The sequence below is a fragment of the Pseudomonas asuensis genome (assembly GCF_014646755.1).
Classification (GTDB): domain Bacteria; phylum Pseudomonadota; class Gammaproteobacteria; order Pseudomonadales; family Pseudomonadaceae; genus Chryseomonas; species Chryseomonas asuensis.
The window spans coordinates 159,202-216,872 of sequence record NZ_BMNW01000007.1; the positions used below are offsets into that span (position 1 = coordinate 159,202).

Annotated in this window: 50 protein-coding genes, 2 pseudogenes and 1 riboswitch (1 of these 53 running past the window's edge); of the genes and pseudogenes, 29 read left to right on the forward strand and 23 right to left on the reverse strand. The window is 52.2% G+C overall.

What is annotated here, in order from left to right; translation table 11 throughout:
- Both IEX86_RS25060 and gabP read left to right on the forward strand, forming a co-directional pair.
- Nucleotides 1-481, forward strand: a 481-nt coding sequence (locus tag IEX86_RS25060) for a methyl-accepting chemotaxis protein (RefSeq protein ID WP_229685376.1), incomplete at its 5' end; no start/stop codon positions are given.
- A 303-nt stretch (nucleotides 482-784) separates the two neighbouring features.
- Nucleotides 785-2,179 carry a GABA permease gene (gene gabP, locus IEX86_RS16040; protein ID WP_188867145.1) on the forward strand — a complete coding sequence of 465 codons (1,395 nt, stop codon included), beginning with the start codon at nucleotides 785-787 and terminating at the stop codon, nucleotides 2,177-2,179.
- A 121-nt stretch (nucleotides 2,180-2,300) separates the two neighbouring features.
- Here the strand turns inward: gabP and IEX86_RS16045 are convergent, their stop codons facing one another.
- Nucleotides 2,301-3,662: an Nramp family divalent metal transporter gene (locus IEX86_RS16045; RefSeq protein WP_188867146.1), complete on the reverse strand. Its 1,362-nt coding sequence runs from the start codon at nucleotides 3,660-3,662 to the stop codon at nucleotides 2,301-2,303.
- 198 nt (nucleotides 3,663-3,860) lie between these two features.
- Between IEX86_RS16045 and mntR the strand changes: the two genes are divergently transcribed.
- Nucleotides 3,861-4,319 (forward strand): manganese-binding transcriptional regulator MntR, encoded by a 459-nt coding sequence (gene mntR, locus IEX86_RS16050; RefSeq protein ID WP_229685377.1) that lies wholly within the window; start codon nucleotides 3,861-3,863, stop codon nucleotides 4,317-4,319.
- A gap of 9 nt (nucleotides 4,320-4,328) precedes the next feature.
- On the opposite strand, the gene IEX86_RS16055 is transcribed toward mntR, so the two are convergent.
- The 3 genes from IEX86_RS16055 to IEX86_RS16065 are packed head-to-tail and all read right to left on the reverse strand — an operon-like array spanning nucleotide 4,329 to nucleotide 6,713.
- On the reverse strand, nucleotides 4,329-4,904 hold the full coding sequence (locus IEX86_RS16055; RefSeq protein ID WP_188867147.1) for a DUF1349 domain-containing protein: 576 nt from the start codon (nucleotides 4,902-4,904) through the stop codon (nucleotides 4,329-4,331).
- Nucleotides 4,905-4,921: 17 nt separating this feature from the next.
- A complete protein-coding gene (locus IEX86_RS16060; RefSeq protein ID WP_188867148.1) occupies nucleotides 4,922-5,509 on the reverse strand; it encodes a sugar O-acetyltransferase in 588 nt (195 codons plus the stop codon).
- Entirely contained in the window at nucleotides 5,502-6,713 is a 1,212-nt protein-coding gene (locus IEX86_RS16065; RefSeq protein WP_188867149.1) for an MFS transporter, read from the reverse strand. Before IEX86_RS16065 ends, IEX86_RS16060 begins: the two co-directional genes overlap by 8 nt.
- A gap of 133 nt (nucleotides 6,714-6,846) precedes the next feature.
- Between IEX86_RS16065 and IEX86_RS16070 the strand changes: the two genes are divergently transcribed.
- Nucleotides 6,847-7,398, forward strand: coding sequence for a TetR/AcrR family transcriptional regulator (locus IEX86_RS16070; RefSeq protein WP_188867150.1), 552 nt, complete (start codon nucleotides 6,847-6,849; stop codon nucleotides 7,396-7,398).
- A gap of 144 nt (nucleotides 7,399-7,542) precedes the next feature.
- Nucleotides 7,543-9,255, forward strand: coding sequence for a tannase/feruloyl esterase family alpha/beta hydrolase (locus IEX86_RS16075; RefSeq protein WP_188867151.1), 1,713 nt, complete (start codon nucleotides 7,543-7,545; stop codon nucleotides 9,253-9,255).
- A 43-nt stretch (nucleotides 9,256-9,298) separates the two neighbouring features.
- On the opposite strand, the gene IEX86_RS16080 is transcribed toward IEX86_RS16075, so the two are convergent.
- Nucleotides 9,299-10,654 (reverse strand): esterase-like activity of phytase family protein, encoded by a 1,356-nt coding sequence (locus tag IEX86_RS16080; protein WP_188867152.1) that lies wholly within the window; start codon nucleotides 10,652-10,654, stop codon nucleotides 9,299-9,301.
- A gap of 304 nt (nucleotides 10,655-10,958) precedes the next feature.
- Nucleotides 10,959-11,123: riboswitch (yybP-ykoY riboswitch) on the forward strand.
- 9 nt (nucleotides 11,124-11,132) lie between these two features.
- Between IEX86_RS16080 and mntP the strand changes: the two genes are divergently transcribed.
- A complete protein-coding gene (mntP, locus tag IEX86_RS16085) occupies nucleotides 11,133-11,705 on the forward strand; it encodes a manganese efflux pump MntP (protein ID WP_188867284.1) in 573 nt (190 codons plus the stop codon).
- 147 nt (nucleotides 11,706-11,852) lie between these two features.
- On the opposite strand, the gene IEX86_RS16090 is transcribed toward mntP, so the two are convergent.
- Both IEX86_RS16090 and IEX86_RS16095 read right to left on the reverse strand, forming a co-directional pair.
- Entirely contained in the window at nucleotides 11,853-12,182 is a 330-nt protein-coding gene (locus IEX86_RS16090) for a hypothetical protein (RefSeq protein WP_188867153.1), read from the reverse strand.
- Nucleotides 12,183-12,635: 453 nt separating this feature from the next.
- Complete coding sequence (locus IEX86_RS16095) at nucleotides 12,636-14,282, reverse strand: acetolactate synthase large subunit (protein ID WP_188867154.1); 1,647 nt, start codon at nucleotides 14,280-14,282, stop codon at nucleotides 12,636-12,638.
- A gap of 311 nt (nucleotides 14,283-14,593) precedes the next feature.
- Between IEX86_RS16095 and IEX86_RS16100 the strand changes: the two genes are divergently transcribed.
- From IEX86_RS16100 to IEX86_RS16165, 14 genes and pseudogenes are all read left to right on the forward strand, one after another.
- Nucleotides 14,594-14,905, forward strand: a complete 312-nt coding sequence (locus tag IEX86_RS16100) for a hypothetical protein (protein WP_188867155.1) — start codon at nucleotides 14,594-14,596, stop codon at nucleotides 14,903-14,905.
- Between the two features lie 27 nt (nucleotides 14,906-14,932).
- Nucleotides 14,933-15,073 (forward strand): hypothetical protein, encoded by a 141-nt coding sequence (locus IEX86_RS16105; RefSeq protein WP_188867156.1) that lies wholly within the window; start codon nucleotides 14,933-14,935, stop codon nucleotides 15,071-15,073.
- Between the two features lie 416 nt (nucleotides 15,074-15,489).
- Complete coding sequence (locus IEX86_RS16110) at nucleotides 15,490-16,146, forward strand: YjfI family protein (RefSeq protein ID WP_188867157.1); 657 nt, start codon at nucleotides 15,490-15,492, stop codon at nucleotides 16,144-16,146.
- Between the two features lie 25 nt (nucleotides 16,147-16,171).
- Nucleotides 16,172-16,876, forward strand: coding sequence for a PspA/IM30 family protein (locus IEX86_RS16115; protein ID WP_188867158.1), 705 nt, complete (start codon nucleotides 16,172-16,174; stop codon nucleotides 16,874-16,876).
- A 59-nt stretch (nucleotides 16,877-16,935) separates the two neighbouring features.
- Complete coding sequence (locus IEX86_RS16120; RefSeq protein ID WP_188867159.1) at nucleotides 16,936-17,493, forward strand: rhomboid family intramembrane serine protease; 558 nt, start codon at nucleotides 16,936-16,938, stop codon at nucleotides 17,491-17,493.
- 30 nt (nucleotides 17,494-17,523) lie between these two features.
- Complete coding sequence (locus tag IEX86_RS16125; protein WP_188867160.1) at nucleotides 17,524-18,189, forward strand: DUF2491 family protein; 666 nt, start codon at nucleotides 17,524-17,526, stop codon at nucleotides 18,187-18,189.
- Between the two features lie 13 nt (nucleotides 18,190-18,202).
- On the forward strand, nucleotides 18,203-18,628 hold the full coding sequence (locus IEX86_RS16130; protein WP_188867161.1) for a DUF350 domain-containing protein: 426 nt from the start codon (nucleotides 18,203-18,205) through the stop codon (nucleotides 18,626-18,628).
- 17 nt (nucleotides 18,629-18,645) lie between these two features.
- Nucleotides 18,646-19,383, forward strand: coding sequence for a DUF1190 domain-containing protein (locus IEX86_RS16135; RefSeq protein WP_188867162.1), 738 nt, complete (start codon nucleotides 18,646-18,648; stop codon nucleotides 19,381-19,383).
- Nucleotides 19,384-19,395: 12 nt separating this feature from the next.
- Nucleotides 19,396-20,553 (forward strand): glutathionylspermidine synthase family protein, encoded by a 1,158-nt coding sequence (locus IEX86_RS16140; RefSeq protein WP_188867163.1) that lies wholly within the window; start codon nucleotides 19,396-19,398, stop codon nucleotides 20,551-20,553.
- Nucleotides 20,554-21,067: 514 nt separating this feature from the next.
- Nucleotides 21,068-22,372, forward strand: a pseudogene (locus tag IEX86_RS25495) (type III effector HrpK domain-containing protein); the annotation flags it as partial.
- A gap of 1,124 nt (nucleotides 22,373-23,496) precedes the next feature.
- Nucleotides 23,497-24,351, forward strand: coding sequence for a hypothetical protein (locus tag IEX86_RS16150; protein WP_188867165.1), 855 nt, complete (start codon nucleotides 23,497-23,499; stop codon nucleotides 24,349-24,351).
- Nucleotides 24,352-24,636: 285 nt separating this feature from the next.
- Nucleotides 24,637-25,386, forward strand: a complete 750-nt coding sequence (locus IEX86_RS16155) for an SDR family oxidoreductase (protein WP_188867166.1) — start codon at nucleotides 24,637-24,639, stop codon at nucleotides 25,384-25,386.
- A gap of 566 nt (nucleotides 25,387-25,952) precedes the next feature.
- Nucleotides 25,953-26,528: a GAF domain-containing protein gene (locus tag IEX86_RS16160; protein WP_229685378.1), complete on the forward strand. Its 576-nt coding sequence runs from the start codon at nucleotides 25,953-25,955 to the stop codon at nucleotides 26,526-26,528.
- A 204-nt stretch (nucleotides 26,529-26,732) separates the two neighbouring features.
- Complete coding sequence (locus tag IEX86_RS16165) at nucleotides 26,733-26,909, forward strand: hypothetical protein (protein WP_188867168.1); 177 nt, start codon at nucleotides 26,733-26,735, stop codon at nucleotides 26,907-26,909.
- Between the two features lie 394 nt (nucleotides 26,910-27,303).
- Here the strand turns inward: IEX86_RS16165 and IEX86_RS16170 are convergent, their stop codons facing one another.
- A complete protein-coding gene (locus tag IEX86_RS16170) occupies nucleotides 27,304-27,489 on the reverse strand; it encodes a hypothetical protein (RefSeq protein WP_188867169.1) in 186 nt (61 codons plus the stop codon).
- Between the two features lie 205 nt (nucleotides 27,490-27,694).
- A complete protein-coding gene (locus IEX86_RS16175) occupies nucleotides 27,695-28,579 on the reverse strand; it encodes a LysR family transcriptional regulator (protein ID WP_188867170.1) in 885 nt (294 codons plus the stop codon).
- Between the two features lie 87 nt (nucleotides 28,580-28,666).
- On the opposite strand from IEX86_RS16175, the gene IEX86_RS16180 reads away from it, so the two are divergent.
- Nucleotides 28,667-29,131 (forward strand): multidrug/biocide efflux PACE transporter, encoded by a 465-nt coding sequence (locus tag IEX86_RS16180; RefSeq protein ID WP_188867171.1) that lies wholly within the window; start codon nucleotides 28,667-28,669, stop codon nucleotides 29,129-29,131.
- A 55-nt stretch (nucleotides 29,132-29,186) separates the two neighbouring features.
- On the opposite strand, the gene yghU is transcribed toward IEX86_RS16180, so the two are convergent.
- Complete coding sequence (yghU, locus tag IEX86_RS16185) at nucleotides 29,187-30,026, reverse strand: glutathione-dependent disulfide-bond oxidoreductase (protein WP_188867172.1); 840 nt, start codon at nucleotides 30,024-30,026, stop codon at nucleotides 29,187-29,189.
- Nucleotides 30,027-30,928: 902 nt separating this feature from the next.
- Between yghU and IEX86_RS16190 the strand changes: the two genes are divergently transcribed.
- Nucleotides 30,929-31,807: a glycoside hydrolase family protein gene (locus IEX86_RS16190; RefSeq protein ID WP_188867285.1), complete on the forward strand. Its 879-nt coding sequence runs from the start codon at nucleotides 30,929-30,931 to the stop codon at nucleotides 31,805-31,807.
- A gap of 1,177 nt (nucleotides 31,808-32,984) precedes the next feature.
- Here IEX86_RS16190 and IEX86_RS16195 read toward each other — a convergent pair.
- From IEX86_RS16195 to IEX86_RS16210, 4 genes are all read right to left on the reverse strand, one after another.
- Nucleotides 32,985-35,792 (reverse strand): PAS domain-containing hybrid sensor histidine kinase/response regulator, encoded by a 2,808-nt coding sequence (locus tag IEX86_RS16195; protein ID WP_229685388.1) that lies wholly within the window; start codon nucleotides 35,790-35,792, stop codon nucleotides 32,985-32,987.
- A 760-nt stretch (nucleotides 35,793-36,552) separates the two neighbouring features.
- Nucleotides 36,553-37,329, reverse strand: a complete 777-nt coding sequence (locus IEX86_RS16200; protein ID WP_188867174.1) for a hypothetical protein — start codon at nucleotides 37,327-37,329, stop codon at nucleotides 36,553-36,555.
- Nucleotides 37,330-37,763: 434 nt separating this feature from the next.
- On the reverse strand, nucleotides 37,764-38,123 hold the full coding sequence (locus IEX86_RS16205) for an MFS transporter (protein ID WP_188867175.1): 360 nt from the start codon (nucleotides 38,121-38,123) through the stop codon (nucleotides 37,764-37,766).
- Between the two features lie 92 nt (nucleotides 38,124-38,215).
- Complete coding sequence (locus IEX86_RS16210; protein WP_188867176.1) at nucleotides 38,216-39,907, reverse strand: putative bifunctional diguanylate cyclase/phosphodiesterase; 1,692 nt, start codon at nucleotides 39,905-39,907, stop codon at nucleotides 38,216-38,218.
- A gap of 547 nt (nucleotides 39,908-40,454) precedes the next feature.
- Between IEX86_RS16210 and IEX86_RS16215 the strand changes: the two genes are divergently transcribed.
- Entirely contained in the window at nucleotides 40,455-41,381 is a 927-nt protein-coding gene (locus IEX86_RS16215; RefSeq protein ID WP_188867177.1) for a TIGR03571 family LLM class oxidoreductase, read from the forward strand.
- A 217-nt stretch (nucleotides 41,382-41,598) separates the two neighbouring features.
- Here the strand turns inward: IEX86_RS16215 and IEX86_RS25770 are convergent.
- Nucleotides 41,599-42,001: pseudogene (locus IEX86_RS25770) on the reverse strand (penicillin-binding protein 2); the annotation flags it as partial.
- 309 nt (nucleotides 42,002-42,310) lie between these two features.
- On the opposite strand from IEX86_RS25770, the gene IEX86_RS16230 reads away from it, so the two are divergent.
- Nucleotides 42,311-43,618: an ABC transporter substrate-binding protein gene (locus IEX86_RS16230; RefSeq protein WP_188867180.1), complete on the forward strand. Its 1,308-nt coding sequence runs from the start codon at nucleotides 42,311-42,313 to the stop codon at nucleotides 43,616-43,618.
- Nucleotides 43,619-43,807: 189 nt separating this feature from the next.
- Here the strand turns inward: IEX86_RS16230 and IEX86_RS16235 are convergent, their stop codons facing one another.
- Nucleotides 43,808-44,050: a hypothetical protein gene (locus IEX86_RS16235; RefSeq protein WP_188867181.1), complete on the reverse strand. Its 243-nt coding sequence runs from the start codon at nucleotides 44,048-44,050 to the stop codon at nucleotides 43,808-43,810.
- Nucleotides 44,051-44,998: 948 nt separating this feature from the next.
- On the opposite strand from IEX86_RS16235, the gene IEX86_RS16240 reads away from it, so the two are divergent.
- From IEX86_RS16240 to IEX86_RS16250, 3 genes are all read left to right on the forward strand, one after another.
- A complete protein-coding gene (locus tag IEX86_RS16240) occupies nucleotides 44,999-46,237 on the forward strand; it encodes a hypothetical protein (RefSeq protein ID WP_188867182.1) in 1,239 nt (412 codons plus the stop codon).
- 66 nt (nucleotides 46,238-46,303) lie between these two features.
- The gene (locus IEX86_RS16245; protein ID WP_188867183.1) at nucleotides 46,304-46,975 is read left to right on the forward strand and encodes an HAD family hydrolase; all 672 of its coding nucleotides are present in this window, start codon (nucleotides 46,304-46,306) and stop codon (nucleotides 46,973-46,975) included.
- A gap of 120 nt (nucleotides 46,976-47,095) precedes the next feature.
- Entirely contained in the window at nucleotides 47,096-47,683 is a 588-nt protein-coding gene (locus tag IEX86_RS16250) for an SIS domain-containing protein (RefSeq protein WP_188867184.1), read from the forward strand.
- A gap of 591 nt (nucleotides 47,684-48,274) precedes the next feature.
- Here the strand turns inward: IEX86_RS16250 and IEX86_RS16255 are convergent.
- Nucleotides 48,275-50,434 (reverse strand): amylo-alpha-1,6-glucosidase, encoded by a 2,160-nt coding sequence (locus IEX86_RS16255; RefSeq protein WP_229685379.1) that lies wholly within the window; start codon nucleotides 50,432-50,434, stop codon nucleotides 48,275-48,277.
- On the reverse strand, nucleotides 50,431-51,492 hold the full coding sequence (locus IEX86_RS16260; protein ID WP_188867185.1) for a glycosyltransferase family 4 protein: 1,062 nt from the start codon (nucleotides 51,490-51,492) through the stop codon (nucleotides 50,431-50,433). The genes IEX86_RS16255 and IEX86_RS16260 overlap by 4 nt, the downstream gene beginning before the upstream one ends.
- Nucleotides 51,493-51,864: 372 nt before the next feature.
- Between IEX86_RS16260 and IEX86_RS16265 the strand changes: the two genes are divergently transcribed.
- Nucleotides 51,865-52,074 (forward strand): cold-shock protein, encoded by a 210-nt coding sequence (locus IEX86_RS16265; RefSeq protein ID WP_188867186.1) that lies wholly within the window; start codon nucleotides 51,865-51,867, stop codon nucleotides 52,072-52,074.
- A 1,050-nt stretch (nucleotides 52,075-53,124) separates the two neighbouring features.
- On the opposite strand, the gene IEX86_RS16270 is transcribed toward IEX86_RS16265, so the two are convergent.
- Nucleotides 53,125-53,448 carry a DUF6482 family protein gene (locus IEX86_RS16270; protein WP_188867187.1) on the reverse strand — a complete coding sequence of 108 codons (324 nt, stop codon included), beginning with the start codon at nucleotides 53,446-53,448 and terminating at the stop codon, nucleotides 53,125-53,127.
- Nucleotides 53,449-53,772: 324 nt separating this feature from the next.
- Between IEX86_RS16270 and hemB the strand changes: the two genes are divergently transcribed.
- A complete protein-coding gene (gene hemB, locus IEX86_RS16275) occupies nucleotides 53,773-54,747 on the forward strand; it encodes a porphobilinogen synthase (protein ID WP_188867188.1) in 975 nt (324 codons plus the stop codon).
- Nucleotides 54,748-54,794: 47 nt separating this feature from the next.
- Here hemB and IEX86_RS16280 read toward each other — a convergent pair whose 3' ends face one another.
- The 4 genes in view from IEX86_RS16280 to IEX86_RS16295 are tightly spaced (at most 50 nt apart) and all read right to left on the reverse strand, a layout consistent with a single transcriptional unit that may run on beyond the window.
- Complete coding sequence (locus IEX86_RS16280; protein ID WP_188867189.1) at nucleotides 54,795-55,562, reverse strand: heme ABC transporter ATP-binding protein; 768 nt, start codon at nucleotides 55,560-55,562, stop codon at nucleotides 54,795-54,797.
- Nucleotides 55,562-56,539, reverse strand: coding sequence for a FecCD family ABC transporter permease (locus IEX86_RS16285; protein ID WP_188867287.1), 978 nt, complete (start codon nucleotides 56,537-56,539; stop codon nucleotides 55,562-55,564). Before IEX86_RS16285 ends, IEX86_RS16280 begins: the two co-directional genes overlap by 1 nt.
- A gap of 50 nt (nucleotides 56,540-56,589) precedes the next feature.
- Entirely contained in the window at nucleotides 56,590-57,450 is an 861-nt protein-coding gene (locus tag IEX86_RS16290; protein ID WP_229685390.1) for a heme/hemin ABC transporter substrate-binding protein, read from the reverse strand.
- Between the two features lie 23 nt (nucleotides 57,451-57,473).
- Nucleotides 57,474-57,671, reverse strand: the 3' portion of a protein-coding gene (locus IEX86_RS16295) for a hemin-degrading factor (RefSeq protein WP_188867191.1). It continues 861 nt past the right edge of the window; the window shows 198 of its 1,059 coding nt (coding positions 862-1,059); the start codon falls outside the window, past its right edge; it ends in the stop codon at nucleotides 57,474-57,476.

A 57,671-nucleotide genomic window follows, 5' to 3' on the forward strand; every position in this document is an offset into this window, starting at 1 on the left:
CGAACAGACCAACCTCTTGGCACTCAATGCGGCAATCGAAGCTGCACGGGCAGGGGATGCGGGGCGCGGCTTTGCTGTAGTGGCGGATGAAGTAAGGGGTCTGGCTCATCGTACCCAGAGTTCGGCGCGGGAGATCCAGGGCATGATCCAGGAGCTGCAAGCCGATGCAAGTGAAGCGGTTTCTACCATGACCGAAAGCCAGCGTTTCAGCGAGGAGAGTATGAGCATTGCTCAACAGGCCAACGAGCGGCTGAGTTTGATAGCCGATCGCATCACCGATATTGATGGCATGACTCAATCGGTAGCGGCGGCAACAGAAGAGCAAAGCGCAGTGGTGGAGTCGCTTAACGTCGATATCTCTGAAATCAACTCACTCAACCAGCAGGGCGTGGAAAACCTGAACTCGACCCTGGGTGCCTGCCATGCCCTAGAGCAACAGGCCAATCGCCTGGAGCAGCTCGTTTCAAGCTTCAGGATCTAGTACAGGAAGTCCCGTTTACCTAGCGGGGCTTTTTAATATCCATATGCTGTAAGGTGCAACTCAGTTGCTACCAATCTATGCACTGTTTTCGTGCAGGTTGCACTCATTGTTACCATTGTAAGCACATTTAAGGTGCTTATATTTGCTCATGATGAAACCATTCAGCAGTAGAAAATCAAGAAGTACGCTTCAAAAGTAAGCATATTGTTAGAATTTCGCTTCAAAACGAAGCGAGTAAGGAAGAGTGCTGATAGCTGGCTCATATATTGCTCCCTGAAGATTTTTCCGCTTTAGGTAGCACCTATGAGCCAAGCACATAATGAAAACAGCCTTTCTCCAGCTCTAAAGCCCCGCCATGTCACTATGCTTTCAATCGCCGGGGTAATTGGTGCTGGTTTATTTGTAGGATCCGGTCATGCTATTGCAGCTGCAGGCCCAGCGGTTTTACTGGCTTATGCCTTAGCAGGCACATTGGTTGTCCTGGTTATGCGAATGTTAGGTGAGATGGCTGTTGCCTCACCGGATACAGGTTCTTTTTCTTCCTATGCACAGCGTGGTATCGGGCGTTGGGCAGGCTTTACCATTGGTTGGTTGTACTGGTGGTTTTGGGTACTGGTTATTCCACTTGAAGCCGTGGCAGCCGCCGCTATTCTGAACTCCTGGTTTCCTGTAGTGGCCACGTGGCAATTTGCACTTGCCATTACCGCTCTTCTTACTATTACCAACCTGTTCAGTGTTGCCAAATACGGTGAGTTCGAGTTCTGGTTTGCGCTACTCAAGGTAATGGCTATTGTCGCCTTTATAGCGCTGGGTGCATTTGCTCTGGCAGGTGGTTTACCGGGACGAGAGGTCAGCGGCCTAGGGCGTTTGATGGAAATGACCGGTGGGTTTATGCCCCACGGTTTCGGTGCTGTACTCGGTGCCTTGCTGACTACGATGTTCAGCTTTATGGGGACTGAGATCGTAACAATTGCAGCGGCTGAGTCCAAAGATCCTTCCAAGCAGATCAGTAAGGCGACCAATTCGGTCATCTGGCGTATCGCCCTGTTCTATCTGGTCTCAATTTTCCTGGTTGTTTCCATGGTCCCATGGAACGACCCGCAATTGCCTGTCGTAGGCTCCTATCAACGCGCCCTTGAAGTAATGTCCATTCCCAATGCCAAGTTGATTGTGGATATTGTGGTACTGGTTGCCGTTGCGAGCTGCCTGAACTCGGCACTGTATACCGCTTCGCGTATGCTGTTCTCCCTAAGCCGACGTGGTGATGCGCCCGCAGCAACAGGACGTGTTTCGGCAAACGGCGTACCCCGTGCGGCAGTTCTGGCCAGTACCGCTGTGGGCTTTATGAGCACCATTGCGAATTACACCATGCCGGAAGCTGTTTTTGGGTTCCTGCTGGCCACTTCTGGCGCTGTCGCACTGTTGGTTTACTTGGTTATTGCCGCTTCGCAGTTGCGCTTGCGCCATAAGTTGGAGTCTCGGGGCGAAGCGATCGAGTTCCGCATGTGGCTGTTCCCTTACCTGACATGGGCCGTCATTATTTTCATCGTAGGTGCGCTGACCGTCATGCTGTTCAGCGAGGCACACCGTATGGAAATCATGGCGACGGGCCTTCTGGCCTTGATCGTAGTGGCCATCGGCAATGTGGTAGGCAAGCGCAATGCTGCTGTGGCTCAGACACCTGCAGCGACCGTTTAAAGCCGCTGAAAGGCGGTTAGGAAATCCCTGAAATAAAAAGCCAGAATCGGAAACGATCCTGGCTTTTTATTTATGCAGTTTGGCTTAGCGCCAGCTGCTCAATCATTGATAGGCCATAGCCCTACAGGATTGCGCCTCCCTGACCCATAAGCACATCGAAAAGCAGCTTGATATTCAACGCGACGATCAGAAGGGCGATGAACCATGCCAATGCCGCCACGCCACGGCTGATAGCAAAGCTGCCCATCAGTTTGCGATCCGATACGAAACGTACCAGCGGGATCACCGCAAAAGGTAATTGCATGGACAACACGACCTGGCTCAAGACCAGCAATTTGGCAGTGCCGCTTTCTCCATACAAAATGGTGACGGCAACGACTGGAATAATGGCCAGTCCGCGGGTGATCAGTCGACGGGCCCAATCTGGCAGACGCAGGTTGAGAAAGCCTTCCATCACGATCTGACCCGCCAGGGTTGCGGTCACGGTGGAGTTTATTCCTGAGGCAAGTAACGCTACCGCAAACAGTATCGAGGCGATACCTACCCCTAGCATGGGGGATAAGAGGTGGTAAGCCTGATCGATTTCTTCGACGTCCGTACGCCCGGCCTGGTGAAAGACAGCCGCTGCCGTAATCAGAATGGCTGCATTGACAAACAGGGCTAACATAAGGGCAATGGTACTGTCCGCTACGGCCCAGCGGATGCCCTGGCGGCGGCCCTCTTCAGTCCGCGCATAGGCACGTGTTTGCACAATGGACGAATGCAGGTAAAGGTTATGCGGCATGACAGTCGCACCGATAATGCCTATGGCCAGGTACAAGGCTTCCGGGTTTGTCACAACCTCTGCTTGAGGCAAAAAGCCCTGAAGGATCTCACCTATTGCTGGCTGGGCCAGCATCATCTGGATGCCAAAGCAGGCAAAGATGATCGTCAGAAGAGAGATGACGAATGCTTCCAGCCAGCGAAACCCACGGCGCATCAGCAGCAGAATGATGAAGACATCTGCTGCGGTAATGATCGCTCCCCAGACCAAAGGGATGCCGAACAGCAGATTCAAGGCAATGGCTGTACCAATGACCTCTGCTAGATCGCAGGCAATGATTGCCACCTCACAGGCGATCCAGAGCAGGAAGTTGACTGGCCTTGAGTATTGACGACGACACGCCTGGGCCAGATCCAGACCTGAAGCGATACCCAATCGTGCTGCCAGTGCCTGGAGCAGAATGGCCATGAGGTTGGACAGCAGGATCACTGACAACAACATATAGCCAAACTTGGAGCCGCCCGCGAGATCGGTTGCCCAGTTGCCCGGGTCCATGTAGCCCACGGACACCATATAGCCGGGACCCACAAAGGCCATCAGCCGACGTAGCCAGTGACCAGTTACAGGAACAGGCACGCTGGCGTTCATTCTCCCCAAACTGGGGCGCGGTTCTTCCTGGGCACCCCAAGAGGATGCTGCATAAGTAGCCGACTCTTTCATGTAATGAGCGCTCGCAATGGTTGTACAACGTAATACATATGAAACTTAGCCTAGGCTAAGTTTCCAAGCACGGGCAATAAAACTTATCTATTTCAAGGATTGACTATTAAAAATTTGGGTGTTGCGTAGGCAATCGGTCAGAATAGGAAGGCCCTACCTGTACGTACGGGGCACTTGATTCATTCTGGAGAATGCGTGGTGAACAAAGTTCGAGGCGAAGCGGTATCGATGAAACCCCTGATAGAGGCTTCCGTGCATATGGAAGGCTTTCAGCAGGTGCGCGAGGCGCATCGACAGGAGCTCATTGAAGATTACGTCGAACTGATTTCCGATCTGATTCACGCCCATGGCGAGGCACGTCAAATTGATATCGCGACCCGCATAGGCGTTGCCCAGCCTACAGTGGCGAAGATGCTCAAGCGGCTCGTTACATGCGGCTATGTTGTTCAGAAGCCTTACCGCGGTATCTTCCTGACGCCGGAAGGGGAGGCGCTTGCACAGGCCAGTCGAGAACGACACCATATAGTCGAGTCTTTTCTGCTGGCCTTGGGCATCGATCCAAGTGTTGCTCGACGCGACGCAGAGGGCATCGAGCACCATGTCAGCCGCGAAACGCTAGACGTCTTCCGTCGCTTCGTCGAGGCCAACCGCACCTGAGCACAACGTTCAGGTCAGATCGTGCAGCGGCTTACCTAATGCCGGTTCGACAGTAAAGCATGAGAAGGTAACCTCCAGTCCGGCGCGCTCGGGGGTACAGCAAAAAGGGCCGACCTCTACTGCACTGGAGCTCGGGAAAGAGGCCAGCCTGAGGAGAGGCCAACGTTGAGCGTCCAGCGAATATTGGATTCTCAAGGCATTGTCCTTAAGGGTTGCCCTGAGCCAAAAGGTATCAGGTTCGCCCGGCAGGCTACCTACCGCCCAGTCTGACTGACCGTGCGTCAGCACACTGCCAATGAGTCGCTGGCCGTCACTGACCTCTAGACCTGCTTTACACCAAGTGGTGTCGTCCAGACGGATCATGAGTCCTGCCTGGTCATAAAGCTCACTGAAGCGACCTTCTACTTTTACCGTAGCAGTGAACTCAGCTCCGGCATTGACATGAAACCAGTGTCCGGTGTCTCGAATAAAGCCATAGTATGTCTCGCGCCAGAAGTCGGTATGGGCATCTGTCATGACGCACAATCGATCGTTCTCAAGAGTCCATTGACCGGGCTCGTTCAACCATTCACAGCGATTCCACATGGCATGGGTTCCGATATCTAGATTGATTGATAGCGGAGGCGATCAGCCTCGCCGATTTCCCTGACAACCCGGCATGGGTTACCTACTGCAACCCTATGGGCCGGGATGTCCTTGGTCACAACGCTGCCGGCACCGATAACAGCCCCTTCCCCAATCGTCACGCCGGGCAGGACGGTAACGCCCCCACCAATCCAGACGTTGTCGCCAAGGGTAATGGGTCGTGCATACTCCAGACCCTGGTTTCTGCGTTCCGCATCCAACGGATGGCCAGCCGTATAAAGGCCCACATTAGGCGCAATGAATACATTACTGCCAATGCAGACCTTGGCGCAGTCCAGAATGACCAGGTTTACATTGGCGTAGAAGTTTTCGCCCAACTCAATGTTGTAACCGTAGTCACAGTGGAAAGGTGTCTCGATGATGAGGTGCTTGCCCGTTTTGCCCAGCAGTGCTTTTAAAATACGTTCTTTGCCCTCAAGGTCTCGAGGGTCCAGATGGTTGTATTCATGCACTTTAACCTTGGCTTCCAGGCGCTGGTGGATAAGCTCGGCATTGTTATTGGCGTCATAGAGCAGGCCGGCCGCGGCTTTTTCACGCTCATTCATGGCAGGTTCCCTTGATCTGATTGGGGGTAGATGCTCGGCTTCCACGTACGGCAGGAGCCAGCAGGACCGTAGTCGCTACCAGTACCAGCACCACGACCATGGCCATGCGCAATCCATAGGCTTGTCCGATAAAGCCCAACGAAGGTGGGCCAATCAGAAAGGCGAGATAGCCTACCGTTGCAACGGCTGCGACCCGTTTGGCGGGTTGTTCGCCAGACTCGCCAGCAGCGGAAATACCCACAGGAAAACCCAACGACGCACCCAACCCCCAGAAAAGGACGGAGGCCGCCGCCAGCACAGGATTATCCGAGAAAGACACCAGAGCAATCCCCAGCGCGCCAGACACGGCACTGGCACGAATGACCGCTTCGCGACTGAACCGCTGAAGGATGTAGGTCCCTGAAAAGCGGCCTATTGTCATGGCAGTGGTAAAGCCTGCATAGACAAGCGCACTGGAGGCGGGATCAAAGCCGTGTCCATCGACCATCAAGAGCGGCAGCCAGTCGGTCGCTGAGCCTTCTGCAAGGGCAAGCGCCAGAACGATCAGGCCGATCATGATCAAGGTCTTGTCTTTCCAGGGTTTGAATGGCGCAGTAGTAGGTTGCTGTTCGGCGCCTTTGGCTGTAAGGGTCTGCCCTGTCCCTGAAGGAATCGCAAAACAAGCCCAAAGGCAGGGTAGTAAGGTTGTAGCGCCCATAAGGATCAGGTGCCAGAAGACCGAAAGCGAAAGATAGGTAAGGCCCAGGCTGATCAGTGAGCCTACCAGCGTCCCGAGGCTGAAGCAGCCATGTAACGCTGGCAGGAGAGGCCTGCGTGTCGTGGTTTCAAGTTCGGCCCCCTCGATGTTGATCGCAATATCCGAAAGACCCATTCCCAGACCAAAGAGAAGAAGTCCAGCAAAGACACCCATTGCCAGCGAGGCGGTAGAGGCGCCAGCAATCGCTAAAAATCCCAGGTATACCAGGACGAACCCGACAATGATGACCGGACGGGTTCCAAAACGTGTTACCAGGCGACCTGATGCGAGTACACCCAGCATGGCGCCTAAGGACAAGCCAAACAGGATCATCCCCATTTCGCTGGTCGAGGCATTCAACAGGTCACGGATATCGGGCGTCCGGGTTACCCAAGAGGCCAGCAGAAGTCCGGGGATCAGAAACAATACAAAAAGAGCAGTACGTCTACGTCGAATCGCGGAAGTCACAGATTTACTCCATGCCAGGTAAAACGAGAATCAAGGCTTATGTGTACGTTCGTACACATGGTAGCCTGTTCGTTCCATCCGTCCACCCGACAGGCATCCTTCCATTGCCTTATTTTCTGGAGACTGACACGGCATGCCCTCAGAACGACGCCTTGACCCGGAACGGAAGAGTCGCATTGTCGATGCCACGCTCGAGGTCATTGCGCGAGATGGCGTTTCTGGCGCGACTCACCGACGCATTGCAGCGGTGGCCGATGTGCCATTAGGGTCGATGACCTATCACTTTGATGGTATTGAGCATCTGCTTGAAGAAGCATTTACCCGCTTCGCCTTATCCATCTCTGTCAAGTTCGATGAATTGTTAGGGGCGGCCAAAACCCCGGAACAAGCCCAGGAAGCCGTAGCGGATGTGATCTGTGGGGATTTCTGGAGTAAAGACAACGGACGGGTACTGACCCTGTGCTACGAGCTTTACGCCTATGCAAGCCGTAACCCCAGCATGAAGTCGATCATGCAGGACTGGATGTCTCGTAGTCAGCGGGCATTGTCACAGCATTTCGACACGCGTACGGCTATAGCACTTGATGCACTGATCGAGGGGTTGACCATTCACCGCTCTGTTGAACGTGAGCCGACGACACGCGCTGAAGTGCTGAGAATCATCAGGCTGATCGTCGAAGGATGAATGCTCTTATGAAACCAGGATTCGCTTGCACGATATAGTTAATTATATTAACTATTAGGCGGGATGATAGCCGCGGCTACCTGCGGCCCTTCCTCCCGTATTGCTATTTGACTGCTCCGACAATAAACACAAGAAGGATGCACCATGAAGCGAACCGTTACCCGTAACACTGCGGCAGTTGCCAGCTGCCTGAGTGTTTTGATCCTTACTATTCCCCTCGCCAACGCAGGATCTGAAATCTCATTGCAAGGTAGCTGTACCTCGCTGGCGAGCAGGCTAGCCCAGCTTGATAACACTCTGATCGACAGCACCAAACGCATCGATGCGGGTGAACTCAAGGTAGGTGGGCGCGATATTGGCGCTCATTGTCTGGTCCAGGGACGTATGAATCCCCGAACCGGTATCGACGGAGCCGCTTATGCCATTGGTTTTGAAATGCGCTTACCTCTGGCATGGAACGGTCGATTTTTTTATCAAGCCAATGGTGGGTTGGATGGGAGTGTTGTGACGGCTACCGGTGGTCTGGGTGGCGGACCGGTCACCAATGCCCTCGACAAAGGCTTTGCCGTATTAAGCGCTGATGCAGGTCATACGGCGCCGCAGAACGCTACGTTTGGCATCGATCCGCAAGCCCGGCTTGACTATGGTTATAAGGCGGCCATGGTGCTGACGCCCATGGCCAAACAGACGTTACACATTGCTTACGGTGCCAAGCCTGAACACTCCTATTTTGGTGGGTGCTCCAATGGCGGTAGACATACCTTTGTCGCCATGAACCGGCTGGCCAGTGAATATGATGGCTTCCTGGCGGGAGCGCCTGGTTATCGGCTTCCCTTGTCGGCGGTCGCCAGTATTTTCGGTGCGCAGCAGTATGCAAAGGTCGCTACAGACCCTAATGATCTGTCTACCGCATTTACTGCCCAGGAGCGCGCCTTGGTTGCACAGAGGGTGCTGGCACGCTGTGATGCACTGGACGGCGTAGTGGATGGGCTCGTGCAGGATTATCCGCGCTGCCAGCAAACCTTTAGTCTCTGGAGGGATGTACCAACTTGCAAGGGTGAACGCAACGGCCAATGCCTGAGCCTCGCCCAGAAGCGTGCCATCGACCCCATTTTCAAAGGCGCTACAACGCGTACAGGCAAACGGTTCTACGCAAGCTTTCCTTACGACAGCGGTCTTGCGACCGATGATGTGGCGTCTTGGGAATTCGAATCGCCTATCAGCCGAGACTCATTGGCGGTGGGTATTGTATTTGGTGTGCCACCCATACCCCCTGCGACCTTTGACGGAAAATCGCTGGCGCTCAACAGCGCCATTGACGACCTGCTGGCACGAATCACGCGCTCCAATGCGATTTATACCGAGTCAGCCATGCGGTTCATGACGCCACCGGACCCCACTCGCCTGGAACTGCTTAAACAGCGGGGAGCCAAGGTAATGGTGTATCACGGCGTCAGCGACCCCATCTTTTCGGTCGACGATACCGTAGCGTGGTACAAGGGGCTCCAAAAGGCCAATCGCGGCCAGGCAGAGCGGTTTGTCCGTCTTTATACTGTGCCGGGCATGGGCCATTGCCGAGGAGGCCCTTCGACTGACCAATTTGACATGTTGACGCCCCTGGTCAACTGGGTTGAAAAGGGCAAGGCACCGGATCAGGTCATTGCAACAGCACGAGGCGCAGGAAATGCCGGTGGAGTGAATGCAGATGTACCGGCAGACTGGTCGCCTGCGCGGACACGTCCACTTTGTCCCTATCCACGTATCGCCCTGTACAACGGAACGGGTGATATAGAGTCGGCTGCAAGTTTCAGTTGTCGAGAGCGGCCCCGTGGCTTGTCTGGAAAGACGGCGCTGTAAATAGGTAAACGCGCTCCGAAGTGATCTTCGGAGCGCTATTGGCTTACTGGCCGTTGCTTGCCATTTTCAAGGGCAGACCACAGCGTGCATTGCTGGTGCGCTGCAGCAGATGGGGTGGCCACATGCCGGGAATGGGGTGAGCCAGGCGTATCTTCAGAAACTCCGTAGCATCCGCCGCCCGTTCACGGCCGCCGCCACCAGGGAAGTTATTGTCATTGACGACCAGAAGTGTGCGCTCATCCAGCGGCAGCACATCTTCAATGGTGACATAGGGAAACGTAAATACATTCGAGCCATCACCGTTCAGGTCATCCGGATCATCCAGGCGCATCAAATCGACGAGTTCGGTTTTACGCACCACACCGCCATTAGGTACGGCGCGAATATCGATCAAATAGATCCGCTTGAACGGTACGCCATTGGTTGCAGTGCCGCCATTACGCTCAATCACCAGAAAGCGATTATCGTCGATGGCCGTCATATCACCAATAGCATTGCCTGCCGCCTGGGTGCGGTAAAAGTAGGTCACGCCCGTAAAGCGTTCGCGATCAATATCAAACTCATTAATGCGCAGCTGATTGGCTGGATCCCCCGTGACAGGCTTTTCCAACAAGGCATAGAGCTTGTCGCCGCGTGGATTGATTGCCATGCCCTCAAACCCACCGGAGCCACCCAGATTAGCTGTCGCTTTACCGGAAACCACATCTTTGTTTTCAGGGGCGTAAACACCGGGGAGTGGGATTTCACTCCGGAGTACTGTTCCAGAGGCGTCTGTCTTAACCAGGTAGGGGCCAAACTCATCGCCAAACCAGAACGCACAATTCTTGTCACGGCGTACGGACTCTACATCCAGATCGGCACCGGTAAGCAGGCGTGAGAACTGAATAGCGGGATCCACTTCGGGATTGGTGCTCTTGTTGTAGTAGTGAGTGTAATCCGCCTGGATCGGCATGGTTAGTTTGCGGTTGACGTCATTCAACGTAATCCGGGAAGGCTCTGTGAAACGTGCCAAAGGCATGCCGGTCAAGACGTTGGTTGCTGTAACCGTACCCGTACCACCACGGCGCGTCTTGAAATCAACCTGGGCACTGTATAAGCGCAGCAGGGTATCGGCGGAATTGGCCTGGGTACCAAAGCCATTATCTGTCAGGAACAGAAAATTGTTTTCGTTAGCCCCTGGCAGCACGGCCGAAAACCCCTGTACGGGCTGGCGGCTCTGGTAGGGTGGCAGGAAGGTGCCATATGGATTCGGGCTGATAAATTGACCCGACGTAGGCCCATCGGAAAACGTAGCGGGCGGCATGACGGCCCAGCCAACCAGTGTGTTGTTAGAAGAAGCCAGCGCATGTGTGGACAGCGCAGCCGCCAGCGCGACCCAAAGAGGCCGAACTTTTCTCATTGTTATGTTCTCCGTTCAGGAAGTGAGATGCACTGGCAGCCAGCCTATACCGGTAGCTCCAGTGGTGCTTGAGCACAATACGGGGCGAGTGTGTCAGGGATATGGCATCGAGCTGCCTGGTTAACAATCCATTGACGGCTACTTCAACAGTGGAATGTGTGGACGCTAGGCTCATGGTTTAGCCCTGGGCGTTAGGCCATGACACGCTTGCGGCCCTAATTTCGATGTGAAACATAGCCGTGGCTAAAAAGATTAGCTCTATCTATCTGATAGACTTGATAAATTTCTTTGTGTATTGTTGCGGCTTCTTTGGGGAGTAGCCTGCTTTCGAGCGCTTCGAAAGTGTTTATGTCAACATTCTCGGCATGCATGCCGTGGCATAAACAACCAACCGGTTGGCGAGACCATTGATGTATCTGCGTTCAGGATCGGGCGCGTGGATATGTCATTGGACGTTAGCCTGATCGGTACGGAAATCGTGAATCCAGCTGCTCTCGTCTTACTCGCTTTAGCCATGTCTACGGATGCTTTCGCCGCTGCGGTGGGAAAGGGTGCCAGCCTGCATAAGCCCTGTTTGAGAGAGGCCCTGCGCACGGGTGCAATCTTTGGCACCATTGAGGCGATTACGCCTGTTATCGGATGGGCAGCCGGCCTTGCTGCCGCTCAATTCGTTCAGCAGTGGGATCACTGGATCGCGTTTACGCTTCTGTTAGGCCTTGGGCTACGCATGATCTGGGCAGGCCTGGGCGATGCGGAAGAGGTCGAGGAAAAGCCTAGTCAACATTCGTTCTGGGTACTCGCCATTACCGCTGTTGCCACCAGTATTGATGCCCTGGCGGTGGGCGTTGGGCTTGCTTTTATCAACGTCAATATTATAGGTGCCGCCCTGGCGATCGGGTTGGCAACCATGATCATGGTGACTATCGGGGTGATGCTAGGCCGAGTAATGGGTACAGTCATTGGTAAGCGGGCCGAGATCATTGGGGGAGTCGTACTGATCGGTATTGGGTCGGCTATTCTTTATGAGCATTTGACATCGGCCACTGGCTGAGCCGGCACGGTAACCCGTTTTTCAAGATAGCTCTTTTCAGCGTTCAGATACCAGAACGCCCAGGGTCATGAACTTGGGCGTTCTGCTTTAACACAAAGCGATTGTTGATAACGTCAGCCATTGCTGCTGGCGTTCCAACCTATCTGATTAGCGCTGTACGTTAGGGAAGCGCTGTTTCAGGTAAGCCTCTACTTCATTGAAGTTATAGCCTTGCTCTTTAGCCTTGAGAGCAAGGTCTGATACGCATTTTGGGCTTGGCGCATCTGCTGCTTCATCTTTACATACGTCAGGTTGGGCCTGAGTAATGTATTCGCTAACAGAGGGCCTGGGCTTGACGGCATCGCCATCAAACGATTCGGAATGAGGCAGGATGAACTTGTTCACCACGATGGCAAACAGAATTCCCAGGATGGCAAGCGTTATGACGTACGTAGCCGTAATGCGTTTACGCTTGGGGACGTTCTCTAACTTGCTCAAATCAGAACTCCTTTTAAAGGGATCGATAACATTTTCCTTCAGATACAGTTTAGTAACTCGCTCTGGACCAGAAGTTCAGCACGTTATTCAGGAAGAAGTTGATCAGAATCAATACTGTGTTGAAGTATTGACCAGACGGAAAAGGTGTAGTGGGTTGGTAACCTTTTACCCCGTCAGGTTTTCCACTTATAAAGTGAATATGCTTGTGGATAATTCTGGCTAGGCCAGACGTGGTAAGGTCTTAGCGGGGTTGGTTAATTTTTAACCAGTTGCTGGCATTGTTAATCCCATGCCATGGGACGCTGGGTTTCTTTGGTCAAGAAAGGACTGCTGAATGTGCTCTGGAAGGGAAGGATCTTCCCGCCTCGCATCCCCCTTGTTTCCCGATTTTTCCAGGCGTCCAAATGAAACGCCCCCGTAATGACGGGGGCGTTTCATCAGCTGCGGTGGCATTTAGACCTTGGCGCTGCGTTCCTTGATTTCCTGGTGCAGAATGCGGTCGTTTTCGGAGTAATCGACCGGGCAATCGATAACATGTACGCCAGGCGTATTTACGCAGCGCTCGACCAGCGGAGCGAAGTCAGCTGCGCTTTCCACACGGTGTCCCTGAGCGCCATAGCTTTCGGCATAGCGGACAAAATCCGGGTTGCCATAATCCAGACCGTAATCCTCAAAGCCCATCTGCGCCTGCTTCCAGCGAATCATGCCGTATCCGTCATCACGCAGGATGATGACCACAAGGTTCATCTTCAGACGTACTGCAGTTTCCAGCTCTTGGCTGTTCATCATGAAGCCGCCATCGCCGCAGACAGCAACAATAGGCGTCTGCGGATGAACCAGGCGTGCAGCCATGGCAGAAGGCAGTCCCGCACCCATGGTTGCCAGAGCGTTATCCAGCAGCACGGTATTGGGCATGTAGGCCTTGTAGTTACGGGCAAACCAGATCTTGTAGATGCCGTTGTCCAGCGCCACGATGCCGTCCGAAGGCAAAACCTTGCGCAGGTCTGCGACCATACGCTGCGGGTACATCGGGAAACGGTCATCCGTAGAGCCTTCAGCAACATGGGCTTCGTTGGCTTCGCGGATGGTGAGCAGACGGTCGAAGTCCCAGGTCGGTTGAACCTCAATGGCTTCCTTGATCTGCCAGATAGCATTGGCAATATCACCCACCACTTCTACCTGCGGGAAGTATACGGGGTCGACTTCTGCCGAACGGAAGTTGATGTGGATGACCTCTGTACCGCCACGAGCCATGAAGAACGGTGGTTTTTCGATGACATCATGGCCGATGTTAACGATCAGGTCAGCCGATTCCAGCGCACGGTGCACAAAGTCACCAGCCGACAGTGCCGCGTTGCCCAGGAAACCGGGGTGGCGCTCATCGACCACACCTTTACCCATCTGGGTGGTAATGAACGGAATACCGGTCTTTTCGATCAACTGCCGTAACACGCGCGCCGTCATTTTACGGTTGGCACCTGCACCGATTACCAGCACCGGGCTGCGTGCATGTTCAAGTTTGGATACAGCAGCCTGGATGGCCTTGTACTCGGCGATTGGTCGACGGGTCAGGCTTGGGGGAATCGGCGTGCTTTCGGTTTGTTCGGCTGCGATGTCTTCCGGCAGCTCCAGGTGAACCGAGCCGGGCTTTTCTTCCTCGGCCAGACGAATCGCCTCACGAATACGCGAAGGGATATTGTCGGCAGAAGCCAGCTGGTGGGTGTACTTGGTAATTGGGTCCATCATGCCGCAGATATCGATAATCTGGAAACGGCCCTGTTTGGACTTTTTGATGGGCTTCTGACCGGTGATCATCATCATCGGCATACCGCCCAGGTAGGCGTAGGCACCTGCAGTCACAAGGTTGGTAGCACCAGGGCCCAACGTTGACAGACACACGCCGGTCTTGCCAGTCAGACGACCATAGGTCGCCGCCATGAATCCGGCGGATTGTTCGTGACGTGTCAGGATCAGTTTGATCTGGCTGGAACGGGAGAGCGAGTCCAGCAGGTCCAGGTTTTCTTCCCCAGGAATACCAAAGATGTATTCCACACCTTCGTTTTCCAGACAACGTACGATCAAATCAGAGGCCTTGGCCATCACTTTTTCCTTCAGGTAGGGCAGTTAGAAAAGCTCCGACCCAAGGGTGCAATGCTGATAGTGATTTGTCCATGCTACAACGGCTATAGAAGGACAAATTTAGTAAAAAAATCCACTTTTTTGCAAAAAAATTGAGCGCGCCTAGCCAAAATGTAGTGGTTTACGCTTTGAACTACATTTAGCGTAGCTCTGCTTCTTACAGGCAAAGAGGAAGCTGCACGGTAGGCGCCGCAGTATCCTGTTCAATTGTCCGATAGCCTAAGTTTGCGTCTGTAGATCAGTGGTCTGGAAGTCGCTAGGAACAATATGGCTTGTCTTTGGCTCAAGACGCTACGGCCAGTACTGCTACGATCGGCCAAGGCGGTGGCTTAAACTCCATGCGCTTCACGCAGAACGGCAACAACAATGAACTCTTTATCGATCAAGGTGCGATATCAGGCTCCATTACCGGACGCTCTAGCGGAAACCATAACGGTGCAGATGTCAGGCAAGCGGATTACCTGACATATACAAGCTACGCCCAAGAGGGTGACGCCAACATCTTAACGGTTAGCCAAAACGGCAATCGTAGCCAAGCCAGTCTGACGAAGCTTGGTACTTGCGATGAAATTACATTGTCGTAGGCTGGTTCAGGAGAAATCTTCTACGATATGGGCAATGCAGCAACCGTTTTACAAAATGGTACTGCCAACATTGCTGGCATCAATCAGCGGATCGCTGATTCGAGTCTGGCTGGGCACGCAGTTACAGTGAATCAGGCCGGTACTGGAAACACCGCAACGGTCGTCTAACGCTAACGATTATCCTGGTTAAGTTACGTCTATTCCCGCCCAGACTATTCCTTGAAATAGGCAGTTCTGCGCACGCTTACACATCCAGTCACTTTCGCCGCTATTCTTGGTTTGGCGCCTACGCCTGTTGCCTGACACACTAAGCCGTGATCAAGCTCATATGAGGTAAAAGCCGATGCACCAAGCTTGAGGTGTCAGCGCGTTTTTAAAAAGCTGACCTAAGCCATCGCAGAGTCTCTCTTGCATCTGTAGGCCTATTTAATCGAAAGATCTGGCAGTGGCCAAGACACTACGGCCTGCCTCGCGAGGTGTTTAAGAATTATTACATGTAATAGTTGAAAATACTTACATGTAAGCATTGCGTTACCTTAAATTAAGGCGTAGATTTCTTACATGTAATGAGTCTGGGAGGTCAGATGCCTCGCAAGAAACCACTGGATGATGCTACGGCCAAGGCAGGCTCTGGCAAGGGTAAGACGACTGCTGATTATGTCCGTGAGATGCGGGCACGGCTACGTGAAGCGGGCTTGGTAAAGCGTGAGTTCTGGATTCTTCCTGAAAACGTGAACGCTCTTCGGGGCATTGAGAAAGCGCTACGGCAGCCCTTTTTGGGCGAGAAAGTCAAACTGGAGAACTTTATGACTGAGAACACCCATTGGACTATCAGCTCGCTGCACAAGGCCCTGGCCGAGCTTGAAGCCGTTGAAAAGGGCGAGATCGCTCTGGCCGTTGCTGAGGGTTCGGTGCCTAGCATCAAGCTCACCATGACCGAATATGGCGATTTACCGATTTATCTAGCCGTATCCGGTGACCAGGTTCTTGTTGATGCCACGCTGTTCGAAGCCAGCAAGGTTAAGGATCCAGTCGAATTCAATAATCTGTTGCTGCGTAGCCGAGACATGTTTCCGCTGTCCTCGGTGGGTATCGAACCGGTAAATGATACAGAGATTTATTGCATGTTTGGCAGCCTGAGCGCTGCCTCATCACTGACTGTTATCGTCCAGGAAATTTACACCCTGGCGGAAAACGTAATTCGTGCGGCTGAAGCCTTCGAAGACCACATCAAGGCTTAACCCTTATTCGTATTGGAGTAAACAAATGAGCATTTGGAAAAAAGTAGTAACCGCTCTTCGCGGTGGCGCCTCTGAAGTTGGTGAGGCTATCGTCGACAAGCAGGCGATCCGTATCCTTGACCAGGAAATCCGCGATGCTGAAGCGGCATTGCTGCGGGCACGCAATGGCCTGGTTGATATCAAGGCCAAGCACAAACTGTCTCTGCAACGTCTGGATGCCTTTAAGAACGACATCCAGAATTGGGAAGGCAAGGCCATGACCGCGCTGGAAAAGGGCGAGGAAGGTTTGGCGACCGAATGTGCCAATAAGGTAGCCGAGATCGAAGCCCAGCGTGAGCAGGAGCAAATTCTGGCGGAGCAGTTTGGCAAGCAGACAGACGCCCTGCATGCTCAGGTCATTAAGGCTGAAGCGCAGATCAAGGGTCTCAAGCAGCAGGTCGAAATGGCCAAGGCGCGGGAAACCGTACAGAAGGCACGCGTTGCCACGGCCGCTGCTACTGGCGGTGCCAATGGCTCTCTGGAAACCGCTGTCGACTCTTTGGCCCGAATCAAATCCCGTCAGGATGAGCAGGATGCTCGACTGCAGGCTGCCGAGGAGCTTGCCAGCGCCGCCAATGGTGGGGATCTTGAGCGTCGTCTGCAAGAGGCCGGCATTGGCTCCAAGACAGGCGGCGGGGCCGATGTTCTGGCCCGTCTGAAGGCCAAGCAGTCTTCCAACTCCGCACAATAAGTGTTGCAGAAGGGCACCCGGATCGCTCCGGGTGCCCTTCTGCGTCAAGAGACAGGTCCATGCGATCAGGAAAATGCCTGCCAGTTATTTTCGTACTGGCCGGGATCATGATGCTAGTGCAGCTGGTGAACACGTTCACGGCGAACAGCCTCATACCTCATGGAATCATTCCACGTACTATTAGCGGTCTACAGGGCATCGCGTTTGCCCCTTTCCTCCATGGCTCCATCAGGCATTTGCTTAGTAACCTCGTGCCTTTTGTAGTACTCAGCTGGCTTATTTCAAATGAAGGCTTTGAGCGCTATGTCCGGGTTCTGGTGCTGATCACGATGCTGGGTGGAATACTGGTTTGGCTGGTGGGTCGGTTCAGTATTCATGTGGGGGCTAGCGGGTTGATCTTTGGCTTGTGGACCTACGTATTGGCACGTGCATGGTTTCAACGCAGTCTTGTAAGCCTTTTGATCGCCGCCATCGCATTGTTTGGTTATGGTGGGTTGATCTTTGGATTTCTGCCGTTGCCAGGTATTTCATTTGAGTCCCATATTGCGGGTGCGATGGCGGGCATAGTGGTCGGTTGGATCATGCACTCGAAGAGATTGCTGGCAAATGCCGGGTGATCTCTACAATAAGGAAACAGGAGGTGCGTTATGAGTTGGATCAAGAGGGCGCTCGGCATGGAGGCGCCACTTCCCAAGGAACGGACAGGTTCTGCACCTATCACTAATGCCAGCCCATTGGGGCTGACGCGTGAGCGGATGATATGCCTGGACAAGTCCTTGAAACTGCTGCTCGACGGCCATTCGCACGTTACCCTTCCGGGCGATGAAAAAGTCTGGGCAGTGGGTAATGTCGACCTTGGCCAATCCATGCGGTTATTGCGTTTCTATCTGGATGACGAAGACTATTTTCTCCAGATAGTCATGAACGGTCCCAGTAACGATGACATTCAGGACATCATCCTCTTTGGCTATCACAGTGTGACCCCAGTCAATAGCAAGGCTGAGCTGCTGAGCCTTTCGGGGCCGGGTGCAAAGCTTGGGATGCCACTTTATGAGCTTGACGGCGAGGAATACGAGCGCCAGTGGGGGACCGAAGATGGTCAAACGGAGCTGACACCTCTACTTGAATACGTGAAAAGCCCGGAGCAGTCTTATCGTATCCAGCATAACTGCATGCTGTATGCGCGTGACATTGGGCTGGTCAATCGTCGGGAGTTTCTGCTCCTGTCGGTGGAGGAAGACGAAGAGGGTGTCATCTCGTTGTCGACTGCCGTGGGCGTAACGCTACAACCTACTGATCTTCAGGTTCTCTGATAAGGAAATCCCTATGCTAGAAGCACTTCGCATATCCCTTAACGCTGGCGCAGTCATGGGCTTTATTGCTTATATCGCTGTCGCCGCTCTTCTGTTTGCCCTCTTTCAGCTTATTTACACCCGTCTTACGCCACACAAGGAATTTGCGCTCATTCGCGAGGGCAATACCGCGGCTGCCATTGCCTTGGGCGGCTCGCTGATTGGTTTTGCGTTGCCGGCAAGCAATATCATTGCCTATAGCGTGAGTATTCTGGACTTCGTGGTCTGGGTTGTTATTGCCGCTGTCGTTCAGCTTTTGACCTTTCTCTTCACCAGCCTGGTGGTAAAGGACCTGTCCGCTCGGATTGGCCGGGGTGAGACGGCTGCTGCGGTGTATTCAGCCTCTGTTGCAATCAGCATCGGCTTTATCAACTCCGCCTGCATGACGCCTTCGGTCTGAGCCAGGAGTATTCATCGATGAGAAAACGCAGCTCCGTCAAACTGGTACTGGCCAGTACCCTGCCGCTTGCGCTGGTCGCCTGCGGCAAGGCGCAAAATACTCAGACGTACAGCGCCAGTCAGAACTTCAGCTCAGTCCAGCAGTGTACCGAGGCCAAGATTCCGGTGGATATCTGTTCGGACGCCTATATGCAGGCCATGGCTGACCACAAGCGCATCGCGCCGACTTATGATGATCAGGCCTCCTGTGACGCCGACTTTGTACCCGGCTACTGCCAAGCGGCATCGGATGGCAAATACATGCCTAAAATGGGCGGATTTGAACTTGCCATGTCTGGAGATCTGCCCAAGCAGGCTGTTGAACAGGCCAATGCCCAGAGTGGTGGAGGCGGTGGGGGCGGTCACCTTAACGGCATGCTTATGGGGCTTCTGATAGGCAACATGCTAAGTGGCTCGGGCAGTAACCACTATTATTCGCAGCCTATCTATCAGGGGCGGGACAACCGAGGTAATTATTATAACTCGACGCTTTCGCGTCAGATCGAGCAGGGCAAGACGTTCAGTCGCTCGACACAGGCCCGGACCAGTCCTAGCAACACCTATAACTCATCTACCCTTGGCAGGAGCCTGAACAGAAGTTCGAGCGGATCGGGCTCTGCAGTATCCTCGACTATCTCCCGTGGGGGGTTTGGCAGTCAGGCTACGGCCCGTAGCGGTTGGGGCGGCAAGAGTAGCGGTGGATATAGCAGTAGCTAAGGAGTGCGGGCCATGAAAAAGATCAGCATCGAAGAGCGTCCGGGCTGGCGCGAGACCCTGGAGCGTGAAGGCTTTAATTTTCACACGATTGACGGTGAGCGTTACTGGGATGAGCGTGGCTACTACCTGTTCACCGAGGCCCAGATCTCTAACGATCTGGAGCAGCCGACCCGGGAATTACACGAAATGTGCCTGGATGTCGTTGATCGGGTGGTCGACAGCGAAGAACTACTTGAAGGACTTGCCATTCCGCCGGCTTTTTTCGATCTGGTCCGCAGCTCCTGGAAAGAAGGCCACCCGCATCTGTATGGGCGATTCGATTTTGCCTATGACGGAAGCGGGCCGGCCAAACTTCTGGAAGCCAACATGGATACGCCTACCTCGCTACTCGAAGCGGGGTCCGTACAGCTGTTGTGGCTTGAAGACCAGATCGCCCGCGGCGTACTACCCGCCGAGGCGAATCAGTTCAATACTATCGCCGAAGATCTGGTAAGAGCGTTCGCCGCGTTCCCTGCTGGCGGCGCGTTCTATTTCTCTGCAATGTCGGGCTCGGTCGAAGACCGTGGCACGACAGACTTTCTACGCCGTATGGCTGCCCATGCCGGTATCGATGCCCGGCACATCAACGTGGAGGACATTGGCCTGACCGCTGAGGGGCGTTTCGTAGACCTTGAAGGGCGCTGGATTGAGCGGCTTTTCAAGCTTCACGCCTGGGAGCACATCTTCAGCGAGGAGTTCGGCCGGGCCGTGCCCGCGTGCGATACACAATTTGTAGAGCCTGCATGGAAATCCATAATCAGTAACAAGGGCATCCTGCCGTTGTTATGGCAGTTCAACGAGGGGCATCCAAATCTGTTGCCCTGCATTGTTGATACCGATCCCCGAGCACCGGTGCCTAAGGGGTGGGTGCGCAAACCCTTTTTCTCACGTGAAGGCGCCAACATCGAAATCCGTACGGATGATGATCAGGTCGTCAGGGAAGATGGTCCCTACACCGATGCGCCGTACATACTTCAGGCCTTTTCACCACTGCCCCGCTTTGGTGACAGCTACACGCTGATTGGCTCCTGGGTGATTGCCGACGTGGCCTCAGGCATTGGCATTCGGGAGGACGACAGCCTGATCACCAAGGATTCCAGCAGGTTCCTACCTCACGTAGTACTGGGTTGATCACCACGGTTTACCCCAGCGTGTAGTGCCCAGCGCTTCTATCGCTCACTGTTAGTTCTATCGGTGAGCCGGTAGCGAATGAGATAGCAACTAAGCAAAAGCCAGGCGCATGAGTATTACTTGTGCCATAGCGCTTTATTGCATCGCTCCCTTCTGTGAGTCCGTGCACCTACCCAGTAGTCATCTGCTAGTGCCTTGTTGCCGGTGCACGGTTTAGCGCTCGATAGAGCACTGTCCAACGATCCTGCACTGTACTTACATCACGGTCTGACCGAAGAAAATAGCCGTGTCATTGTATTTTCATCGTGAGGGTTTCTCATAAGCGAGTTTATAAGGATCGGCTTTTGCTCAAAGGGCTCCGCTACATACGGACGGTAATTTCCCAAGACAAATCCGAGCCCTATATCCATGCCTCAACCAATGTCCAGTCTAACCAGTAGCGAGTTTTGCGTCCTGTCTACGTAAGCTCATGTAGTCACTGACTTTTCTGGTTCACTACTAGAAGGAATTGGCAATGACCGTCAAGACTGTAAGTAATGCCGACGCTAACTCGCAAGCAGGCTCAGAGTCGGGCAAGGCCTGGGATCAGGCTGTAGAGCAAGCTAAAGAAGTAGGTATCCGCTGGGAACGTCCTGAGGGAGACACCCGTTCAGCCCAGGAAATCATCAACGACACCCCTCTGCTCAAGCATTTGGGTAACCAGAGTGGCGTCAAGGATAACCTCAAGAAGCAAGTCGGTGATTTTGAAAAAGATGCTGACGCTGCCTATAGAGCAGCCCAGGTACTTGAGCATGTTGTGAAGATCGATGAGAAGGGCAATCGCATCATTGGTGACAGCAATGTCGACAATGATCGAATCGATGGGTTTACTAAAAAGGGTGAGGCGCGACACGGCACCGAAGCCGGGCGTCTTCAGGATTTCGGTAAAGAAGGGTTCTCTTTTCTCAAGGGAGAACTTCACCAGATATCTACTGCCAGTGACAACACCAAAGCCCGTGAACAGGCAGAGGCACTGGGTATCAAGTGGGAGCGTCCGGAGGGCGATGATCGCTCGGCGCAAGATATTATCGACTCCAACCCCCTGCTCAAAAACCTGGGAAACCAGAGTAGCGTCAAGGACATGCTTAAGGAACAGGTCGGCGATTTTGAAAAGGATGCCAACGCTGCGTACCGAGCCGCACAGGTACTGGAGCATGTAGAAACCCTGGACGCATCGGGCGAGAAGATTGCGGGAAAGGATGTTGGCAACGGTAGCATCGACGGCTTTACCAAGAGTGGCGAAGCGAAGCATGGCACTGAAGCAGGCCGTCTACAGGACTTCGGTAAAGAGGGCTTTGCCAGTCTGAAGGGCGAACTCAAGAATCCTGCATCGGTAGCCGATGACAAGCAGGCCCGTGAGCAGGCGGAAAAGCTGGGGATCGTGTGGGAGCTGCCCCCAAATGACAAGCGTTCGGCTCAAGATATTATCGACGGTGATCCACTGCTCAAGAACCTGGGAAATCAGAGCGGTATCAAGGATATGCTCAAAGAGCGGGTCGGTGATTTTGAAAAAGATGCCGATGCTGCCTACAGAGCCTCACAGGTCCTTGAGCATATCGAGCGCTATGACGGTGAGGGCAAGACATTGTCTGGAGGCGATATAGGCGATGGCAAAATCAATGGTATTACCAAGGATGGCGAGGCGAAGAACGGTACCGAAGCGGGCCGCCTCCAGGATTTTGGTAAATACGGTTTTTCCAACCTCAAAGGGCCAGAGCTTACCGAAGAGGGCAAGATCGATTTCGCTCGTGAAAGCGCAGGCCTGCCTCCGGATAAAGAGACGGACGTAGTCAACCTGGAAACTACCACGACAGACCCTACCGACAAAAATCGCAAGCTTACGGTGAGTGAGCTGACATGGCAGAACCTGCTCGCCGATTGGAAAACCGGTATTGAAAACGGCAGCATCGCCAAGGACGATGACCGTGCCAAGCTCTATAACGCCTTACGCGCCCAAGGTGCCAGCGAAAACGGACTGGATATGGTCGTGCTGGATATGTCCATGGGGCAAAGCACTGCCAAGGTGAGCGGCAAGGACCTTTCTTCGATTATTGACAAGACCAAGGTCGACGAGCAGGTCGCCCAGCTGTTTGGCTCTGAAAGCGTTCAGAAAGATTTCCAGGCCCAGCAAGGCAAGGCGCTTGACGCACTGCCAGACAAGGACGCGGTGCGTGAGAAGCTTGAAACCATGGCCTTCTCTGAGGACTACTCGCGCTACATTGCCGAACTCAAGAAGAGCGGCAATGACGAGTTGGCCGAAGCCGATATCGGCAGGACCTATGCCTCGCTGGCAGCCTTTGATCCAGACAAGGCTGCACAGTTTTCCCAGCATATGATGATCGACGCCACAACAATGGACCTCGACAAATTGCTGGTTGATCCCTCAGGTATCAACGACGAAAACACGGTTCTAGCGACCCAGGACACCATCAAGACGCTCCTGATCGCGCTGAAAAAAGGCGGTGTCGACATATCGCGGCGTACCGTGGAAACCGAGCGCTTCGTGCAAGAATTCCTGGGTAACAAGCAGACTGCAAAAGCATTTAGCGAAGCACACAAGGAATTGGGGGCGACCTTTAGCAAGAACGGGTTCGTGACGGCGGATGACATCAACAAGGTTATGAGCAAAGACGTTTACAAGACCTTGGGTGAGGGCGCCCACGGCAGCATGCTCAAGACCATCACAGAGCTGAACGGCAATGGTGCACTGGGATCGGCAGGCGGTCTCATTTCACTGGCCTCAGGCATTTACCAAATTGCAGGCAAGGGAGGCACACTGGCGGATACGCCAGAAGAGCGCCTGGCCATTGCGAAAGACTTTGTCAGTGTCCTGGGCGCTGGCCAGCATTTTTAAATCTGGGTAGCAACATTGTCGATAGCATCTGGGGCACCAAGATTAACCAGATGATGGGGCTGGACAAGTCCCTGCCACAGATCTTTGGCAAGGATGTGCCGCAGGGTTCCGGTAGAAACATGAGCCTTGTAGAGGGTGACCTTAAAAAGGTCTATGAAGGGTTCAATGCGGCAATTGATGCGGCTCCTGTTCCCGATCAGCAGAAGTTGGCAGCAAAGATGGACCTGACGCCGGAGCAGTGGACAACACTAAATGACGGCTTCCGCGACGGCTTTGCCAAAAATCCGGGGCTGAAGGGCAGTACGCCTACCACCCGTGGAATCTCGGCGTTCTTGCGGGTAATGGATGCTGGCGCCAATACCTTCGGTGGGGTAGCGGATATCGTGCTGGGGGGGCTGAAGATCAAGTCCGGGCTCAAAAGTAACGACAAAGTGGCTGTCGCGCAGGGTGCTATCACCGTTGCCGCTGGTGCCTTTAACTTCGCCGGTGGGGGTGCTCAAATGGCCGCCGTGATGGGAGCGAATGCTGTCCGAGCCCTGGCAGGACCGTTGCTGTGGGTGGGTGCAGCGCTGACTGTGGCGCTGACCCCATTCCTGATCGTTGAGGATATCAAGCATAACAAGCGTATGGATGCTCATCGTGAGGATCTGCAAAATCTGATCAACGATTTGAACGATCAGAATCTGCTCACGGCAGATGGCAAGCAGCGCTTCGAGTTTCTTGATGAATACATGTACAACTATGGTCAACGCGACGCGCCGGAAGAGCTAAGCATCTTCGAATATCGCGAGGAGGAGTACGAATTCTTTGCGGACGGAGGGCATTTGCCATCGCCTGGTTTTGACAGCGTCAAGCATGAGGACTATCCAGGCGATGGTTCCAACCTTGAAACGCGACTGGCATAAGCTAGCGTCCTGACGCTTACCTCTAGGTAAAACTGCCCATACAGGTTGATTTCTGTATGGGCAGTTTGTTTGTTATACCCGGCGTTCGTCAGTTGCATTCGCATAAGCTGCTTGGGCCCTGCGCGCTTTGCGAGAAGATGCATTGGGCTTACGCACTTTTGAGACGTATTAGTCTATAAGCCATGCATGCAGGATTGCGTTAGTAGCAAGTTTAAAAGTCTGAATCGGGACGCACTAACATTTGCAGGAATGGAAACTTGGCCTTCCAGTCAAAGGAGGTCAGCCATGCGCATGCTAGAAAACAAGACCGCAATTATTACGGGTGCATCCTCTGGAATCGGACGTGCAGCCGCTTTCTTGTTCAGCGCTGAGGGCGCTAATGTTGTGTTAAATGCAAGGCGTCAGTCCTCTCTGGAAGAAGTCGCCAAAGCTATCCGTACCAAAGGGGGGCACGTTCGTATTGTGGTAGGGGATATAGGCTCTCCTGATACCCATAAAGAGTTACTTGAAGTAGGTGTCGAAGCGTTTGGGGGGCTTGATATCGCTTTTAACAACGCTGGATCTTTAGGTCCGATAAAGCCATTAGCTGAAATTACCCTGCCAGAGTGGCAGGAAACGCTTGCCACCAATATAACCGCGGCTTTTCTAGGGGCACGTGAGCAAATCCCTGCCATGCTCAAGCGTGGGGGTGGTTCGCTCATTTTTACGTCGAGTTTTGTCGGCACTAGCGTAGGCCTGCCTAACATGGCTGCTTATGGAACAGTGAAGGCTGCGCTAATGGGGCTGGTAAAAGGTATTACGGCCGACTATGCAGCGCAGGGGATTAGAGCAAATGCGCTACTTCCAGGTGGTGTTGACACGCCTATGGCAGGCGATAAGGCTCAGAAGGAGTGGGCGGCAAGCCTGCATGCAATGAAGCGGATCGCCGAGCCGTTGGAAATTGCAAAAGCTGCCTTGTTTCTGGCAGGGCCCATGTCCAGTTTTGTTGCCGGTACGGCATTGTTTGCTGATGGTGGGAACGCTGCGGTGAAGTGATGGCGTGCTGCAACTATTTACTTTCATTGCTCCTGTATTGGTCGCAGAGCTCCAGCGAGCATAGGTGAGCACCTGTGCAGGAGAGTGCTCCAGACATCTGCAAATGCCTAGGGCACGAGTGACCACTCACTGCAAGCGTGGCATACCACCAACCTGTGCTATTTCAGCCAATAAAGGGTTGGTGGCCGAAGCAATTGAGAAGGCTACGCAGCGACCCTCGATCGTTCACTACCAAAAGCGAAGGGCTTCAGGATTAACGACTCAAGTCTTTTTTATGCTTATGCAATATTTTCGCTGCCCATGCCGATAATAAAAGATGGCAGCATCGCATTGCTATTCATCGGCCTTTTTTACCTTTTGGAGCGTGAGGGTAGCGTTAATACATACCTGATGTAATGTGATTTTCATCACATTTACTGTGCTGCATCTGAATACCTGCCATTAATACTTTGGTTAGTTGCGCTTCTCTTGGCTGTGCCTAACTGGATTTTCAAGGTGAGACTGCTATGCCACTCTTACGATCCGGCCTCTTAGACACAGCAAGCAGGCCCTCAGAGATAAAAGGTATGAAAATCTCTCCGCTCCACCCGGTTGAAAAAGAACGTCTGGAGACGCTTCATGCACTTGGCCTGCTCGATAGCCAAAAGGATGAGCGTTTTGAACGGTTTGTTCGACTCGCCAAGGCCTTATGTGATGTACCTATTGCAGCGGTATCACTGGTGGATGCGAATCGTCAGTGGTTCCTGGGGTGCGCTGGCCTGGGCGTTAGTGAAACGTCTCGCGAGATTTCTTTTTGTAGCCATACCATCTTGGAGAAGTCCATTCTTTATATCCCTGATGCCAAAGCCGATTTACGCTTCGCCGATAATCCCTTGGTCACAGGAGACCCCTACATTCGGTTTTATGCAGGTTGCCCCTTATACATGCCCGGCTACTTGCCCATTGGCACGCTGTGCATCATTGATACGCGTCCCAGAACATTAGAACACGACCAAATGATGCGCTTACGGGATCTGGCTAACTGTCTCCAGCGTGAAATCATCATGCACAAGCTCATACAAGACATCAGCCTCCTTACCAATAGCCCGGCGTTGGCTGCATTGAGCGAACCGACTTACAGCCTGGATGATGCAAAGCGCTAACCGCATGTTTGGCCAGCTTTAGTGCATGTTTAATGCGGTAGTGCAATCACTATACCGCTCGGGCAACTGAAAGCGCAGGCTGTAGCAGTCACTCTGGCAGGTCCTGTGCGGGAAGATCCAGACCAGCACGTATGGTCTGCCAGAGAGGCGCTATTCGTTTGGCATTATCCTGAACCTGTTTTATTAACCTCAGCGATGATGCGCATGCTCGTGAAGCAGGCCTTGCGCGAGTTGAAACTTCGCTATTGGAAAGGTTATGGATATGCCAAGTCTCAAACCCTGCTGGTAGGTTTTGAGCAGCTTGGTTGGCTACCTAATGGATCTCTTTCAGTCCGAGCAGCCAGCCAGCTTCGACTGCAGATTCAGATGCAGGATACTTAGGCCGCGCGATACGGTCGAACTCGGCTGGGCTGCGCGCGCTAACAGGCACTATATAACAGTCTCAACTGTGAACCATCTGTAGTTGAAAGATGAAGGATATAGAAGTGGCCAGCTTTGATTAGGGGCGGGTGCTAAAGACGTCCTGTTGAATTGCTAACTATCGACAAAAGCAGGAGGTATCGTAAGAGACTCAAGGTTCCTCTATAGAGGCACTCAGACCGCTATTACTCAGAGTATAAACCTTCTGCCAATAGCAACCTTTCTGATTCTACGCGCCATTATTAATGTTGTATTGGTTCTGTATGCCGGTGTCCCCTCCCTGGGAAACCTAATATCCTGTTAGCGGCTCTCACTGCTGTAGAGAACAAAGCGTCTGCCAAACTGTACACGGCGGTCAGGCGGCGTAGGCTTCTGCTTTAGCCAGGATCCGGCTGATTTCATAACGATTGTCCAGAGTCAGGTGATCCGTCAGCCGATGCAATTGCCTGACAATCATTTGTTGACTGTTGTCATCATTGGCTGCCCGCAGCTCTTTCATTAATGAACGGATAATTTGTGCAGTCAGTTCAAGGTCGCTCATGGGCTTCCCTCATGAAGGCTATAAATGGGATAGTTCGTAAGCCGGCTTACTTACTCTGTCTATCGCAACCTCCAAACAGTTCTCGCCTACCCGATGAGCGAGCCCTTTGCCGATAACTGGCGGGCCCAACCCCGGCGTATTTGTTGGTCGGTCGGCTTCGGGTGCAGCTTCTCACTCCCTGCGACTGCTTTGGTCGTCCGAACCCTTAAGATCTAGCCGCTTGCGTAAGGCGCTCCAGCAGCCAGGCCGCGGCTGGACCGAGCGGCTGCTTGCGAGACCACACAACATCCACCGATACCTGCCTGGGCCAGCCATTCATGGCTAGCTCATGCAACCGGCCTTGTGCGTGGGATTCAACCAGCCCTTTGGGCAACGCTGCCCATCCAAAGCCCAACGCCGCCATCTCCAGTAACAGAAGATAGTCTGGAGTAGACCAGCAGCGTGTACTGTGCACTGGCAGGGTTGCATCATCCAGATCACTGCTGACAAGACTGCTCAGACGCAGCATGCGGTAGTGGGCGAGGTCTTGGGGTTCAATAACAGCCTTCTGGCTTAGGGCATGACCTGCGCAGACAAAAAGACCAAAGGAGGAATAGTAGGGTAACCGGGAGTGGGCGATATCTGGTCCGTACTCTGGCTGGGCGGCCAGTAGACCCAGGTTGGCGCGGCCCTGATTGACCAAGTCCAGTACATCAGCTTGCTCAGCAAAGAAGCATTCAAACTCCAAGTCAGGGTAGCGCTGATCCAATTCGTGGAGACGTGCTTCATACTGGCTCTGCTGGTAGGTGTCGGACAGTACCAGCGTCAGCTTGGCTTCCTGTCCACGGCCCAAGGTAGCGGCATGGCGTTTCAGGCGATCAATCGCCGATAGTGTTTCAAGGGCATACCCCAACAAGCTTCGTCCTGGCTCCGTCAATGTCAGATGACGTGCGCCACGGACAAACAGCTCAACATCCAATTCGATTTCAATGCGGGCTATGATTTCGCTGATAGTTGACTGACTCTTACCAAGCCCTCTTGCTGCTGCGCTAAACGAACCGCTTGAAGCGGCATGAACAAACGATTCCAGTGCTTCAATTGAAAGGTTCATATCGGTTTAGGCGATACCAGGTAATTAGTAGTTATTGTCTCCGCCGATGATAATAAGTTATCTAATGGGCTACTAAGCGAATTTACAATGTCTTCTACTTCATCAACTGATCGTGGTTTTTGGGAGCGGGCAGGTCATGCGCTTGCCTTTGAATTAATAGCTTTGGGTATTTGTGCGCCTGTTGTGGCATGGGCGATGGACAAACCCATGGGGCAGATCGGCGTATTGACGCTTATGTTTTCGACCATAGCCATGCTGTGGAATATGATTTTTAATTTCCTGTTTGACCATGCGCAGAAACGCCTGGGCTTCGAGCGCGGTTTAGGTGTGCGCCTGCTCCATGGCTGCTTGTTCGAGGCTGGCCTGGTGGTCTTGCTGGTACCTTTGGCCGCCTGGTGGCTTTCAATCAGCCTACTCCAAGCGCTAGTGCTCGATATCGGACTGATCCTGTTTTTCCTACCTTATTCGGTGTGCTTCAATTGGGTATACGACACGCTTCGGGCACGTTATGTACGCCGTCAGAGTATTTCAGTGGCATATGAAAAGCGGTAAAGCGTCTTAAAGCCGAAAAGGCGCGTCGGCCGGTCAGGGCCGACGCTTCTTTTGATCAATCTAGATCCGTTGCATCATGCCGCTCGGGCACTTGATCTTTTTCCTCTCCCCAGGTGCGATTGACCTTGCGCCCACGAATCACTGCCGGGCGCTTCGCAACTTCAGCAGCCCAGCGCTGCACATGGGTATAGTCCTGTACCGACAAGAACTCGGCTGCATTGTAGAGCCCACCCTGGACTAGAACGCCATACCAGGGCCAGATAGCCATGTCAGCGATGGTGTAATCGTCACCTGCAATATAGCGCTGTTCGGCCAACTGGCGGTCCAACACATCAAGCTGACGCTTGGCCTCCATGGCGTAACGGTTGATAGGGTATTCAAGCTTTTCCGGGGCATACGCATAGAAGTGGCCGAAGCCGCCACCCACGAAGGGTGCTGAGCCCATTTGCCAGAACAGCCAGTTAAGGGTTTCGGTTCGTGCCAGTGTATCGGTAGGCAAAAACGCGCCGAACTTTTCCGCCAGATAGACCAGGATAGAACCGGACTCGAAAACACGTATGGGCTTTTCGCCGCTGTGGTCGGCCAGGGCTGGAATCTTGGAGTTAGGATTAATCTCGACGAACCCGCTGGAGAACTGTTCACCTTCACCAATTTTAATCAGCCAGGCATCGTATTCAGCGCCGGTATGACCTATGGCGAGCAGCTCCTCCAGCATGATGGTAACTTTTACACCATTGGGTGTGCCCAGGGAGTATAGCTGCAACGGATGTTTGCCAACCGGTAGGGCCTTGTCATGCGTAGCCCCGGCAACTGGACGGTTAATATTGGCAAAGGTGCCACCGGAGGCGGCGGTGGGTTTCCAGACCTTGGGGGGAGTATAAGAGATGTCACTCATGGGGGTTTCCTTAGCCGAGTTAATAAAGTGAGGTGAGCAAGCATGACGGTATCGTCTGGCTTGGTGGCGTGTCACTCGCTGTTCTGGTCCCAGCGCTAATTAAAATGGTTTGGCCCCGAATCGCCAACGTTCCAAGGCTCATCGGTAACAGACGTGTACTGATCCTCAATAATTAAAACACATGGCTCAATTGGCCAATACGCTCTGGCTGAGTGTGTTTGCTTTACTCAGTCGTCATATAACATGGCAATGGAAAAAAGCTTTATCAAGGACTCGTTGTCTACCGTCCAAGACATAAAAATTGCTTAAACAGCCAGTCTAACTCCGGCTTGAATAAAGCCTGTTTTGAAGGGGCAGGGCGGGCGAGTTTATCTCCTTTAGATGCGCATTGTTCATAGATGTTAGCAACGATGCTTTGCTCCTCAGAGAATGAGTCAGGCTCTAAAACCTGGATGACTAAGGCTCCAGTTGAAGGGGCTGGGTAAGCCTTGATCGTTCTGTTTACACGGTTGAGCATCTTAACGTATGCCGAGCCCATTAAGCTAACTTCACAGCGAAACAATAATTAAACAGTTGGCCTATACAATGCTAGGCATAAGGTTTTCTTAACTAGAAATCAAGTTTTTTAAGTGACGTTTGCCGATGCTCCTTAGGAGCTTATATGTAAAGATATAAGCTACATATTGAGCTGTAGACTGTATGGTTTATTAATATGGCGAAAATTTATTAAAGGTAAATATTGTACTTATGTGTTAATGAGTCGAGCCTTGGCCATGGCTACTTAATGTTTATACAGACTATTCAGGGCAGCCGTACAGGCGTTGACAATACAACAGGCTTGCCTACTCTTGAAGAAACAGTGCCTAAATGACACTTCTTTATGGTTTTACAAAGGGGAGACGATGAGATTCTTCAATATAAGGTTCTTACGGGCACTTTTCCTACTGTTTAGCGTTGTTATTTCACCTTTGATCCAAGCAGACCCACCCGGTAAAAGTCCTAAACGAGGCATTGCGTATGATCTAACTTCTGGGCGAGATATGAGTGCGTTATCTGCCGGGGTAGGCTGGTGGTACAACTGGAGTCCTCGTCCCAACGATGCCATCAGTGCTTACAATTATGCGGGTGTATATGGAATGGATTTCATCCCAATGGTTTGGAATGACAATTTCAATGATGGGGAAGTGCAGGCGTATTTGGCAAATCATCCCAATATCCGTTATTTGCTAGTGATCAACGAACCAAATCTGATTGATCAGGCGAATCTAACACCTCAAGCCGCTGCCGCATTATGGCCTCGCCTGGAAGCTATCTCACGCAATACAGGCGTTAAGCTGGTTGGGCCTGCTATGAATTGGGGCACCCTCTCAGGGTATTCAGACCCAGTAGCATGGCTAGATGCTTTTTTTGCTGCCTATAGCTCGGCTCACGCGGGGCGAGATCCGCAGATAGATTACCTGGCGTTTCACTGGTATGACTATGGACTATCAGGAATGCTCGACCGCCTTGCGCGCTATGGTCGGCCGTTTTGGGTTACTGAGTTCGCTAATTGGCATTCGCTACCTGATGGAGGCCAAATCGACTCCGTGGAAAAGCAAAAACAGCAAATGACGGACATGGTCGCAACACTTGAGGCCCGCGCTGACGTATTCCGATATGCCTGGTTTTCTGGCCGAGTAAATGATGATGTGCATCACTCAAGCTTATTGGCTGCTGATGGAACATTGACTGAACTGGGTTGGCACTATATATCGCTCCCATTCAATGGAGCCACGCAATAGTATTGGTTTTAATAGAGCAGTACTTAGTGTGTTTCCTAAAAAAGCGGATGCTTATATTTTTTAAGCTGATAAGTAATAGTGTGTTAGTTATAAATCTGCGTTTTAGAGGGCTGTTGGAAGGATATTGATTAGGAGTTTATGGTAGAAGCCGAAGGTGGTAGGGTAGAAATGGCTATCTGTACTTCAATCATCACATGTATACGAGCATAATTTGATTGAGAGAGAAGAGCGTGACGTTGGTGTCAGACTATTTACCTTGCCGTATAGCCTAAAAATATTATAGGTTTGGCATTGGCAATAATTGAGTAAATCCAAAAGACTGGCCATATTCTTTAATGAATCTTGATAAAGAAAAATTGCTTTTACTTTAATTAAGGCTAGCTGAGTGTATCTTCTATCGTGAAGTGATGACTTAACAGCGTGTCAGTCACTGGCAGTTCTTTATTATAGAAATCAACTATTTCCCGAGGTGATAGAAGGTATCTCAGCAAACAATTTTCTGAATACCAAGTGGCCTCTTACCATGCTGCTCATACCAACCTGAGCAACCAGCCATGTCTCTTCCTCATATCCTTAATCAAGCCAGAACAGGTGCGTTAATATTCGCCTTGATCATGTTAACGGGCTGTGCCACTTCCCAAACGGCTTATCTTCAAGATGGAACGTCTGGGTACTCCGTCGAATGTAATGGCCTGCTAGGACAGTGGTCGTCTTGTCACGCAGAGGCAGCAGCCTTATGCGGAGATGATAGCTACCGCGTTATCAGCCGTAACCGTCTTGACGGGCTCACTGAGGAGCAGGCAGAGATACTCTCATCACGCGAGTCTTATCGTGAGCGTAGTATGCTTGTGCAATGCAGCAGTCATCAGACTTCCTGGCGTATAGGCATGATGACGCGTAAATCATTTACAGCAAGCTCCTCTTGATACCTCTTTAGTGTTTGAGATAGATTGTTGTTGCCATTAAAGACAACTATTAATACAGCAAAACAGTGAGCTTTCCTTATGCTTAGGGCTGATTTTGTTATTCGGGAAAATGACTTTGGCTTGACTAATGGAAGGCGCTTTCTTCGTTATTCATGAGGCCTGCTGCAAGTAGCCTGAGCAGCCGGGCCGAATGGTTTCCAGGAGATAGCGCCGAGACCGCTCAGGAGAGTGATTAAAAGATTTTCAGCCACCTATGAGTTCATTAATTCGTCAACGCGCGCTGCAAGCGTATCGATTGCGAAAGGCTTGGTCAGGATTTGCATCCCATGCTCAAGATGGCCGTTGCCAATAGCTGCGTTTTCGGCATACCCCGTAATGAACAGGATCTTCAAGTCAGGCCGGACCTCTCGTCCTGCATCGGCCATCTGCCGGCCATTCATACCGCCGGGCAAACCAACATCTGTGACCAGTAAGTCAATAGGCACATCGGACTGCAATATTTTAAGCCCTGCGATGCTGTCAGCGGCCTCAATGACCGAATAGCCTAAGTCGCCCAGAATATCTGTTACCAGCATACGTACGGTGGGCTCATCATCTACAATCAGCACCGTTTCTGCGTTTTCTGCATTCTGAACCGCTGTCTTTTCTATGCCGCCCTCGTCCGCAGGCGCATCACCAAGGTGACGTGGCAAGTAGATGCATACTGTGGTTCCCTGGCCAAGCTCAGAGTAGATGCGAACCTGGCCACCCGACTGCCGGGCAAAACCATAAATCATGGAAAGACCAAGACCGGTGCCTTTGCCGATCGGCTTAGTGGTAAAAAACGGCTCAAACACTCGCGCTACCACGTCTGGCGACATGCCAATACCGGTATCGGTAACGCATAGGGACAGGTATTGTCCTTCCTGTAGTTCATGGTTACGGGCCACCTCGTGATCCATCCAGCGATTGGCCGTCTCAATGGTTATGCGTCCTCCCATGGGCATGGCATCACGGGCATTAATACAAAGGTTCAGGAGAGCGTTTTCAAGCTGACTGGCGTCGACGAGGGCAGGCCACAGATTGGCTGCACCCACTGCCTCGATGGCAATACTGGGACCAACAGTACGCTGGATCAGGTCCGTCATACTCTCAATCAATCTGTTCACGTTGGTGGGGCGCGGATCAAGCGTCTGGCGCCTTGAGAAGGCAAGAAGGCGGTGCGTCAGCGCAGCAGCCCGCTTCGCTGCGCCCTGTGCCGCAACCATATACCGATCAATGTCCTTCAACCGGCCCTGGGCAATCCGGATGTTCATTAACTCCAGCGCGCCTGTAATACCTGCCAGCAGGTTGTTGAAGTCGTGTGCAAGGCCGCCTGTAAGTTGTCCGACCGCCTCCATCTTCTGGGACTGCCGCAGCTTTTCCTCCGCCAGCATCAACTCAGCTGAGCGTTCTGCAACACGTTGTTCAAGCGTTTCGTTAAGCGCACGTAATGCTGCCGTTGCCCGATCACGTTCCGCTTCGACGGCGCGGCGCTCCTCAACGTCAATAAGGACGCCCGGAAAGCTCAGGGGCGTGCCATCTTCAGCATGCTCAACCCGGCCGTTTGCCTCAATCCAATAATAGTTTCCATCAGTGCGACGCACACGGTATTGATGAGCGTAAGCACCGCCTCGGGCAATGACTTCACGGATGGCGGTTTCCAGGCCCTCTCTATCATCAGGGTGGACAGTCGCCACTACCTGCTCAAGGCTAAGGCCTTTGCGGCCAAGCGCAGGATCAAGGCCAAACGTCCAGGCGAAGGCTTCATCGACAGTAAACTGGTCGCTGGGAAGATCCCAGAACCATGTACCGATGATTGCACCTGCGGCCAAGGCAAGCTGAACGCGCTGCACGTTCTCGCGTGCGAGCGCCTCGCTGGTGCGCAGGCGCTCTTCTGCAATGCGCCTTTCGGTAACGTCATTGAAAAGAATCGCAATCTGACGCTGACTCGGGTCACCAATTCGAATGGCCCGTACGTCGAACCATCGCTCAAACGTATTGGCGTAATTTTCAAAACTCGCGGGCTCTCCGGTTTTTGCTACATGTCCATAGGTCTCAAACCAGAAGCGCTCAAGATCCGGTGCGAATTCGGTCACCCATTTGCCGCGGAGATTGACGCCAGCCTGACGTTCAAATGCAGGGTTCGCCTCAAGAAAGCGGTAATCGATTGGCTCATCATCCTCATCAAATTTGACCTCCACGATGGCAAACGCCGAGCCGATCGTATCTAGGATCACCCGGAAGCGCTCTTCGCTCTGGCGCAAGGCCGTTTCTGCGGTACGTATCGGCGTCAGGTCAAGCATGGCGCCGATCATTCGGCTGGGACGGCCTTCGTTGTCGCGAATAATATGGCCTCGATCGAAGACGTCAGCGTAGGAGCCATCTGCCCGCTGGAAGCGGTACTCGTCGGTCCAGGCGATGCTGGTGCTATCAATCACTGCGTGAATCGAGGCGTTAATGCGGGCTCTGTCATCTGGATGAATTTGAGCCAGCCACCAATTCCCGGTCGATTCCAGACCGTCAAGCGTATGTCCGTAGGCAGTCGTTAACGCCTCATTCCAAACGACGTGATTGGTAGCAAAGTCCCATTCCCAGACCGCGTTGCTGGTGGCCTCGGAAACCAGTCGATAACGCTCCTGGGTTTCTTTTATGGTGGTGGCCGCCAAATGCTCCGTCGTGCGGTCACGCAGGATTTTTACAAAACCCAGGGGTGTATCGTCATCGTCGGTTAGTGAGATCAGCTCACCAGAGGCCCAGAACCGTTGGCCATCCTTTCGCAGATACCAGCGTTCATCCCGAGCCTGTCCATTCTCCAGTGCTCGCTCCACCTCCTGCTTTATATAGCCGCTGTGGCGATCCTCGAGAGTGAAGAGCCGCGAGGTGTCCTGACCTCGCATTTCATCAGCGCTCCAACCCATGATCTGCTCTGCACCGGGATTCCAGTCAGTGATGAGCCCCAAAGGGTCGGTTACTACAATGGCAAACTCGGTTACGCTTTCAAGAATGGCGTGTTTACGGGCTTTGCTAAAGGCCAGCATTGCCTGGCTGGCCTCCAATTTCGTAGTGAGGCTCTGTCTCTGTTCACGCGCGTGGCTCAACTGGACGTATTGAGTTGTTTCAGCCTCGTCGCTACGACTAAGGGAACCACCACCTGAGGCATCTACCTGCGCGTTCAGCTGACGTTCCTCCAGGGCTGCCCGGAGACGTATTACCTCTGCTTCAAGCTCCTCTCGCGTCAGGGTGTTCAGGGCTGGCCTACTCATGTATCAACGGTTCCTTATCTCTGAGCTTTACTCGTAACGTACGTTGTGCCACGCAATCAGGATTGAGGATGGACATCAGTAGGAAAGCAAGGTTGGAAGCAAACAGCGGGATTATGTGGCAAAGCTAATTGATCCAATACCAACGGAACGACATAACAGGAAAGCTAAACGCAGAAGGAGACGAGATTTTAAGTTCTGGTATCCGCCCGCACACGGCATTTTCATTGAGCAAGGCTGACAGGATCGATACGTGTTTGGCAACCCCACATGGACTTGCTTGTAGCCGAGGTGTAATTCGATTGAGGCAGTTAGGCTTGAGAGAGCGGCTGTAAAATGGCTTATACAGTTGTTTCGTTTACGTCCAGGTAGAGATTGAAAGGCTAGACTGGCTTACAAATTAGTTACCTTTAAAGGTGCTTTATAGCCTTCAGAGCTGCGCTTTAATGGCTGGTGTAAGACTAATAACTTCATGTCAGTTTATGAGCATGGCCATGCTCATAAACTGACAACCTCAGCGTCCAAACTCACGGAAGCATTATTGAATAACTCTGGCGCTATTACTGACCCCTGATTGAGTTAGTGTTGTGTCACTACCAGCATAGTGCCGTAGCTGCTCAATATAAGCATTATTGGAGGACCCGGCCTGAGACACAACGCTATGGCTGGCACCCTCATATGACGCCTGATCGATAGTGGCGCTATTGAAATCACCCACTTGGTCTAACCTGATCGAACCGGTGTATTGCCCACTCTGGGTAATATCAACGTTATTATTGTTTCCTGTCGTTGTACCGGCAATGGTTTCGACCATGGTGGCTTGATCGATATGGACGATGTTGGCATCACCAGTCACATCATAATCAATGGTGCTTTGTTCTGAACGTTGTTTAATGGTGACATTGTTGTCGTTGCCCTGAGTGCTGCTACGTATTGTAGAGTCGTAGGAGAAGTCGCGTGATGATACAAACAGCTCATTGTTTGAGCCGACTTGTGAGGCAGTTATGCGGTTATCGTAACTGGTGTTCTGTATATCGGCACTGTTGTTATCGCCGCTCTGGATCAGGTCGGTTTGGTTGCGGTCATTCTCTTGCGTTACTATCGCGCGGTTACCGTCGCCCTGTAATTGCTGAAGGTTGATAACACCACCAGTGCCTTGTTGATGCACAGTGATTTGGCTATTGATAGCCGTTTGCTCAATCGATGCAGAGAGATAATCACCGGTTTGAGTGAGTTCTGTTGTATTCCTTGCCGCTAAAGCGGTAAGGCTGATTGACAAGAGGGCCGTGACGGTAAGTAGTTTCAAACTAAACATAGTGAACTCCATCCTTTCCATGAAAAGCCGATTGCGATTGAGACGAACCGAAACCTGATTGTCAGGCAGCGCTCAACACCAGGCTATCGCTCTAAAGAGTGGAAACAATGCCGCTTGGCGCGTTAAAGGATTAGCTCTACGCTACGGTTTGATTTTATAAGGACGTGTTTTTACCCGCTGTAAGGTATTGCAACACGAAAAGCAGGATTTAATATCCCGTCGTCGCGAATGCTGCCGCTGGTTACAGGGCTGGATGGCTGGCCCGCGATCACCGGTGGCCTGCTGGTTATCAGACCTAATCGCGGCGCGCTCAATTTGTAAGTCACGTTCATACATTGATTTTCTTTTAAGAGTAAGAGCTGCTGACGCCAAGCGTGCGTGCAGATCAGCACGGATAGATGGTTTTAATTTCTTCAAGCTGTGGTGTCTATCGCTTATCCCTTACCAAGCGGGTGGTTTTCCTGCGGCTGGGGATGACGTATGGACAAGCACAGGATTAAGGCTAGTACGCCACAGAGGGCAATTGTGGCCGGAAGTGATGTTATTTCAGCGACTGCAAGGCTCACGACATAACCGATTCCCGCCACCATGACGTAATGCATGACACCCATCAGCGCTGATGCAACACCGGCCTGCTTACCTGCGTCTGCCATAGTGAGCGCAGTAAGGTTGCCAAAATTCAGACCTGGCGCGCTGATGACAAGCGCAAGCACACTGCCATAAACGCCCGGTGTCACCTGTTCAGCCTGAGCCAGCAGAAACAGACCAAGACCAGACGCGGCATTGAGACCCATGCCCACCAACATGATCAGCCGGACGCTCCATCCATGCTGAGCAACTGCTTGCTGACGAGACCCCCGATTACCAGTCCTACCGCATTTGCCGCTTAGTCATCCTCGCCTCCCCAAGAGGGCACACGAGAATAATGCTCGACCCATTTAATGACTTGATCAGCAGGCATAGGCCGGGCGATGCCATATCCCTGGGCTAGCTGGCACCCTAATTCGAGCAGCCTTTTACCTTGGGAGCGCGTCTCGACACCCTCAGCCAATACTTCGCGATCGAACGCTTTGGACAGGCCAATAATGGCTTCGGAGAGTGCCAGGTCTTCCTTGTCGGTCAGGATATCGCGCACGAACGACTGATCGATCTTGATGGTTTGTGCCGGCAAGCGCTTAAGGTAGCTCAGGGAGGAGTAACCCGTCCCAAAGTCATCCAGTGAAAAGGTTACCCCCATGTCCTGACAGGCTATCAGGCAATGGCTGACATGCTCCATGTTTTCGATGGCAGTAGATTCGACGATTTCAATATCCAGCAGATTGGGCGGCACCTCCGGGTAGCGGTCCAGAAGCATACGCAGACGCTCGACAAAATTAGGCTTTTGAAAATGCCGAGCGGCAATATTCACGCTGACCGACCACTTATGGCCCAGCAAACGCCAGTGTTTGATCTGGCGCAAGGCTTGATCGATGACCCATTCTCCAATTTCTACAATCAGGTCATTGCGTTCGACAAATGGCAGAAACTGAAGGGGAGGGACCAGTCCTTCATAAGGACTCTGCCACCGTAGCAAGGCCTCAAAGCCAATAATTTCACTGGTCTGCAGGTTGACCTTGGGCTGGTAATACAGGCGCAGCTCCTGCCTCATCAAGGCCTGTTCCAGACGTGCCAGTATAAGGGACGCTGCCAGGGCCTCATTGTTGGTAGGCACGTCGAAAATCTGGAAGCGGTTTCGCCCGCTTTGCTTAGCCTGATACATGGCCTGGTCGGCATGGCGAAGCAGCATATCCGGGTCTTCATTATCGTTGGGGTAGATGGTGACGCCGATGCTACCTGCAATCTCCAACATCTGGCCGTCGACCTCATAGGGATGAGAAAGCGTTTCGAGTAGCCGACGCAGACTGATAGGAAGTGTTTGTAACTGGATATCATTAAGGATCAGGACAAACTCGTCCCCTCCCATTCGCGCTAGCGTGTCTTCTTCGCGAAGCGTTTCCTTCAACCGGTTAGCGACCTCTACTAACAGGCGGTCCCCAATGGCGTGCCCATAGGTGTCGTTAATGGCTTTGAACCCATCAAGGTCGAGCATACCCAGCGCCAACAGCCGATGGTGACGACGGGCTGCTGAGATGGCCATGCCCAGACGTTCATGCAACAGTGCCCGGTTGGGCAAGCCGGTCAATACATCATGAGAGGCCCGCCACTGCAGAGCTTGGAGCAGCTCTTGGTGCTCGGTTACATCGAAGCGTATGGAAATATACTTGACGATTTTTTGTGTAGCGTCATCAGTGATCGGCACAATTGTGCTATTCACCCAATAGAGAGAGCCATCCTTGCGGCGATTGCAAATCTCGCCTTTCCAGATGTCTCCTTTTGTGATGGTTGACCAGATACTGTCGTAGAACTCTTGGGGGTGCTGGCCTGAATTCAGAATACGATGATTGGAGCCTAACAGCTCTTCTTTGGTATAACCCGAAACGGCGCAGAACTGATCGTTGACGTAGGTAATGGTCCCGTCAGGATCAGTTTCGGAAAAAATGGCAGCCGCATCTACCGCTGTCCTGTATTTATCGGTCATGTTAGATAGCTACTACCGCAGAGATGAGATTCAAGCAGCTTGATCTATCGAAGCGCTTCCCGCATACCGAAGCCAAGATTAAGTACCCTGATAAAATCCCGGCTTATAACGACGTTAGCACCCCCTCGGCAGTTTGTGCCTGCTACAGGTACACCGTTGATCCGATAATCGATATCCTGAGTCAGCCAGAGAAATCGCATCCGCTTCTCTGACCTGTTTGGTCAAGGCATAGCGAGCCTTGCTCCCGTTCATGCTTGCAGCGCTATTGTTTTTGGGTGGAACCTTTCTGGCGTCATGCAGGTATTTGTGCCCGCGGCCCCCAGCTCAGCGGTCAAATTGCCCAAAAAGCGGTGACGCGGCTGGCCCAACTCACCCGAGATGCTTGGCTAGGCGGGCATATTGGCGGGCAGGTGGGCTGATTCATACGGCCTGGATTGGTGCGTTAATGGTTCTGTTTGCACTGGGACTAACAGCGCTAAGCGGCCGTCTGGATCAGCGAATACCCTCACACATTACATTCACGCCAAATCATCGATAGGAGCCATTTATGTCATCCGCACTAAAGGCATTGACTGCTGAAGGCTTCAGCATTGGTATTGAGTTGCCTTTGGATAACGACTGGACAATGGCGGGTGGGCTGGCCCGGCGCGAAGCCGGTCGCTTACCCGGCGAGCCTGATCTGGATAAACAGGCCGAGCTGGCAACACTGGCTGATCGGCTAGGGTATCGCGCACTATGGATACGTGATGTGCCGTTATACGATCCGGATTTCGGTGATGCTGCCCAGGTATTCGAGGCGTTCAGCTATCTTGGTTATCTTGCAGGCATTACAGAGCGTATCCTGCTTGGCACGGCAGCCATCGTGCTGCCGCTGCGCGAGCCGATTCTGACGATGAAGTCTGCAGCTACAATTAATCAGCTGAGCCGGGGGCGTTTGCTCTTGGGGGTTGCCAGTGGAGACAGGCCTGTAGAGTACCCGGTGTTTGGCAAAGGCTATGACAGCCGCAGCCATGCGTTTCGGTCACAGATCGAGATGTTCCGCGATTGGGGCGCAGCCAAGCTTCCTGCTGGCGTAAAGTTGCTGCCCCGTCCGATTGAACCATTACCGCTACTGGTAGCGGGTATGGCCCAGCAACGGCCGGACTGGATTGGTGAACACATGGATGGCTTGCTGGCGTATCCCGGCACGCCGGCCGAGCATGTTCAGCGCAGTGCCCTCTGGCGCAGCGTAGCAGGTGAGAAGCCATATATCAGCTTTATCCACCTGGATTTGCTGGCAGACCCGAGTGCTCCGTTGGTGCGCCATCGCTTCGGGATTGCGGCCGGACATAGGGCGCTGATCAACGAGCTTGAGGCCATGAAAGCGGCTGGCGTGCAGCATATCGGCCTGCAGTTCAGGCGTAACCAACGTCCTGTAGCCGATGCGATGGAAGAGATCGCAGAGCACGTTCTGCCGGTTTTCCATACAGAGTGAAGCAATGCCTGGGCTGGCTGACTGGTTCTGGCATGTAACGTTTAGCCATGAATATCCAAAGGGGGGGGCTGGCGCTATATGCGTATTGCCCCTTCAGATGGCCGTCTCTATTGAGAAGCCAGGCGTCCATAACCTCTCGGACAACAGACCCTGCCACACGCCCCCTCGCTTCACCGTTCCCGATCATAACCCTGGGATCTTCCGCTGGCGCAAACGCATTGGAGCGCATGATGGCGGCGTCCAGATCCACCCAGCTATTACCGTTGCGGTTCCAGTTACGGTATTTGTGAGCGTCGTTGGCCAGCTTGTAGTAACCAGAAGCAAAGATACGCGTGGCCTGTGTGATCACACTTGTATGCAGCCTCGCGATAGCGACCTCTGGTTTGATGATTGACCCGGCGCATAAAACCCACGTAGCACCGGCTATAAAGCGGCCGGTCGATCGAGTCCCGGAGCTGGGCATAGTCCTTGAGGCTGATCCCTTTGACGAAGAGGCTAGGGTCGAAGACCCGGGTAGGGACTTCGCGTGGGTCCAGCGCTACGATGGCGCCTCTCCGGTCACCCAAGGCGTTTTCGGCAGCCCTCTGCAAGGTGATGTCCTTGCCGGGTATTTGATCTGACGTAGGGAAACTTAATAACCGTTCACGTCCAGTGGATGACTAACCTACCTATGCCTCAAATATCACCAGTATCTACGCCGATCAATCAGAAACAGCTCTCCAAACAGAGCAGACCAGACAGCCGGCATTGCGTTATGCCGTAACTTCTTTCTCCTTACCCAGTCGAAAAAAGCAAGAATGACGCCAAGCGCTATAGTTCATTGTGCTTCGCAGGTATATCCCTTAACCACTGAAAACAATCAATCCTGCAGGTGTGACTCCTTTAGTAATAACAATGAACCTATGTAAAAGCATGGGGCGGAGCAAACAATGAAGATATTTCGCAAAGCGCTGATCGTTATGTCCTGTTTATACGGCACGGCGGCAGCCCATGCCGAAACGCTAACAATCGCAGCGGTTAACAACCACGACCTAGTGCGCATGCAGCAACTGTCGAAAGTCTTCGAAGAACAACATTCGGATATTAAACTTGAGTGGGTTCTGCTGGAGGAAAATACACTGCGCCAGCGGCTAACCACTGATATAGCGACACAGGGTGCCCAATTTGATGTCGTCAGTATTGGCGCGTATGAAGCTTCACTCTGGGGAGCACGTGGATGGCTGACACCCATTGAAAACCTTCCTGCAGATTACGACGTACAGGACCTGTTTCCATCGGTTCGTGAAGGGCTATCGGTCAATCAAACGCTTTATGCCTTACCGTTTTACGCTGAAAGCTCTATTACCTATTACCGAAAGGACTTAGTCGAACAGGCAGGATTGCAGATGCCAGAGCACCCTACTTGGGAAGAACTTGCCCAACTGGCCGCTAAACTGCATCAGCCTGATAAGGGCCAGTATGGTATCTGCCTGCGTGGCAAGGCGGGTTGGGGCGAAAACATGGGCATTATTACTACGATGGCCAACTCGTTTGGGGCCCGCTGGTTTAACGAGGGATGGCAACCCGAATTTACCGGACCTGAGTGGACCAAGGCGATAAACTTTTACGTCGATACCATGAAGAAATATGGTCCGCCCGGTGTTTCCAGTAACGGCTTCAATGAAAATCTCGCCCTTTTCAGTACAGGAAAATGTGCTATTTGGGTTGACGCCAGCGTGGCCGGTTCAAGCGTAACGGATAGTACTCAAAGTAGTGTTGTGAACAGTGTTGGCTTTGCAGCCTCGCCAAAACAAGTCACTACTAAAGGGTCTTCATGGCTATGGGCGTGGTCCCTTGCCATTCCAGCCAGCTCCCAGCATAAACAGGCTGCATTGGATTTCATAACCTGGGCCAGTTCAAAGCAGTATATTCAGTTGGTGGCTGAAAAAGACGGTGTGGCCAAAGTACCCCCAGGAACACGCAAATCAACATATAACGAGGCTTATCTAAAGGCGGCACCCTTTGCCAAGGTAACGCTGGCAATGATGGAACAAGCTGATCCAGCCCACCCAACGTTAAAGCCCGTTCCATATCGGGGCATCCAATATGTCTTGATCCCTGAATTTCAGTCGCTTGGTACTCAAGTAGGAACCTTATTCTCTGGAGCATTAACCGGCCAGATGTCTGCTCAGCAGGCCTTACAGGCAGCTCAAAACGTGGCAAACCGGGAAATGAAGCGAGCAGGATATCCAAAATAATAAGGCAATAGCAGGCGCGGCAGGTTCTCCGCTGTGCCTGCGAAAGCATAATGCAGACAAAGGTTAAGGATCATTAGCTTTCGACAAATGTGATTTATCCAATATCGATAAAGGTATAGAAGGGTGATGCTACTTTCTTTATACCTTTAGCGTAAAAGCCAGGGCAACGCTATGACAGAGGAGCAGGTATCAGACATTTATTGTCATTTTAAGAAAGGCCACTTCTTGCGCTTCACCAATAGTTTGGGGCGTTATACGAGTCCGCCCTTTGTTGTCTCTATAAATCTCAACAAACTCACTGGATACGGAGACAGGGCCTAATACACGAGCGGCTTGCTCAGGCTCAAGAATCTCCTCATCTTCGCAAGTGGCTATGATGAAAAGATCAGGGTTCAATTTTTCAAGTTCTTTGATAAGTTCGCTTACGGTCATGTCTACAGTCTCTGCTATATAAGAGATAGGTTACTTAAATCATTTCTCACGCAATGATTTAATGTCTGGGGAAACAGAGTACTAAGCCAATATGTGTGTAAATGGCAGCTCTATGTGTAGTCAATTATTGAGTTATCTACGCGGTGAGCTTCACTCTGTAACCAGTCTTTAGATATGGAGGGGAATAAGATGAAGAGGTTTCTTAAAGCGATGACCGCTCGGCAGGTATATCTAAAAAAATAATTTACCGTCTTGAGAGTGCTTCGCTGTTTTAAGATATTTTCCAGAAAGGTAGATTGTGTATTTTTCTAGATGTGCTTTCGATAACTGCCCTGAATTTTAATTTATAAAATGTTCAACCGAAACCATGGGAGTTTAGGATAACCTATACTTAACGTGTACAATTACTTCATGCTGTATAGGTTTTATAGATTAAACCTAAGCAGTGGTTAATTTGGAAAAGGATTAAGTTATACATACGAAACGATAAACTTTAGACTCGCATTGGGGCGACTGCCCCTAGGATGACCCGTTCGTCTACACTTTGAAACTACTGTGAAGTTTTAATATCAGTATGGTATGAGGCGGGGAGTTATCAACGTATTTTTATAAAAATTTAATCGTAGCTTTAATTTCTCTTAGTAGATTTTAATAAATACTTTGATTGATTGTTTTCTGGATTAAACATCAAGTCAATCCATAGTTCGAGGCTGTTGGGTTTGGGGAGGTGCTGTGCGATGAATAATGGGTTTATTATTTTTTCTGTCTCTACAAGACTGCTATTTAAGTAATGATTAATTTTTAAAGTATGACCTTCCAGTTTAAATAAATATTTGAATTGTTAAATAATTAATTATTATTTTGGTGATTTATAGTTTTTGGAGCGCTGCTATCAGACATGGAGGGTTGAGATACGATCTTCATGCATAGGCGGAGTACAGAATAATCATGCTGCATATTCATTTCGGTACGGGGCGACTCGGGTTAGGGTTAGTGGCTCCTTTTTTTCAGGCGCCAGGATCTGAGCTTTATCTTTTTAACCGTGCTGTTTCTGGCGGGAGCGCGACAGGTTCTACGGCTGTAAATCCTGAACGTCGTAATGAGCTGCTGCTTACGCATCCTCGAAAGGAATACGTTATCGCAACGCCCGAAGGGGAAGTTAAACCGAGAGAACGGGTGCAGTACGATGGATTTTTTACCTATGAAGACAGTGATGTTGAGCAACCCCTTCGAGATATTCTGGAACGCTCCCAAGCCAAATCAAAAGGTGTAATTGTCACAGCATCGGTGTTGACGGCAGAAAATTATGCTCCCGTTATCAAGGCGCTTAACTTTATCTGTCAGGCGAAAGCGGCCGAAGAAAGCTCAATAGGAAATATTTATCTCATTGCCTGTGAGAACACGGTAAGCGCTTGCGAAGTTATGACTCATGAAATACTGCAAGACAGTATCTCGAACGAAACCCGGCAATGTGTACGCTGTGTACCTGCCTTGGTAGATCGGGTCTGTGTCGAGCTGGAGGAGGCCATGATTGATGACGAACCTACCCTCGTCGTACGTGCTGAGGAGTACGGCTCGTTAAAGCTTGAATTATGCCCACATACAGAACAGTTACCCCAGATCCTTGAAGGTAGCAAGATACAGTTCAGCCGCCATTTGGATATCGAAAAAGAAATCAAAAACTCGCTATTAAATGGCTCGCATTGGCTCATTGCACTTACTGCTTTTCAAGAAACGGGTGGCCGACCAGAAGTTAAACTTAATGAGTTTATTCAGGAGACGGAAAATCATCATCTCTATGCCTCTGAGGTCGTTAATGAAATGCGTGATGGGGTGGAGGCTCTGCTGCGCTCCAAACCCAAGTACGCCGACTTTGTCCGAGATGTTGACGTTACAGCCTATCTAGACGGTGCTGCCCAGTCGATTCTTGGACGCTTCGAGGCAAACTCCGACACGATCAGCCGGATTCTGGCGCGTTTCCGTGCGCCATGTCCTGATGAGGTATCAACGGTTCAGAAATTCATTGACCGTTTTTTACACCGAATTGAAGAACCCTTGCAGGCCTATCAAGAGCAAAAGGGGCTGCCTGCCAAGTCAGCATCACAAGGGCTGTTTAATCTGTTTCGCCTGCAAGCCTCGGGCACTTATATCGATTCGCACCCTGTTGAGCAGGATAAAGCGAGCTAGCTGAAGTCCAATCTTATATCGAGGCTCTTGGAGCCTCATCCAATTTTGATGAGGAGACCCTACGGAATGAAATTTGAGGCGTTGATTTTTGATTGTGACGGAGTACTGATCGATAGCGAGATATTGGTATGCCGTATTGCGGCAGAGGAGCTGACCAAACTTGGCTATTCCATTACAACGGAGCAGGTCATTCAACGCTTCGCCGGTCGGCCTGATCATGAAATGCGCGCTGAGATTGAGCAGGAGTGGGGCCAGCCTATTCCTGAGGGATACCGTGAAAGCGTTAATGCTCGAACAGTTGAGTCGTATGCAACAGAGCTCAAGATCATGCCTCGTCTGATGGAGGCCCTTGACCAGATTGATCTTCCAATCTGTGTCGCTTCGAGCAGTTTTCCTGAAAAGCTACGGCTGGGTCTAGAGACGGTTGGCTTATATGAGCGTTTTATGCCTAACGTCGTCAGCGCAACATTAGTCGCACGTGGAAAGCCGGAACCCGATGTTTTCCTGTTTGCCGCCGGATGGATGAAGACTAGCCCAAAGAAATGTTTGGTCCTGGAAGATAGCGTTGCAGGGGTAACCTCTGCGGTACGTGCTGGCATGCATGTGCTTGGTTTTACTGGAGGTGCGCATTGTGACGCGGGCCACCGCCAACGGTTATTGGATGCGGGGGCTTCCTCAGTTTTCTGCGACATGAGTGAATTGCCCTCTTTGGTTGAAAAGATGAATGCCTTGTCCTGACGGGTTAATTGATCTGGCGGGGCAAGATAACGTATTGATTTCAACGTAGCCCATCATCGCAGGACTCATGTGCTCGGACAGGCATTAAAAATTTAAGCTACAAGCAAAAGAGAGGTAATAATGGAGACGCATGTTATCGCAAGCCTTACCGAGTCCCGCTCGGCGCTGGATGCGTTCATGAAGGATGAGCTTGCGGTTTCGGCCATAGCACGTGCTGGGGGCCTTCTGGTTGAGACGTTTAATAAAGGCGGGCGCGTCTTCAGTTGCGGCAACGGTGGCTCCATGTGTGATGCCATGCATTTTGCTGAAGAGTTATCAGGCCGCTACCGTGATGATCGGAAAGGTCTGCCTGCCGTATCGATTAGTGATCCTAGCCATTTAAGCTGTGTTGCGAATGACATGGGCTACAACCAGGTTTTTGCTCGTTACCTGGAGGCCCATGCACATGCTGGAGACTGTCTTTTAGCGTTTAGTACCAGCGGAACAAGCGCCAATGTGGTGGCCGCGGCAGAGTATGCCAAGGCTAACGGCGTAACATTGATTGCACTGACGGGGCGGCGGGAGTCGCCATTAGGAAAGCTGGCCGATGTAGAAATCTGCGCGCCAGGTGGGAAATATGCCGACCGGGTACAGGAGCTGCATATCAAGGTCGTTCACATTTTGATCGAGCTAGTGGAAAGAGGGTTATTTCCTACTAATTACGCTTGAGTAACATCGGATATGAGTGACGCTCCAGTGTGCTTGAGTGTGAGCCATTAGTTGGAGCATCACTTCATATTCTCAAAGACATATATGCCTTACCTAGGCCACTGTGTCTTTCTGTAAGGGTCCCGTAGGAGCTGCCTTCTAGCGAAGTGCCATGGTTAAAGTCGCTATTTCTCTTAATACATGAATTTTTAAAATTAAGGGGTAGAGATGAGCATAGAGAAGCTAGCGTACCTGCAGAGCGGCCTGAGCAGTCAGCAGACAAAGTAGGCGATACAGAGCCTTCCGAGACGCTATCTAGCCTTTACACGAACACTGCACGAAGCAGCAGTAAAGGCCGCCAGAACGCATCGCTATAAAGATGATGAGTCAGATGCGTTTATCGGGGAGCTACATGGCCTATACGAGAGCTTTCGCAAGCGGTTGTGTGAGGGCCTGTGCGGTTGAACATAAGGCGGCTTGATCACATGCCACAGCGCCTGTGTATCAGGCACCGGGAAACATCAGGTTTCTCATCTATACGAATCGTTGGGATATTGTCTAATGCCTCGCTGCAAATAAAAGGCGTAGGTCAATAAATCCAGATGAGAAGGCCTAGAGGCGTAAGTCAACCTTTACAGGATGCGGTCCTTCCTGACGTTCTACGTAAGCCGTTACCCGGCTGCCTATGCGCTGGAAGGTGATGTCTATGCAATGCTCGCCAAAGGTGATGTGCCTGACTTCCAGGCGATCGATACCTGTAGGCATCTGCGGGGCTGTAATAGTAATAAGGCACTGTTGAGCATCAATGTTTATACCCAGGCAAGCCTGGAGCAGCATAAAAACCGAACCGGCCGCCCATGCCTGAGGCAGGCAGGCAACAGGGTATGCGGTAGGTGCTTCGCTGGGCGCTCGGTCGAAGCCGCAGAACAGCTCTGGCAGTCGCATACCAAAATGGGCAGCAGCCTCAAAGATGCCTGCCAGTAGATGCACGGACCCAGTATGCTCGCCGTAACGCGCAATCCCCGCTGCACACAGGGCTACATCATGTGGCCAGATTGAGCCGTTGTGATAGGACATTGGGTTAAAGCGTGCTGATCCGGCCACGACTGTCCGTATCCCCCATCCACTGTCGAATGAGCGCTCCAAAAGTTGCTGTGCAGCCAGCTTTCCGCGCTTGGGCGCAGGAAGGCCTGTAAATAACAGGTGTCCGACATTGGAGGCATTGACCGCACAGGGTTTGCCATTGCCATCCAGAGCCAGGGCGTAAAAGTGTTTGTCTTCTAGCCAAAAGCATCGCTCTACGGCCTCTTGCAAGGCTTCAGCACGCTGTTGCCAATGTTGGGCAGCCTGGCGGTCCTCTCGGGTTTCGGCAAGCTCGGCCATGCTCAGGTAAGCGCGGTAGGCATAACCTTGTACTTCAACCAAGGCAATTGGTCCTTCTGGAGAAGAGCCATCGGCATGGAAGATAGAATCATGACTGTCTTTCCAGCCCTGATTAGCCAAGCCGCTTTCCTCCCCCCGGGCATAGCTGAGAAAGCCGTCCGGATTTTTCGAAGCATTGCCTTCAATCCACTGGGCTGCCCGTTCCAGAGCAGGCCATAACTCCTCGATAAAGGCCATGTCGCCGGTACGCTTTGCATAAGCGCCTGCAAGCAACACGAATAACGGGGTGGTGTCTACACCACCGTAGTAACGGCTAAAGGGAAGCTCATTGAGCGATGACATTTCTCCCTTACGTGTCTCGTGCATGATTTTGCCCGGCTCGGCATCACGAAACGTTGAAACCTCTTTGGCTTGGTGTAATGCCAGATAAGCAAGTACCCCTCGTGCTAATTGAGGGTTCAGCCAGAGAAGCTGGTACGCCGTGATGATGGCATCTCGTCCAAATGGCGTTGAGTACCAGGGTACTCCGGCATAGGGATAGGGGCCGGTAGGAAGCTCTGATGTCAGCAGTGCCAGATCGGCGCGTGATTTGTCCAGCCAGCCTTGGAACAGTCGTCCTGATGCCTTGATATGTGCGCCGCTACGCTGCTTCTTGCGCATCGCCCAGCGAGCCTTTGCCGCTGACCGGCGGAAGCGGACCCGTGATGCCTGAATCGGCTGCATTCCTACTTCGATATACAGTTCATAGGGAGCATGTGCGCCCACTTCAAACTCGAACGTAGCCTGTGAGCCGTCCAGACTAAGGGGGGCTTCAGAAAAGCTTAACGCCATGCAGCGTTGTTGCTTGTCCAGGCCGTAATAGCGGAGTGTGGCACTCCATTCGTTAATATCAGGCGCATCCTGAGTACCACGCATGGGCCGTTGCTGCCCGCGCACTTCAAACATATCGCGAAAATCACCTGAGAAGTGAAGGCCAAGAGGTACGGTCACGGCTTGATCACTGTAATTAAAGAACCTGATGCGCTCGAACATCCGGCTCCCCCAGAGCAATTTTTTGCGCTCTATATGGAGTGCTCCCTGAGGGGTGAACGTGTCTCCCAACAGAGGAAGCGGGTGGTTGGTCAGGTGGGATATAGCGTAAACATTATCCTGACTGACCGTCGCCGAGAGCAGCGAGGGTCTTTGGTTGGCGAGAAATAGGTGGTAGCACGACAAGATACGAGTGTCATGGTGAAACAGGCCATCGTCATGGCCATTAAGGTCGCCAAACGCGTCTACCACCAGAAAGGTGTCATCCTCCATGAGTACAAACAGCTTCTGAAAGCTGGGCTCTGGTGGGCTTTGGCTAACGGCCGGAGTTTCCTCAAAGGACAATAATGTGTTCATCATGCGATCTTCCTAAGGGGAAGTTGCGGGTCATCTTCGCCTAGCAATTGCTGGTAAAGATGGACATAGTGTCTAGCCATGGCGTCCGCCGAAAAACGCACTTCATACACGTCTCTGATGGCTTGGCGGTCAAGGTCCATAACGCGGCTGGTTGCGTCAATAGCCTCTGCTTCACTGTCAACGACAAATCCCGTGACGCCCTCATCAATCACTTCCGATACCGATCCGCAGCGCCATGCGATGACGGGGGTGCCACATGCCATTGCTTCGATCATGACCAGTCCAAATGGCTCAGGCCAATCAATTGGAAACAACAGAGCATGTGCATTACCCAGGAATTCGGATTTTTCACTGTCCCCAATTTCGCCAATGAACTCAATCAGTGGGTGGGACAGCAAAGGGCGGATATCACGCTCGAAATACTCACGGTCGGCGTTATCGACTTTGGCGGCTATCTTGAGAGGAATACCCGCTGCAATAGCGATGGCGATAGCGCGGTCGGGTCGCTTTTCCGGCGAGATGCGGCCTAGAAAGGCAAGATACTTACCTGCGTCTTTTTTGAAGGTATAGGCCACAGGAGACAGGCCATGGTGGATTGTGCCCTGCCAGTTGGCAAACGGTAGCGGGGTGCGCTGGTGTCGGGAAATAGACACCAATGGAAATTGCTTCCAGTGTAGGTAAGTACCCGGAAGGTCTTTGAGGTCCAGACGGCCATGCAATGTGGTTAGCGTTCGACCTGCGATCTTTTCAAAGAAAGGAAAATGCAAGAGGTCGATATGAAAGTGCAGCAGATCGAACTCATCAGCCCGCTGCCGCACCTCATAAAGCATGTTCAAATGACTGGCAAGATCTGACTTGAGCGGTGCGGGATCAAGCCGTAAAGGCTGATCACGGCCTATTGTTTGCGCAGCCGATGTCTGTGAGCCCCCAGCAGCAAAAAGTGTGACTTCATGGCCAAGATCGACCAGCGCATCAGTGAGATGAGCCACGACACGTTCAGTACCGCCATAAAGCTTTGGTGGTACCGCTTCATATAGTGGTGCAATTTGCGCAATTTTCATCGTCTATCTCCAGTTAGAGTTCGACAGAGTCAGAAATGGCAAACGCGACCGGGGGTTTTTAAAGGTGTGAGAACGTGCTCGGCTGAATTTTAAAGACGCTGTCCACAGCAGAGTAGCTTATCTGGTAATAGTTCATGTTTTTAAAATTTAAAATAATTTAGCGGTTGTTGGTGATTAAAGATTATTGGCCAGCCGTCTAATAATTAGTCAATAACCACTTCACTGCGTAGGAATGGAGTACAGTCCAAGCACTCTTGTTTTCTGAGATGACATGGGTGGAGAGTTAATTTTGATTAAAATCGAGTTTATTGCTCTGCCTGCTCCAGGATACTTTATTTTTATAAAGTTTTAATACGCCTTTAGGAGGTTGTTTTGTCTATTCGACGTCAAGGAATCATCAAGTGGTTCAGCGAAGCCAAAGGCTTTGGCTTTATTAAGCCACAGGAAGGCCCCGATCTGTTTGTGCACCTCAGCGCGTGTGAAGACCCTGGGTTCAGGGGGCTGTATGAGGGGCAGTTGGTGAGCTATCAACTGATTATGGGGGCTAAAGGTTTTCAAGCAGATCATGTCCGGAATCGTTAAAAAAGACTCGAGCAGTGGCTCCCAAAATATAAAAGATAGTATTTATGTAGGGTGACATTGCAGATCAGAGGAGCGTTTAATTAGGGACAGTTATCTATCGAGCTTCAGCTAAATCCTGATAATAATCTTCGAATTATAAAGATACATTGTTGATATGTTGAAATAAGTTATTTGCTATCGAATGATTATGATGGCTACGGTTGTTTATTCTAGACCTATAATCGCTAGCTAGAAGGCTGGTTTATCTGCCCCGTCATTATGGTCTTGTCATTAAATCAGACACATAAGAGAAGGTTTAAGCTGCTTTTAAAGAGCCAATGCACGGCAAAATTCCTATCAATAAAATCAGCATTAAAAATCCGAATATATAAGACAGCGGCTCTAACTAATCAGACGCCGCATGGCACGGCGTTACGAGCTAGAGACCCAGCAGGCCAATTCTGATCGACTTTATCCCACCCATTCGCTTGCAGCAGTGGGGGAAGCAGACCTAAAGGACTGCATCTGAGGTGGGTTAATTAGTAAAATTCGCATATTCTTAATACCAAAGGTATCCCTCTGAGCTGTTCGTCATCACCCGGGCAGACCAGTAAGATTTTGCGTAGCTATCCTTTTCCCGCAACGACTTGCATCCCCCTAGTGGTCTAGGACGGTACGCAAACCCAGTCGATGGCTGCTCGCGGATAAGGAATATGATGCAGAAAACTACGTTGGTACTATGGTTGCTACTGGATCAGACCTATTCCGCTGCGTGACCTGAAGCGCATACCAAAGTCAAAGATGCTGCAACTTACAGGCAGAATAACGTCAGCAGGCAAATATTCGAGTGGTTGAAGAAACGGCGCAGGTCGGTACCCGATATGGCAAGCTGCCAGAGAGCTTCAAGGCTATGGTTATGCTGGCCTCTCTGACGCCGCACAGGGCACTACCTTCCTGCAAAATCTAAGAAATAAATCGACCTTCCTGACTTGATAGCATAAGGCAGTATTTGGCCGGGTATACCCTCATGCCATGGAACGACAGAGCCTGAACACATCAGGCTCGGCAGTCTTAGTTATTTCGTTCGCCCATCGAATTGCCGTGCAGGGGAATAGGCTCCTTGGAGGCTTGCGGTGTACTGTCCTGTCCTACCATTTCTTCATAAACCGCAGGCTGGACCAGGAAAAGCTGAACATCGCCTTTCAGATTGACCAGGGTTTTTCGACCTTCTTCGACCGAGGCGATGTGCATCGTTTCGCCGTGATCATTCACAACAGGGTGAGACTTGTTATCCATTAACGCATGTATGACGAAAGAGCCGCCTTCCATGGAAATAAAATGGATTTCCTTAACCTCTCCTGCCTTCACATGCTTGGTCAGTTCTGCCACATTCATGAAGGTTCTCCAGTGCTCGGTTGTTGTTTAAAGAAGCGTTTCGCTATCGTTCTTTGAAAGGCCCTGGATCGGCGAGTTCAATAGAAGGGCCTCTACCTGTAATTATCTGTGCGGTCTTGTTGTCATGTATCGTAGTAAAAATGATACGTGGCAAAGTGACGCGCTGGAGAGCACACATCGGCGGTCTTATCAGTAGTATGCTAAGGAAACGACGATCCGCTGAGTTTTTCGGCTCGACTTTCAGAATCTTCCAATGGCTACGGCCATTCCTCCGCTCGTCAGAAGTCAAATCTGCTACAGATTTTGTTTATTGCGAGGTTCCAAGTGCCCAGTTCATTCCCTATTTCTCGCCCCCGCCGTCTTCGTCGGTCCGATCAGCTTCGCTCGGTTTTTCAAGAAACAGAGTTAAGCCTCAACGATTTGGTATTGCCGATTTTCGTGGAGGAAGAAATCGATGATTTCGTTCCGATCAAGGCCATGCCTGGCGTAATGCGTATTCCCGAGTCCAGACTGGCCAGCGAAATAGAGCGTTATGCCCGCGCCGGCATCAAGTCGGTCATGACCTTTGGGGTGTCTCACCACCTGTCCCATGATGGAAGCGATACGTGGCGTGAAGATGGGCTGGTGTCCCGAATGACGCGTATCTGCAAGGATGCAGTGCCAGAAATGATCGTTATGTCTGACACCTGTTTTTGTGAATACACGACCCACGGCCATTGCGGTATCGTTCATGACGACCATATCGACAATGACGCTACGCTGATCAATCTGGGTAAGCAGGCAGTGGCTGCCGCTCAGGCCGGTGCTGACTTTATTGCACCGTCTGCTGCTATGGATGGTCAGGTACACGCGATTCGCAGTGCGCTTGATGAAGCAGGCTTTATCAATACAGCGATCATGTCCTATTCCACCAAGTTTGCCTCAGCGATGTATGGCCCGTTCCGCGAGGCCGGCGGCAGTGCACTCAAGGGTAATCGCAATGCCTACCAGATGAACCCGATGAACCGCCGTGAAGCCATCCGCGAGTCTCTAATGGATGAGCAGGAAGGCGCGGATGCGCTCATGGTAAAGCCCGCGGGTGCGTATCTGGACATCATCCGGGACATTCGTGAGGCGTCCCAGCTGCCATTGGGTGCGTATCAGGTCAGCGGTGAATACGCCATGATCAAATTCGCCGCCGCAGCGGGCGCCATTGATGAACACCGCGTGGTACGGGAAAGCCTGGGCTCGATCAAGCGCGCCGGGGCCGACCTTATCTTTACCTACTTTGCCATGGATCTGGCAAAAGACGGCATCTGATCGTACGCGGGCAGGACCGGCATCTCTAATGCCGGTCCTGCCCAGATTTATAGATAGATTACCAGTGGATGACGGTGAACCGGATGCTCCTGGATCAGGACGTCCAGGTCGAACACTGCCTTAAGTCGCTCCGGGCGGAGCACGTCCGCCGGGCTACCCAGCCCTTCTACCTGACCATGCTTTAGCATAAGCAGCCGGTCACAATAGCGGGCCGCCAAATTCATATCATGCAGTACCACGGCCACCGCCAGCCCTTGGTCGGCCATCTGCCGGACAACCTTCAAGACACTGTGCTGATGATGGGGGTCGAGTGCCGAGGTAGGCTCATCCAACAGCAATACCTTGTTAGAGGTTGCGGGCCAAAGTTGGGCCAATATGCGAGCGAGATGGGTTCGCTGGCGTTCTCCACCTGACAGGGTTGTATAACTGCGTTGTGAAAGCTCGGTTAGGTCACACAGATCCAGCACCGTATCGACGATTTGTGTATCTGCCTTAATGCCGGTCGCGTGGGGCAGTCGACCAAACCGTATAACCTGCCTTACCGTAAAGGCAAAACTCAAGGTCGATGCCTGGGGCAGCACCGCCAGATGAAGCGCTCGGATTGCAGGTGGCCATGCAGTTAAAGGCTTTGCTCCAAGAAAGGTATTGCCTGAAGTTGGATGTATATCGCCGCATAACGCGCCGAATAATGTACTTTTTCCGGCACCATTGGGGCCAATGACGCCCAGCACTTCACCGCTGCGCAGCTCAAGGTTGATGTCACGAATGCGCCAGCCAGTAGCATGATGAACGCTTAAGCCCTCTGCCTTGAGCATCACACGCTCCTTCGTAACAGCAGGAAAAGAAAGAAGGGCGCACCGATAAACGCGGTGACGATACCTATGGGCAGTTCGGCAGGAGCGAGCAGCAGGCGTGCAATGATATCCGCAAGCAGCAACAGGCTGGCACCGCCGAAAAGCGCAGAAGGCAGAAGCATGCGATGGTCGGGGCCAACGAGCAGGCGCAACAGGTGTGGCACAACCAGCCCTACAAAGCCGATCAGCCCCGCTGCCGCTACGGCAGCGCCAACGCCCAGCGCCGTACACAGGATCAACTCGCCTTTGAGTCGTTCTACGTCGATACCCAAATGCCTCGCCTCGGATTCGCCAAGGAGTAGTGTATTCAGGGCATCGGCACGCCGGGGCAGCCACAGCGCAACGGCCAGGCCAATCCCCAGTAATGGCCATAAGCGTGCATAGCTGGCGCCGTTCAGGCTGCCGAGGTTCCATGACGTCAACAGGCGAAGCGTAGTGTCATCGGCCAGATAAGTTAGCAGGCCTATGGCGGCACCCGCCATGGCCGTCAGTGCAATACCAGCCAAAAGCATGGTGGCTACATGCGCCTGTCCCTCCCGACAACCCAGGCGGTATACCATGGCTGTAATAATCAGGCCGCCCATGAAGGCAAACAGGGAGAGCAGGTAGGGCTGTAAGCCAATCGGCAAGGCAAAGAAATATTCAGCCCCCACAATAGCCAGCGCCGCGCCCAGTGCTGCTCCACTGGACACACCAATCAAGCCCGGGTCTGCCAACGGATTGCGAAAGAGCCCTTGCATCGCAACGCCTGTCAGTGCCAATACCGCGCCAACCATCAGGCCCATCAACGTACGAGGCAGACGGATCTGACCGACCACCAACAGGGCTTGGTCGTTTGCTGCGACGGGCAGACCTGAGAGGTGAGCAAGGGCACGCAGCGTTTCGCCCAGCGGGAGGCGAAGCGGCCCCAGGGCCAGTGAAAGCCATACGCATAACAGAGTCAGACTTATCAAGCTTGTAAGTAGCAGCTTAGGTGACACACGCCGACTCATGGTTTCTTGGCTACCGGCTCTGCAAGATCCTGCGGATAGAACTGTGCGGCGAGATGCTCAGCTACAGCTGGCAGACGTGGCCCCAGGCCGCCCACCAGTACGGTGGCATCAATGGGGAGTACATGTCCGCTACGCACCGCTTGGCTTTGACTCAAAGCGGGGTTTTGTTTAAGTAAGGCCTGAGTGGCCGCTGCTCCTTCCAGGCGGCGGTCAGCAATGATGATATAGGCAGGATCGAGTCCAGCTAACATTTCACTGGAAAGTGCCTTGTATCCTGTTTGGGTAGCGAGGTTGGTGCCTCCTGCCTGCTTTATCAGCCAATCGCCCAACGTGCCATCTCCTGCCACCAGTGGGCGGTCTCCTGTGCCGCCAATCAGCAGCAGTACGCCAGGTGCCGGGTGTTGGGCCTGTGCCGCGTGGAGACGGGCCTTCAGCTGCTGCAGTGTTTGGCTGTACTGGTTGAACTGCTGTCGGGCGTCTTCTGGCGTACCCAACCATGCACCCAACTTATCCAAGGTGCTATGCAGTGTTTCGAGGTTCGCGTCAGCCGACAGCGTTTCTACTCGGACACCTGCCTTACGCAGCTGATCGAGTACTGGAGGCGGTCCCATTTCTTCGCTACCAACCAGCATATCCGGGCGCAAGGCGAGTACCCCTTCTGCACTAAGCTGGCGCTGATAACCGATTTTAGGTAGAGCCTGAAGCGATTCGGGGTGTTGGCTTGTGGTATCAATACCGACCAGGCGGGATTCACCGCCTAGCACCACGATCCATTCAGTCAGCGAGCCGCCTGCACTGACCCAGCGCTGGGGTTGGTCGGCAGACAAGACAACCACGGCGGTAGCCCAAAGCAGCATCCCGATGGCAAGACGAAATATCTTCACTGAGCAGACTCCGCCAGAGCCGTCCATTGCGTGAGCTCAGGTTGGCCAGGTTTACGTGCGCCAAACAGCTGCATGATCAGTTCTCCATTGTTGTCATAGGCTTCAAGGCTGGTGATGACACCATCTACACTGGGTTTGCGCACACGCCAGAGCGTATGAATGCCAGACGTCTGTATGTGCAGGTTAAAGTCACT

Coding starts and splice junctions, on each gene's coding strand:
- IEX86_RS16135 (WP_188867162.1), top strand. CDS start 18,646: ATGAGAAAACGCAGCTCCGTCAAACTGGTACTGGCCAGTACCCTGCCG.
- IEX86_RS16290 (WP_229685390.1), bottom strand. CDS start 57,450: ATGCTGCTTTGGGCTACCGCCGTGGTTGTCTTGTCTGCCGACCAACCC.
- IEX86_RS16130 (WP_188867161.1), top strand. CDS start 18,203: ATGCTAGAAGCACTTCGCATATCCCTTAACGCTGGCGCAGTCATGGGC.
- IEX86_RS16210 (WP_188867176.1), bottom strand. CDS start 39,907: ATGACCGATAAATACAGGACAGCGGTAGATGCGGCTGCCATTTTTTCC.
- IEX86_RS16165 (WP_188867168.1), top strand. CDS start 26,733: ATGCTCGTGAAGCAGGCCTTGCGCGAGTTGAAACTTCGCTATTGGAAA.
- IEX86_RS16045 (WP_188867146.1), bottom strand. CDS start 3,662: ATGAAAGAGTCGGCTACTTATGCAGCATCCTCTTGGGGTGCCCAGGAA.
- IEX86_RS16245 (WP_188867183.1), top strand. CDS start 46,304: ATGAAATTTGAGGCGTTGATTTTTGATTGTGACGGAGTACTGATCGAT.
- IEX86_RS16235 (WP_188867181.1), bottom strand. CDS start 44,050: ATGACCGTAAGCGAACTTATCAAAGAACTTGAAAAATTGAACCCTGAT.
- IEX86_RS16240 (WP_188867182.1), top strand. CDS start 44,999: ATGCTGCATATTCATTTCGGTACGGGGCGACTCGGGTTAGGGTTAGTG.
- IEX86_RS16075 (WP_188867151.1), top strand. CDS start 7,543: ATGAAGCGAACCGTTACCCGTAACACTGCGGCAGTTGCCAGCTGCCTG.
- IEX86_RS16060 (WP_188867148.1), bottom strand. CDS start 5,509: ATGAATGAGCGTGAAAAAGCCGCGGCCGGCCTGCTCTATGACGCCAAT.
- IEX86_RS16125 (WP_188867160.1), top strand. CDS start 17,524: ATGAGTTGGATCAAGAGGGCGCTCGGCATGGAGGCGCCACTTCCCAAG.
- IEX86_RS16180 (WP_188867171.1), top strand. CDS start 28,667: ATGTCTTCTACTTCATCAACTGATCGTGGTTTTTGGGAGCGGGCAGGT.
- IEX86_RS16205 (WP_188867175.1), bottom strand. CDS start 38,123: ATGGGTCTCAATGCCGCGTCTGGTCTTGGTCTGTTTCTGCTGGCTCAG.
- IEX86_RS16055 (WP_188867147.1), bottom strand. CDS start 4,904: ATGTGGAATCGCTGTGAATGGTTGAACGAGCCCGGTCAATGGACTCTT.
- IEX86_RS16160 (WP_229685378.1), top strand. CDS start 25,953: ATGAAAATCTCTCCGCTCCACCCGGTTGAAAAAGAACGTCTGGAGACG.
- IEX86_RS16070 (WP_188867150.1), top strand. CDS start 6,847: ATGCCCTCAGAACGACGCCTTGACCCGGAACGGAAGAGTCGCATTGTC.
- IEX86_RS16150 (WP_188867165.1), top strand. CDS start 23,497: ATGATGGGGCTGGACAAGTCCCTGCCACAGATCTTTGGCAAGGATGTG.
- IEX86_RS16270 (WP_188867187.1), bottom strand. CDS start 53,448: ATGAATGTGGCAGAACTGACCAAGCATGTGAAGGCAGGAGAGGTTAAG.
- IEX86_RS16200 (WP_188867174.1), bottom strand. CDS start 37,329: ATGTTTAGTTTGAAACTACTTACCGTCACGGCCCTCTTGTCAATCAGC.
- IEX86_RS16170 (WP_188867169.1), bottom strand. CDS start 27,489: ATGAGCGACCTTGAACTGACTGCACAAATTATCCGTTCATTAATGAAA.
- IEX86_RS16250 (WP_188867184.1), top strand. CDS start 47,096: ATGGAGACGCATGTTATCGCAAGCCTTACCGAGTCCCGCTCGGCGCTG.
- IEX86_RS16115 (WP_188867158.1), top strand. CDS start 16,172: ATGAGCATTTGGAAAAAAGTAGTAACCGCTCTTCGCGGTGGCGCCTCT.
- gabP (WP_188867145.1), top strand. CDS start 785: ATGAGCCAAGCACATAATGAAAACAGCCTTTCTCCAGCTCTAAAGCCC.
- yghU (WP_188867172.1), bottom strand. CDS start 30,026: ATGAGTGACATCTCTTATACTCCCCCCAAGGTCTGGAAACCCACCGCC.
- IEX86_RS16095 (WP_188867154.1), bottom strand. CDS start 14,282: ATGGCCAAGGCCTCTGATTTGATCGTACGTTGTCTGGAAAACGAAGGT.
- IEX86_RS16120 (WP_188867159.1), top strand. CDS start 16,936: ATGCGATCAGGAAAATGCCTGCCAGTTATTTTCGTACTGGCCGGGATC.
- IEX86_RS16105 (WP_188867156.1), top strand. CDS start 14,933: ATGGGCAATGCAGCAACCGTTTTACAAAATGGTACTGCCAACATTGCT.
- IEX86_RS16140 (WP_188867163.1), top strand. CDS start 19,396: ATGAAAAAGATCAGCATCGAAGAGCGTCCGGGCTGGCGCGAGACCCTG.
- IEX86_RS16175 (WP_188867170.1), bottom strand. CDS start 28,579: ATGAACCTTTCAATTGAAGCACTGGAATCGTTTGTTCATGCCGCTTCA.
- IEX86_RS16110 (WP_188867157.1), top strand. CDS start 15,490: ATGCCTCGCAAGAAACCACTGGATGATGCTACGGCCAAGGCAGGCTCT.
- IEX86_RS16190 (WP_188867285.1), top strand. CDS start 30,929: ATGAGATTCTTCAATATAAGGTTCTTACGGGCACTTTTCCTACTGTTT.
- IEX86_RS16280 (WP_188867189.1), bottom strand. CDS start 55,562: ATGCTCAAGGCAGAGGGCTTAAGCGTTCATCATGCTACTGGCTGGCGC.
- IEX86_RS16080 (WP_188867152.1), bottom strand. CDS start 10,654: ATGAGAAAAGTTCGGCCTCTTTGGGTCGCGCTGGCGGCTGCGCTGTCC.
- IEX86_RS16255 (WP_229685379.1), bottom strand. CDS start 50,434: ATGATGAACACATTATTGTCCTTTGAGGAAACTCCGGCCGTTAGCCAA.
- IEX86_RS16195 (WP_229685388.1), bottom strand. CDS start 35,792: ATGCTGGCCTTTAGCAAAGCCCGTAAACACGCCATTCTTGAAAGCGTA.
- IEX86_RS16215 (WP_188867177.1), top strand. CDS start 40,455: ATGTCATCCGCACTAAAGGCATTGACTGCTGAAGGCTTCAGCATTGGT.
- IEX86_RS16260 (WP_188867185.1), bottom strand. CDS start 51,492: ATGAAAATTGCGCAAATTGCACCACTATATGAAGCGGTACCACCAAAG.
- IEX86_RS16155 (WP_188867166.1), top strand. CDS start 24,637: ATGCGCATGCTAGAAAACAAGACCGCAATTATTACGGGTGCATCCTCT.
- IEX86_RS16230 (WP_188867180.1), top strand. CDS start 42,311: ATGAAGATATTTCGCAAAGCGCTGATCGTTATGTCCTGTTTATACGGC.